Genomic DNA, 57671 nt, shown 5'->3' on the forward strand with positions numbered 1-57671 from the left:
CTAAATGAAGGTGAATGGTTACGGTTAATTTTAAATTAATAAATTACTGATATACTATTAATATATAGATTTTCTATGAGGCACTGGTATGAGCACTTCGAAGTTTGACGCAGTAATGAATTCAGTAAAATCAAAAGCTGTATCTGCAAAGAACTCAGTAAAAGAGACTGTTGCTAAGAGAATTACTGACACTCGCTGGATGCATTTCGTTAATGAAGAAATTGAAAAGGCAGCCATGTCGCAGGGGGGGAAAGTCGATCCTTTATTAAGAGGCGCCCAACTTGGCATCAGTGATAAAACATCATTCGATGCCTCTGCTTTTGATAAGGTAGATGCCGTTCGCGTTGGTGATTACAGCGGCTTTAATAAAGACACGAAATTACCCAATGGAGTCAGTTTTGTTGAACGTTTGAAGGATGATAAGGACGATAACGAACATAAAAAGTTCGTAAGAGATAAAATCAAGCAGTCATTAGCACAGCCCCCTGAACTTGCAACTGTTAAAAAGAATTTCAAAGGCCTTTCTGAAGATTTTAAAAAACTATTAGCAAAGGTACCACAGACCTATTTTGCGGGTGATCTTACCAAGTTTATGGCCCAGGAAGTTACAGAGGCAAGGCAAAAGCTCGTCGATCAACAGCAGCTTGAATTACGTCAACTTACAGAAAACTTTAATGACGATAGTGTTAATGGTTTTAAAAGCCATTTTATGCAAGCAACAGGCACTGATGAAAATGATTATCCAGCCGCTAAGAAGAGAGTAATAGATGACCTAAAAGCATCCCATACCAAACAACTCCAAGAATTTGACAACTCGTCTAAAGAATCGTTGAAGAATCTTGAACAAGCAGCCAGTAATCAAATGCTGCAAATTGGTTTGATCAGACAAACCATGATCCACAATGAAAAGCAAAGGCAAAATGTTCTTAATGTACAACAGGCTTACCACGAGAGACGTAAAAAAGAGGATCCCAATTATGTGATGGATCCATTGCGTGTTGATCTGGACGGCTCTGGAGATGAAATCAGGTTATGTGGAATTACACTCAATGATTTTGAACGTTTATACACAAACAGTGGCAAGGAAATTATTAAAACTAAAAACGATGAAACCGGTACCGCAACTTGGACAATTAGTTTCGGTCTTAAGGATAGACTCCAGTTTTACAACAATCCTGTCCATGACAATTTAAAGGCTGATTTATTGCTCATGGCACAAGCCGTTAGATCTGCTAATCCTGATGATGAAATTACCATGAATCTCAAAGGATTCCATAGCGATGAAATTGCTAGGGAAAAAGCAAGGGTAGCCTATGAGGCTTGTATATTAGCAGGATATCCGCCTGAAAAAATTAATATCCAAATTAATGGAAAAGCTATTCCTGTAATGTGGAAAAAAAACGACAAAGGTAAAGACACGGAGGACATTGATGACAAGGCTCTGTTCAAAGATCATCAACATGAATATGCCACTCTCAAGAAACAATCCGAGGAAATCATAAAAGGAATGGGTAAATTCAAACCCATACTGGTTGAAAAGGGAGGGACAACTCAAGAAGAAATGAAACAAGAAGTGAAGGGACTCCGTGAGACCAGAAAACTTGAAGAAGCTAGACTGCAGCAAGAAGCTGTAGATGAAGAACGACGAGTATTACAAAACAACTAGTCATTTCTAGGTTGTAGTTGAGTAGCTGATGGTTCATTCGCTCCTATAGTGCTGAGGAATCAGCTCCAATTATAGTGCCCCACTAAACTCTTCTCTCATGGTCAGTAATGTCGGGCGTTTCGCCTAATGGCGCTGCCTTAAGCAGGGTCATTCGTGAAAGCAGATAGTTTCGTATCCGCTTGATGAAGAGCGCGGCTCTGTTCCTTCTTTGCTGTCTGAATCAAATCCTAGTCACAGCAGGGAGTGAACCGAGCCGCGCGCGTAAGCAAGCGGACCGGTACGGGCCAACCTAATGACACCGGTTAAGGCAGCGCCGCCATTAGGCGAAAGACTCGACCTTTGGTATAAATGCCCCATTTAAAACACTGAGTCGATTCCCCAGCCCTTAGGGCCACGATTTGGATTTAGAACAAAGCAAACCAAACCGCGACCGTAAGGGAGTGAATAACTGCAGTGACGCACTAAACCAGCTGACTGGCTTCACTAAAATCATACAACAACCTCATTTTTCCAAATAATTTCAATCACTTGATAAATATAACTATATTCCTACTTAAAATTTTGATATCTTAACCATTGTAAATGGACTTAACGAGTTGGCTAAGGAGATGGCTATGAGTGCTCGTCGATTTGATGAATTTGATATTGAAGTGGACGATTTTAGTGATGCAGAAGAGGCAAACATCACCGAAGCAAGTCCGTCTACCAAACTTGAAAGACGACGAAAAATTGAAGATCTTTTCGAAGAAAGGCGATTGAGGGAAGAATTGTCTGACTTTGAATAAGGTTGATGTACTTTTTACATGCATCCGACTCACTAAACCCTTAACATTGTTATACACTATATTTTTATACTGTATAAGTCTTGGGGATTAGAGGACATGTGTTTTTTTACTATTTCCATGGCTAAGTGGATATGATCCAGGTGATTATCATTAATATGGTACTGCGTTTTCGCAAACGTCTCTAACGCTTCACCGACTTGTTGATAAGCAAGGCTCAATAGTTTATACAAGGTATCTATCTGATCCTGTGTGTATTGACCCTCACGTAAGCCCTTTTCTAATTGAGACACTGTTTGAATACCACCTAGGCTTTTGGTGTCATCGGGAGAAATATTGGATCCAATGAATAAAACGGTATGATCACATTCCCCATAAAAATGAACGCCATTGAGGTCTGCTCCTGAAAAACAGCTGAACCCCTTTATGTTCTTTCTAAACGTTGAGCCTGCTAATTTAGCATTCATGAAATTGCAATCATTTACGTCTTCATTAAATTCACTTTCATACAAATTTGATTCCTCAAAATCCACTTGGTTCAATGCCTTGCTAAAGTTTGAATGAGCCATTTTTTGACGCATCTGTTGCTGCGAGCCTATTGGTTTTTGCTGAGTAATAATTTCAATAAAAGTCATTTCATCCACCTTTGCAAAAATTTACTTTCTTGGAGACTTGCCTGCATGAATACTCTCATGGGGGCTATCATCAGCAACACGTGATAGAGCATAAACATCTTCTTTGCACTTTTTAATCCGTTGTTCAATTTCTGATATTTGTTCCTCTGGTGTCACTTTCATTAGCTTATCTTTCTCTAATATTATTTGTAATTCAATTTTACGGATAAGCTTGGGCAAATAATAGTGTGCATAACGCTCTTGCTTATCAGCTGGATTTGTAATAAACCTAAACTGAGATATAGGAGCCGCCCTCTTGCCTAACTGATTTTTAAGTTTTTCTAGACGCATCTCATTTGCTTTCAAAGATTCGAAGAGTAATCTTAACTTATTCAGCAGATTTTCCTGCTCTTCGGACAAAAGATATTTCTCTCCTTCAGTTGCCTCTTCATCCACTATAGCAAGCGTTACGCCAGTTGATTTCTTTTGATGTAGCATCATTTCTCGGTTTAAACCAAAGTCGATCGACTCCTCCAGCTGATTCATCAAACTATTTATGACCAACTCGGATTGATTATTTTCTGGATCTAATTTTTTATATAACTCTGGCATTTGAGTTTGTACAATATGAGCCACACACTGTTTAAGTTTGTCTCGAGCATTTTTAAAATCAATTTGTAAATCACCCTGATTTTCTAGAGTCGCATTTATCAATTCAGTTTTGCATCGTCTAAAATCATCAATTAATCTAAAAAACTCGCCATTGTCATGAATGGCTTTCCAAACAGGTTGAAAACCCTCCTGATATTCTGCAAGTCTTCTTGACGCTTCTTCCTCAGAGATGTTGTTTAAACCTAATTGCTTTCTGATTCCCGAAGAACCTCTTGCTTCATAGGAGCGTGCATTTAAGGATTGTTGAAACTCGCTACTTGATAGCTGACTATGAGTATGTCCTACAGACATGTAATTTGAAGAATTAATGCCCCATCGGGCTACATTGATTAGAGTGGTTAATACAGTCATTTGCACATGCGCAGTAGCTGTTTCTCTTTCTTGCTGATCTGTCGAGGTTTTTGCTCTTTTTAAAGCACCAACAAGAAACACACCTGTGTCCGAGACATTACCAATCAGTTTACCAGTTTTCTTTTCCCGACTAAATAATTGGGACTGAGACTCCTTTTTACCAGCTTCTTCAAAAATCAAACCTGTTTCCATAAATTGCTTTCGGTCATAGTAATCATTGATGATTTGCAATAACTGCTGCTCTTTTTCTGGGTATTGTTCATACAGTACTTCCAATGTACTTTCAAATACCTCGTTTTGATCCAAATTCACATGCTCAATATCATTAAGAGCCTCTTCGATTGACTCTCTACTTATTCCAAGTTTCGCTATCTCATGGCATGCCCGTCGAAAGTTGTTTGCTGGATTGAATATCTTTCCAAAAATCGAGCTGTTGTCGCAAATGATGTCTCCAATTTCAGCATTTTCTCGATGCGTCGATACAACAACTGTGCCGTCCCTATTTATTTGAGCTATTTCTGCTTCTAAAAAAGGGATCCCTGTACCATAACTTGTGTCAGGAAACCCAGAGCTATCAGGAAGGTAAAATTGTGGTGGCTCGATGTTATACCTCTTGTAAAAAGCTAAATACTCAGCGCGTACTGTTTTACCAACATCCTCAATCAATAGATGGACAAATGTTTTCTGTGGGTCGTGACCAGGTTGACCCGGAGCTATATACCTCGCGCTATTAGGGTGAATCATTCCTTTCAAAACCTTATCTTTATAAAGTTCCGGTGAAGGATACTCCATACTAAGCATTTCCTTAATGAGGTCAGTTTGAATTCGTCCACCGCATTGCCAAGCTGTTTTACCAATAGCAGAAGCTAAATTGGGTAACATTCTTAATGTCTCTTTCTCATGTGGACTTAGTTTATCGCTTCGATAGAGCTCTTCTAAAACCGATTGTTCAAACTGTGCAGTATCAACCGCTGTAAGATCAAAATCCGATAATTTTCTTTGAGTTTGATGAAGTCTTCCGAAAATGGATAGTGCATGTTCCATGGTTTGCTCATCAGGTAAAGGAGCTATGCCCTGCTCATGACAAAACTCTAGTGTTTTTTGCCGTTGCATTGCCAGGAGCTCCTTCCTTTCCTTGTCACTGATACTGCTTGTTAAATACTCACTGCCTGGATTATCAAATAAGTAACCACCAAATTTAGGACCTGATCGATCGGTAATAAAATCTCCATAAACTAATGGTTGATTCGAAATGTAGTTACTTAAAGGATACATTTCACCATCAATATTTATCTGAACGACTTGGTTCAATACTCTTTCGCGAATGATAAAATTTTTAAATTGAAAATTAATCCAATCGATGTGTTCCATATCTTGTGCATAAGCAAGTGCTGGCCCCCAAGGATCTTCAATTATTTCATTGAGGGAGTTATATCTTTTTGTGAGTAGATAGGCATCTGTTGCAAAAATTTCCCATACCATAATTTAGTACTTGGCTTTAAGTATTCTTTTTTAAAGTATAGATAATTTATGAACAATTGCTTTTTAATCGGTCATTTTGATCCGAATTTACAACGGTCAAGTGCTGTGTTGAATGGATTTATCCAATCCCTTACGGCTGAGGAATAGACTCCTATTATAGTCCCCCAACTAATCTCTTCTCTGATGGTCAGTAAGCTTAGGTCCGGCTCTTCACCGAATGGCACTGCCGTAAGCAGCGTCATACGTGAAAGCGTATAGTTCCATATCCGCTTGCTGACGCGCGCGGCTCGGTTCACTCCCCGCTGTGACTAGGATTTGATTCAGAGAGCAAAGAAGGAACCGGGCCGTGCGCGTCAGCAAGCGGAACGATGCGGGCCGTATAGATGAACCTAATGACAACGCTTAAGGCAGCGCCATTCGGCGAAGCACCCGAGCTTTGGTATAAAGGCCCCATTTTAAACAATGAGTCGATTTCTCAGCCGTCACGGTCGCGGCTCGGATTTAACACCTAGCAAACTGAACTGAGATCCTCAATTCGTACACAGAGCCGCGACCATAAGGGAGCGGATAATCGTTTACTGTTAATTTCCAGCTCAAGCGAAAGGAAGGTGGCCCCCCCTAGGATCCGTCACCATTTTTCGCTCTAGGGAAATAAATATCAAAACGTACTGTTTTGCCGATAATACTGGCTTCTGGTTTTAAAAGTGCTCCCACTTTTTGAGGCCACTTAACGACTACTCGCTGTTTTACACGCGATCTAGCTATCTCTATAAGCTCGATCACATCCATATCTGGTCCTATCAAACTCTGAAGGGCTTGCATTTCCTTTTTAACCAGTGCTGATTTGCTACGTTCAGGGTGCATGGGATCTATATAGATGATATCTGGATATTCTTCATGGGACAATGAACTTAAATAGGTAAATGCGTCACCTACTGTTAGAGATAAGCTCATTGCCGCCATATCTGATTCAGAGCGCCTGGACAAAGCGTCTGCTAATAGCGTAGCAATGATAGCATTGCGTTCGACCATTAAAACCTCTGCTCCAAAGGAAGCTAATATAGCAGCGTCTTTCCCCCAACCAGCAGTTGCATCAATTATTTTAAGTCCTACGCCTGGTTTGCAAGCTCGAACTAATCCTTGTTTTTTCCCCTCACTTTTTCTTCTTTCCCAAGTAGAATAGCTGAAATCGGCTGAGAGCAAGGAGAATTTAGGTAGTTTTAAGTTCAGTCGATCTTCAGAAACGTACAAACAAGAAGAGGCATTTCTATCAATAGATAAACCAAGTCTTTCTGCTAAAGCTTGAGCTATAGGCAATAAGTCATTGCTTTGATAATCAACCGACTTAATCACAGTCATGATTGATGTAACAAGCTATTCACGTACTGCATTAAAGACTGAAAAGCAGGGACTTGGGGGTATTTTTTTAAGGCTTCCAAATCAGTCATATTGGATAGAACTAAAATTGGTGTTGCTCCAGCTGCAATAGCTGCTTCAATGTCAGATACTCTGTCACCCACATAAGGGATACCTTGCAAATCGCAATTAAAATGCTTAGCTAATGCCAACAACATTCCTGGTTGAGGTTTTCGGCAAGAGCACCCTGCATCAGGCATATGAATACAATATTCAAGCGCATCTATATGCCCTTCGGCTTTCTCGATAATGCTTAACATCTTGGAATGAATAGCAACTAGATCTTTTTCAGTGTATAAACCTCTGGAAACACCAGATTGATTGGTTGCCACCCCTATTTTATAACCAGCCTTGCTAAGCTTCGCAATGGCTAAAACATTCTCAGGAATAACGTTAAACTCATCAGGGCTCTTGATGTATTGCAAAGAGTCGTGATTGATGATGCCATCTCTGTCGAGTAAGATGACTTTGTTCATACCATCTGCAACAAAGAGATATCAGCCACCCCGCTTAATAACGATTGCAATTGCTTTAATAGGGCCAATCGATTATTTTTCACCGCAGTATTATCTACCATAACCATCACTTGATCAAAGAAAGCGTCAACCGGCTCTTTCAAGCTCGCTAGTAGCTTGAGTAACTCGGTGTAATTACCTGAGCAATACAAAGCATCTGTACGCATAGTCATCTTTTTAATTTGCTCATACAATCCCTGTTCAGCCGGATGTTCAATAATACTCTCATTAACCTCTAAAAGGGCTTCAGCCTCTTTTGATGACTGAATTAATAGATTCCCCACTCTTTTACATGCAGAAGATAATGAGGCAGCCTCACTCATAGCAATAAACGATTTCAAGGCATTTAGTCTTTTATCCAAATCATAGAAACAATCATCTTGGCGCGCTTTAACCGCATTAACCAAATCAACACTATACCCCATGCTTTGATAATAGGATTGCAATCTATCTAAGATAAATGGTTTTAACTCAGAAACCATTGTGATTCCTTCTTTAGGCAATACAGTCCCATAACTATCAAGAGCTTCTTTGATCAATGTGGATAAATTCAGAGGCGTATCCATAGAAGTCAAAATTCTTACAACAGCAAGAGCATGTCGACGTAATTTGAATGGATCTTTTACACCACTTGGTTTCTGTCCAATTGCAAAAATTCCAACTAAGGTATCTATTCTATCCGCTAGTGACAGCGCTTTTCCCAGATTGGACTCAGGAAGAGAATCACCTGAAAATCTGGGCATGTATTGCTCATTGAGGGCCTGAGCCACATTCTTGTCCTCTCCATCATGCAAAGCATAATAGTATCCCATAATACCCTGTAATTCAGGAAACTCACCCACCATTCCGGTAAGCAAATCACATTTACTAAGAGAGGAGGCTCTGTCAGCCAAGTCCTCTTTAATGGATAAATTGCGACTTAAAAAATTCATCACAGTAGCAATGCGCTGTGTTTTATCGTAAACACTACCTAATTTCACCTGAAATACGACCTGTTTGGTAGAAATAATATGCGTGCTTAACGGAAGTTTTTTATCTTGTCTAAAGAAAAATGCAGCATCACTTAGACGAGCACGCATGACTTTTTCATTTCCACCGACCACTTTCACTGGATCTAAACTCGCAATATTTGAAACAGTGATGAAGTGAGGCAATAGCTTTCCATGTTTATCTTTTAAAGCAAAACACTTCTGATGTGATTGCATTGAAGCGATTAAAGCCTCTGAAGGCACATCAAGAAATTCTTTATCAAAATTAGCTAATAATGCTTGTGGCCATTCGACGATTGAACATACTTCATCAACTAAATCATCAGGCATAACAACATTTGCTTCTAATTTAGAAGCTATCTCTTGCACTTGATCAAGAATCATTTGCCGCCGTTCGGAAAAATCAGCGATGACAAATGCATCTTTCAATTGCTTTTCATAGGTGCTTGCAGAACTAATTACGATGGGTTCTGGATGATGAAAACGGTGCCCACGACTTGTGTTTCCAGTCGTCACTCCAAGAATTGAAGTTTCAATGATATCATTCCCATACAGCATCACTGCCCAGTGCACAGGTCTTGCAAACTCATCATGACCATTCCCCCAACGCATAGGCTTTGCAATAGATAAGGAACTAATAGCTCCTTTAATTAACTCTGGTAATAAATCACTTGTTTTTGCCCCAGCGTGTACCGTTTCAAAAACAATCCAGTCTCCTTTATCGGTTTCTATTTGTCGCAATTCACCGAGATCAACTCCGCAAGATTTTGCAAAGCCTTGTAAGGCTGGAGTAGGTTTACCTTCTTTATCATACGCAGCGATGAGTGCAGGTCCTTTTTTCACTATATTCTGTGTGGCTTGTTGGGATTGAAGCTCCTTAACCACCACTGATAAGCGTCTAGGTGTGGCGTATCGTCGAACTTCACCAAAACTTAGTTGTGCTTTTCCAAGCGCTGAAATGAAGTGATTTGCTAATTCATCTGCTAAAGGCCAAACTGAACCAGAAGGTAGTTCTTCACACCCTAATTCAAAAATAAAATCATTCACCATTGCTCACCTTTTGCATAGGAAAACCTAAAGCCTCACGTGCTTGATAATAAGCCTGGGCTACTGATCGGGATAAGTGTCGTACGCGCAATATGTATCTTTGTCGTTCTGTCACTGAAATGGCCTTACGTGCATCCAATAAGTTAAATGCATGAGACGCCTTGATAACCATTTCATACGCTGGAAGGGGTAATTGCAAATCAATTAACTGTTGAGCTTCTGCCTCATAATAATCAAATTGTCGGAATAGTTCTTCGACATTAGCGTGCTCAAAATTAAAAGCAGACATTTCTACCTCATTTTGATGAAACACATCTCCATAGGTGACTAAACCATTCTGTGTATAGCCCCAAGGTAAATCAAAAAGATTATCTACCCCTAAAATAAACATTGAAATTCGTTCTAATCCATAAGTTAATTCGCCTGTTACTGGCTTACAGGGCAAACCACCAACCTGTTGGAAATAAGTAAACTGTGAAACTTCCATGCCGTTTTGCCAAACTTCCCAACCCAAACCCCAAGCACCCAGAGTAGGAGACTCCCAATTGTCTTCCACAAAGCGGATATCATCGTGCAAAGGATCCACACCTAAAGCACGTAAGGAGTCTAAATATTTATCTTGGATGTCTATAGGAGACGGCTTTAAAATCACTTGAAATTGGTAATAATGTTGTACCCTATTAGGATTTTCACCATATCTACCATCAGTAGGTCTTCTAGAGGGCTGAACATAGGCAACAGACCAAGGTTCAGGGCCAATCGCGCGCAAAAAAGTTGCTGGGTGAAATGTACCTGCACCAACCTCCAAATCTAATGGCTGTAAAATGATACAACCTTGTTTGGCCCAATATTGTTGCAGAGTAAGGATAATGTCTTGGAATGTAGTGGGCTTGCTCATGAAATTCTCAAAAATAAACAACTATCAAATTACTCGTAGTTAGGGCTTTGCTTTGTTAACCACCATTTAGTTAAGGCAGCATTCTCGCACTGGCATGGGTCGATCTATAGAATCAGCCCGATGCCAAATTCAGAACAGGTTCCCGCTAACGCGGGAACAACTGAGTTTACTTTAACGGAGTAGCGGCACTCGTTGTGCTCAGCCCAAACCACATTAAAAATGGAGCTTAGTTACCCGCAGCTTTCTTTATCAGCTCTCGCAAAGAGTCTTCGCTTGCAGCGCCTGGGATAAATGATGGCTCAGTACCTTTTTTGAACTGACCATCTGGAGTCGCAGCAATAATAAATGCTGGAGTCCCCATCAAATGCATTTTTTCAGCCAATTGTCGATTTGCGTCTAAAATGTCTGTCACTTCTTTGCTGTCCATGTCCTTCTTCATTTTGTCCAAATTCAAACCTACTGATTTCGCAATATCCATAACTACTTTATCATCTAGACGTTTATCTGTTTCAATGAGTGCATTATGCATGACTTGATATTTTCCTTGCATGCCTGCAGCTAATGCCGCTCTTGATGCAAAATCAGAGCTCTTACCGAAGATCGGAAACTCTTTATAAATGACTCTTAAACCACTGTCCTTTTTAAGCAAGTTATTTATAGTGGGAGACATTTTTTTACAGTGAATGCATTGATAGTCAAAAAACTCAACCACAGTAACGCTGCCTTTGGGATTGCCAACCACAGTATACTTTCCTTGGAATAGTTGATCCGCATTCTCTAAAATTGCTGCCTGCGCCTGTTGTTGCATGTTTTGCTGTTGTTTTTGTTGTAGCGCTTGTGATGCTTCAACCAAGACCTCTGGATTAGCAACTAAATAGTCATGTATCACTTTTTCAATGTCTTTCTTCTGGGCGTCTGTCATTGGAGGGGTTGATGTATCTGCAGCCATAATGACAGGCGATATTAAAGTAGTTGCCAGAGCCCCAGCGATTACTAATTTTGTCAATTTCACACTATTCCCCTTATTAAATGTTAACTATAAACAGCAAACTATTTCATTCATTCAAAATCTAAACATTCACTTATTTTACGACCAGCCCGAACCCTACCATTCAGCGAGGAAAAATTCAATATATTACACGACAGTGGTTTAATAGCCACTCATGTTCTAAGAACATTCAGTGAGATTAGCATAGGCTAAAACCAACCATTTTACCCCATGCTCCTTGAATTTAACTTGAACTCTTGTGTGCGCACCACTCCCTTCAACAGCTAACACAACCCCTGTTCCAAACTTAGCATGCTGGACATTTTGTCCGATAGCTAAACCAGACTCTTGCTCAACAAAGTTAACCTGACTTCTACCAGCACTCGTGGGCTGAACCCGTGTTTTTACCCTCACCTCATCGAGAAATTGTTGAGGTATTTCTCTTAAAAAGCGAGAAGGACGATGATACTCCTCACGCCCATACAATCTGCGTACTTCCGCATATGACAAAATGAGTTTTCTCATAGCTCGAGTCATACCGACGTAACACAATCGGCGCTCCTCCTCCAGTCTGCCAGGCTCTTCTATGGACTGCCTACCAGGAAAAACACCTTCTTCCATACCCACCAAAAAAACGGTAGGGAACTCTAAACCTTTCGCTGAGTGTAAAGTCATCAAATGAACGGATCGCTCATGGTCCTCAGCTTGCATCTCACCCGACTCAAGTGAGGCATGTGCAAGAAATGCATTCACAAGAGGCAATTCATTCTCTGTATCTTGTTCATAACGGAACTGTTTAGCGGCGTTAACCAATTCTTGCAAGTTGTCTAAACGAGATTCTGATCTGTCCCCTTTTATTTTTCCGAAATGAGCATACAAGCCACTTGAGTGGATTACTTCAAGAATTTGTTCGTCCAACTCTAATGCTGTCGTTTTAATTTGTAAGCGTTCGATTAACTCAACAAATTTTATCAACGCAGAGCTTGAACGCTGTGCTAAACTATTATTTCGAAGCATCAATTTTGCCGATTTCCAAAGAGAACAAGCTTCCGCTTTACCAAATTGTCGCAGTTCATCGATTGTTTTTTCACCAATACCGCGGGTCGGTAAGTTCACAACCCTTTCAAAAGAAGTGTCATCGTCTGGATTGACTAATAAGCGTAAATAGGCCAGCGTGTCTTTAATTTCAGCTCGATCAAAGAAACGAACTCCTCCATATATCCTATAAGCAATTCCAGCACGCAATAGTGCTTCTTCAAAGTTTCGTGATTGAGCGTTTGAGCGATATAAAATCGCTAAGTCGTCCGCGCTTCCTCCCTGATCCAGTTCCATTTTAATTCGTTCTGCAACAAAACGAGCTTCATCGAGTTCGTTAAAAGCGCTGTACACCAGAATTTTTTCACCTTCACGATCTTCGGTCCATAATTCTTTGCCCATTCTCGAATTATTATTTTGTATCAAGGCGTTTGCAGCATCCAATATAGTAGAAGTTGAACGGTAATTTTGCTCGAGTCTCACCACTTGAGTGTCTTTAAAATCTCGGGAAAACTGTTGAATATTTTCTACTCGGGCTCCTCGCCAACCATAAATTGACTGATCATCATCACCGACCGCAAGTACAGAGGTCCTCTCACCGGCTAGCAAGCGGATCCAAGCATATTGGATGGTATTAGTATCCTGGAACTCATCCACCAAAATAGCTTGGAAGCGTTCACGATAATGCTCTAGAATCTCTTTATGATTAAGAAATAACTCATGTGTCCTCAATAGAATTTCTGCGAAATCAATCACCCCAGCTGTTTGACATGCCTGTTCATAAGCTTGATAGATTGATACTAAGGTTTTAGTAGGGCCATAGCTTAATGGATTAATATGTTGTGGACGTAACCCCTCATCCTTTTTTCCGTTAATAAACGATTGGACCTGTTTGACCTGCCACTGATCAGGATCCAAATTTAAAGTTTGAATGACTCTTTTAATAAGTCTTGCTTGGTCTTCAGAATCAAGGATATGAAAGTGCTCCGTTAAATGTGCTTCGTTGAAATGTCGACGCAGTATACGATGACACAAGCCATGAAAGGTACCTACCCACAATCCTTGAATGGGTGTCGAGAGCATGCTGCTCAATCTAGCACGCATTTCTCCCGCTGCTTTATTGGTAAATGTAACCGCTAAAATTGCGAAAGGAGACAGATGATACTCTTCAATTAACCATGCAATTCTGCTTACTAATACACGCGTTTTTCCGCTACCGGCACCTGCCAACACTAGCATATTACCAAGAGGTGAAGTTACGGCTTCGACCTGCTTATCATTCAACCCTTTAATTAGTGCTGCAGTTCCCATGTATTTATTCCAAGGTAGATAAAGCGGTTATTATCTTCAATTTGTCGTGCAATTCAAAGGGGGTATTCGGCAGAAACTTTGGTATTCAATGAATGTCTTGCATTCAAATCAATCACAGCGCAAAATACAAGGTGTTTTTAGAAGCCAGAATAGGGCTACTCGTTTAATACACTGAACTTACATTCATAAAGGACTCAAATGCATACCCTCTATCCAGCTATCAAACCATATACTCAGCATGAACTTCCAGTTAGTAACCTGCATAAGCTGTATATCGAGGAAACTGGAAATCCAGAGGGGATCCCTGTGATCGTTTTACATCAAGGACCAGGGGCCGGAGCAGATCCACACCTCCGTCGCTTTTTTGACCCCCAAACTTATCGAATTATTTTATTTGATCAAAGAGGATGCGGACGCTCAACTCCCCATTTGGAAATCAAAGAAAACAACACAAAATTACTCATAGATGACATCGATGCTGTTCGTGATTATCTTAACCTAAAAGAATTTGTGCTCTTTGGAGGAGGATGGGGATCTCTATTGGCTTTGCTTTATGCACAACAATTTCCTCATCACATTAAAGCACTTTTAGTTCATCAAATATTTTTAGGTAGACAAGGGGATTCTGACTGGTTCTATAAACATGGAGCTAGCTTAGTTTATCCAGATTATTGGGCTGAGTTTACTGGTAATGTTCCAGAAAATAGATTAGATAATATCCCTCTTTTTTATTCCGAATGTTTACAAGGTCCTAATGAATTAGCAAGAATGGGGGCTGCAAAGAATTGGGCATTGTGGCAAGCAAGATGCAGTAGCTTACAACCTCACTTATACGTTATTGATCAGTACAGCGATCCTCATTTCGCTCTAGCTCTCGCAACATTGGAATCCTACTACATCAACAATCATTATTTTATTGAAGAAAATCAAGTGCTAGCTCATGCGAATAAAATTCGTCACATTCCCACGTATATTGTTCATGGGCGATTCGACTTAGTATCCCCCTTAGCGAACGCATGGGAATTACACAAAGCCATCCCAGCGTCTAATCTAAGAATCGTTAGGGATGCAGGACATTCAGATAGAGAATCTGGAATCATTGATGCTATAATTTACGCCAGTAAAGAAATTTCTAAACAAGGTTTGGAAGCATGTTAGCTGTCATACAACGAGTTACTCAGTCCAGAGTTGATATCAATGGAGAAACTGTTGGAAAAATAAACCAGGGAATGATGATTCTTTGTGGGTTTGAGCCTAGTGACTCATCAGACACTTTAAACCGCATGATTGAACGTTGCCTCAATTACCGTATTTTTAGTGACCAGCAAGGTAAAATGAACCTTAGTTTAAGAGACATTCAGGGGGGGTTATTGCTGGTTCCTCAATTCACATTGATGGCCGATACCCAAAAAGGGTTGCGCCCTGGTTTTTCAAGTGCAGCGACACCGGAACATGGAAGACAATTGTTTGATGAGTTATTGACTATAGCTCAACAACTTTATCCTGGAACGCAAAGTGGCTGTTTTGGTGCAAACATGCAAGTTCACTTATGCAATGACGGCCCAGTTACCTTTCTGATGAAGTTCTAAAGCAGGACTTATGCCCCTAATCCCTTCGTTAATAACAGAGTTCAATTCTGTCATTTAGTGTGCAAAACTCGTCCATTGGTAACTATTTTTTCCTCAATGATGGGGTTTTACGCCAGTCCTGGAAAAAACGACCTTAATTTTTGTCCCTTTCTCCGTTTGCAAGAGCAATAAAGTGGTGTAACATCAATTCAAAGGATCGAATAGTTAGAACAAACATGCGCTCAATTTATATTTTTGCAGGGATGATAGGTACCTTTATATTAAATGGCTGTGCGCACAAAGGGACAAATCCAGAGGACCCCTATGAGTCTTTTAATCGAAAAGTCCATAACTTCAATATGGCTTTTGATGCAACTATCCTTAAACCTCCTGCAAAATTATATAAAGCGGTAGTACCTGGTGTAGTAAGGAAAGGAGTTACCAATGCTTACAATAATATCGACATGTTACCAACTATTGCCAATGATCTCTTACAAGCAGAAGGAAAATGGTTCATAAAGGATTCATGGCGCTTTGTTATAAATTCAACAATAGGCGTTGCAGGAGTCTTTGATGTTGCCACCAAATTTGGATTAACACCTCATTACAATGATTTAGGAATTACTTTTGCAAAGTGGGGCGATAAAAAATCGCCTTATTTAGTTCTTCCATTGATAGGCCCCAGCACTATTCGTGATGGGTCTGGATGGCTGTTCCAGTTTGCATTATGGACCCCTTATTTCTACATAAAAGATGACGCAGTGGTCTTTAGTTTAATTGGTTTACGTTATCTTGATTTACGTACTCAGCTCTTTGATACTGAACCTTTACTAAACCAAGCATTGGATCAATACGCCTTTATAAGAGATGCTTACTTACAGCATAGAAATTACCTAATTGCAGGCACTGAGCAAGACACTGGCCAACTATTTATTGAAGATGCAAATGCTAGTCAAGCAGCCTTAGCTGAATCCAAAGGAGCCGCAAAGACTGGATTAGGTTCAGACTATGTGGATGAGTAAGGTTCTAAAGAGTTTGAACACATCTGTTTCTGCTCCCTTAATGGTCGCAGCTTAGTTAGCTCAACTTAGTATCCAAGATGCGACTATTAGGAAGCAGATGCTTTATTCTTTAACGTTGCAAGACAACGTAAGTAATCACCAGCTATATCCAAAGCAGTTTCGGCTTCAATTTCCCGTAAACAAGTTGGGCTTGTGACATTAATTTCTGTAAGATAATCACCGATTACATCAATTCCAACAAAATACAGCCCTTTTTCTTTCAAAGTCGGTGCTAATTGCTTACAAATCCAACGGTCTCTATCGGTTATTGCTACCACTTTCCCTTGAGCTCCAGCCGCCAAATTTCCTCTTAGTTCTCCTTTAGCAGGGATTCTTGCCAATGCATAGGGAACAGGTTCACCATTAATTAATATAATCCTTTTGTCGCCCTGTGTAGAAATTTCAGAAATATAAGTTTGTGCCATTATCCATTTAGATTCTGAATGCGTTAACAGTTCTAAAATAACCGATAAATTACTGCCTTTATCATCCACATGAAATACTGAATTCCCGCCCATTCCTTCTAATGGTTTAAAAATAACTTGTTTATGAGTACTCCAAAATTCTTTTAATTGCTTGATGTCACGAGACACCAGAGTTTTAGGACAACACTGTGGGAAATTTAGGGTAAAAAGTTTCTCATTCGCATCACGCAAGCTTTGGGGTTTGTTTGCAACCAAAACACCCCTCTTCTCTGCTAACTCTAAGGCATAGGTAGTATAAATGTACTCCATATCAAAAGGGGGGTCTTTTCTCATGAGTATGACATCAAAATCAGTCAGTGGTAGAAGTCCTAATGGGTTAATTGTTGCCCACTCAAGATGATGCTCATCCTTCACATGAATGTCATTCATATGCGCATAGGATTGACCTTCTTTGCAAAACAAATCATTCTGAGTAAAGTATACGCAAGACCAACCTAGCTTTTTTGCGCTTTTGATCATCGCAACTGTTGAATCTTTATACGGTTTTATCTTATCCAGAGGATCCATCAGTACCGCGATTTTCATCATTCCCCTCCGATTGCGGCAATTTCTCTAGCCGCCGCTAAAGCAGCCAATCGGGCTATTACACCATAGGAGTAAAAACGATTTGGACAATCGACTACTTCTAAGTCATCACATGGCATATTACACGCTTGGGCAAAAGCCAATGGTTCAAAATGCATCCCTGGTGCATTAAGGTTTTCAGCAACACCTCTCTCTTGATGAACCCGATAAAATCCACCAACAACGAATTGACCTATCATATAAACAACCGGTTCAGCCACTGCACCATCAGGCATCGTTTCAAAGGTGTATACACCTTCCTGGATTATCACACGCTCAACTTTCTGACTCCCTTTACTGGCAGACATTTTTGTTCTTTGCTTTCTGTTTAAATGACGTATATCATCCCCGCTATGGACCATCATCACACTCATTCCATAAGTCCCATTGTCAGCTTTTACCACGACAAATGGCTTATCTTTTATCCCATATTCATTGTATCGCTCTGTGATCAAATACAATATCTTATCCACTGCTAATGCAAGTTGTTCAATACCTTCTTGAGCCATGAAGTCTAGACCATCAAGAGATGTAAAATAGGGAGTAATTAGCCATGGATCAATTGCAATTAATTTTGCAAACTCATTGGCAACTTGTTCATAGAATTGGAAATGACTTGATTTTAACCGTGAGGCCCAACCCAGTTTAGCTGTTGGTCGAATTCTTTGTTGTAAGCCTTGTAAAATCTCTGGGACACCTGAAGATAAATCATTATTCAACAAAATAAAGCATGGGCTAAAATCCGATAAACCTATCTTATCACCTTGCCTCTGGATCGGCTCTATCATTAAGGTTTCCCCATGATCAAGGTGAACCTCTCTAGGCTCCAAAAGCTCAGGATCTAAACTTCCAATTCGCACTATAAAACCTGCTTTAGTAAAGATGGTTTTGAGAACCCCTAAACTCTTCATATAAAATTTATTACGGGTATGGCTTTCAGGCAAAATTAATATTTTAGTGCAGTCACTTTTGTAATCAATTAAAACTGATTGGGCTGCTTGAATGCATAATGATAAAAATTCAGGATTTAAATTATTAAACCCGGCTGGAAATAAGTTAGTATCAACTGGTGCCAGTTTAAACCCTGCATGACGGAGATCCACTGAGGATGTTATTGGTGCAGGGGTTTCTTTCCACTTTTGACGAAACCAAAATTCAATTTCAGCCACTTTACTTAATATGATTTTCTCAACATGATGAAGTGGTCCGGAGTGCGCAGTAGTCAAATGCGGTACTGGGATTTCGTGAGCGTTCATCCTTACTCCCTGATTTTTAAATAAATTGATGTTACCTAGGTTGTGTTGAAATTAAAAGAAAAATTTAAAACTTCCCTTTTATATTCGCATGATCAATCACTTGTTATGTCCTTGAATACAGAACAAACAATGCGGGCAGATTTCTAAAGTTTTGTAGTTATTAACCCAATATACTGGCATAATAAATAAGCATTCTTAATGAATAACTGAACATGTACCCGTTTAAAACCATTAAAGCAACTCTCATTTTAACTCTATTAGGATTCATTTGGGGTTCTGGTTACACTCTCGCAAAATATGCGATGACTAATGGAGTTCCACCCCTAGGGTATGCCTTTTGGCAGTCCCTTGGCCCTGCCTTGTTATTAACATTGATTTGCTTGTTTAGAAGTAAAGCGCAATTGTTAAAACTCTCCAATTGGCCTTATTTCTTTATTTGTGGTCTGGTTGGAATCGCAATCCCAAACACAAACATGTATTTTATCGCAAGCCATATTCCAGCGGGACTATTGGCTGTTTTGGTCAATACTGTACCGCTCTTAGTGTATCCTTTAGCACGATTAACTGGCCAAGAAAAAACAGACGTCTGGCGTTTTATTTCCATACTCCTAGGGGTACTTGGAATCTTCATGATTGTTGGCCTGAATACAATGGGATTCTATTCCATTTGGTCTTTGCTAGCATTGATTAGTCCGTTAGGGTTTGCGTTGTGCTCAATATTTATCAGTGCGAAGCAACCCAAAGAAATGGACGCCTTATGCGCCGCCTCAGGTATGTTATTAACAGCATCCTTTGTTTTGATACCTCTGGTGATTCAACAAGATGCTTTTTACCCACTTACTGGCCCATTCACAATGGTTAAACAAGTGATTGTATTAGAAATTACCCTATCAACCATCGGATATTTGTTATTTTTTGTACTGATTCGAATAGCTGGTCCAGTATTTTATAGCCTCACAGGTGGTATTGTAGCGTTAACCGGTTTACTCTGGGGATATCTCATTTTTAATGAAGTTCCATCCAGTATACAAAGTGTCGCCATTGCTTTTGTTGTATCAGCTATTTTCCTGCTATCTTGGAGACAAACAAAACAAATTCAAGGAGTTTGAACGATGCTTAATGACCTAATCTCACAATTTAATGCTCAAATACAAACCTTTTTTTACTTGATTATGATCATCAATGGAATTCTACACGTTATATTTGCCGGTGCTGTAGCGAGGGATGCAGGAAATTTACAGCGTCTAGGACAAAGACCAGCATTGGTATCGGCTCCTACATGGGCATTTGCAACTTTAATTGGAGGGGTATTTACTGCGACCATTTATTGGCTCTTACATCACTCCAGCTTAACTCGGACATCTATGAGAGAAGTGAGATACGATAAACCGATGTAGCGAATCACTAAATTGTCTGTTGAATCAAAATGCGCCCTCAAATTTGCATAAAGGCGCATCATAATACTACATGGCGTGGGATTTTACTTCATCCCTATTAGGCGTGTCGTTTGACTGTGGCTCTTCAGAAACAGTCTCAACTTGCTTTTTAGAGACTTTCTTATGGGATGCTTTCGGTTTTTCAGTCTTTGTAACTGTTGTTGTACCAAATAAACTACCAAAATAGCCAGACTCACTTGCTTTTGGCTTCTGTAGCTTTAAATACGTTTTATAAGCATCATCTATATTGATAATTCTTAGCTCATGCATTTTGTTCTCAATAGCCTTTAAATCAGTTTCAATTTCATAATCAGGTATATCAAGCACTTGTTCGTTCAAATACCCATTTCGAGGATCCCCTAGTTTATAAATCCTAGTGCGTAAAAACTCACTCAATGCACTATACATATCTGGTAAATCTAGCTTGTCAGGAGTATTCTCTTTACTCAAACCAAGAGCCGTTGTTAATGCGTTATATAGATTACTGTTGGTTGGTGATAAATGTGTGTAACTTGCTTCTATTTTTTGATGAAGATAAAATGCTAACGAATTAAGTACTCGGGCTTTTGAATCTGTTGATTCACTTGATTTATCCAGTAAGCCAATGACTTTGAGCAGAAAGAAACACTGTGGTCTTCTATCAGCAGTAACTCCATTAAGCAAATTTTCCAGTTTGGAGGGGTCAACATCAGTGTCAGCTTTTGGTGTATAATGTTTGATTAACGTTTTAACGCTTTCTATCAGATTTCCTTTGAGCTTTTCATAAGCCACTAATTGAAATGTCATCTTGTTTTCTCCTTAAACTCCATGATGATATTTAGTGAAACAACTTCACTGAAACCCAGTTTAAACTAATTATTTCTTTTCGTCATGCTTTTTCTTTTTACTAACTAATTAAATTTCAATCTATTGATTTTTATTTAAATTTTGATTAATTTTAGCCGCAGAATTGACGTCTATTAAGTGATGGTATGAAAAAAGCAATTAGCATTGTATTAGTCTCTTTTTTAAGTTCCCTTGGATTTGCCAACCAGCAACCCAAGTTGGTATTACAAATTGTTGTTGATCAACTTAGAGGCGATCTGATATACAAGCATCAACATCAATTTACTCATGATGGTTTTAATTATTTAATTTCTCACAGCCTGGATTATCATAATGCACATCATGCTCATGCAAATACAACTACTTGCGCAGGACATACAAGCATAGCTACAGGAAGCATCCCATCACTTCATGGAATTGTGGATAATGAGTGGTTTGATAGAAAATCAAGACAAATGACATACTGTGTAGCAGACAAAGATGCAACAATATTGCCAACACAGCACACACGCACTCAAATCGATGGGCGCTCTCCAAAACTTATTAAAGCATCTACGTTAAGTGATGAAATAGTCCTTGCACAAAAGGGTAAAGCCTTTGCTGTATCACTAAAGGATAGAGCAGCTATATCCTTAGCTGGACATGCGGGTATGGCCTATTGGTTTGATAAAACGAATGGTGGCTTTGTTACTAGTCGCTATTACCTTGATAAATACCCTGAATGGGTTGAAAATTGGAATAAAAGATACATCCCTCAAAACTATGATTGGACATTATCCAAACCCAAATCAAGCTACATCAATGAGGACGTCAAACCATTTCGCCATAATTATGGAGACTTTGGGCAAACATTTCCCCACCATATCGTTAACTCACCTTCCGAAGCCTATTTCAAATCACTTTCTCGCTCTCCCAAGGCAGATCAATTAACAGAGGATTTTGCAGAACTGTTATTGAAGGAAGAAAAGCTTGGCCTATCTGACAATAAAACAGACTACTTGGCCATTAGTTTTTCTGCAGTGGACGCAATAGGCCATCAATTTGGTCCTAATAGCCTTGAAGCAGAAGATAATTTACTGTCTTTAGACAGTACCATTGGAAAGCTATTAAAGGCAGTGGATCAACAAGTTGGTTTGGACAATACAATCATTGTTCTCAGCGCTGATCATGGAGTCAGCGATGGGCCAGCCTACTTAAAAGCTCATCGAATACCTGAGATAAAACCCATTAATACTGATCTGATAGAGCAACGCATTAAATCCCTTCTTCTGCAACAATACAATTTGCCGTCGCAAACAGTAATGTCTGTTACTCCACCTTTTGTCTATCTTGACCATCAACTGATTCTCGAAAAAAAATTGGATATAAGTAAAGTGAGCTTGTTTATTGCGGAAAATTTAAGCAATCAACCTGGAATATATAGAGCATTTCCCCTACCAATGACTCATATAGATAAGGATTGGCTAAGTAACAAAGTCGCTCGAATGGCCTATACCTATCGAGCAGGTGATGTCTATCTTGTACAACCACCTTACCAAAGTTATGGCGCCAAAAACGAGGACCGCGTGTCACATGGAAGCCCATGGCAATACGATAGTTACGTGCCATTATTATTTGTTAACCCTAAATTTCAACATAAGATGTATACGCAACAGGTATTTACTACTGATATAGCCCCTACCCTTGCTATGTTGTTACAGATAAAACCACCCTCTGCAAGTGTAGGGAGTCCATTAACCGAGGTAATCGATCAGTTTTACGACAAAAGTTAGAGCTCTTATGAGAATTGAATTCTAAGCCAAAAAGCCTTACCATTCGAACAAAATAGAATATGGTGCGAATATGACAAAACACGCTATCATTATTGGAATTTCTGGACCTTCCGCTTCTGGTAAGAGCTTACTTGCGAATACAATTGTACGCGAGCTTGGCTCTGATCAAGTAGTCGTTATCTCAGAAGATGCGTATTATAAAGATAATGCTCATCTACCATTTCCTGAGCGAGAGAAAATTAATTATGATCATCCTGACTCCTTTGATCATGAACTATTATACGACCATTTGAGTCAACTTAGAGATGGAAAATCGGTAGAAATACCCATTTATTCACATTCTAAACATTTACGATTGCCTGAAACCAAAACAATAGGTCAACATGCAATTATTGTCCTAGAAGGTATCTTGCTTTTCACTGACAAAGCATTGCGTGAGATAATGGACATTCGAATTTTTATGTCAGCACCACTCGATGTTTGTTTAACCAGACGTTTAAAAAGAGATGTGGTAGAGCGACATCGCTCATTTGAATCGGTTATTCATCAATACGAAACCACCGTTCGACCAATGTATCTTCAATTTATTGAACCATCTAGCCGTTATGCCGACATTATTGTTCCAAGAGGTGGTGAAAATCGTATAGCTATAGAAATGATTCAAGCAAAAATGCGTGAGTTATTGGCTACACACTCAAATTAACCATATTATTCTAGAGGAGATGAATATGGGTTTTTTAGCAGGAAAAAAAGCACTAATAGTAGGTTTAGCAAGCAATCGCTCGATAGCTTATGGAATTGCAAAAGCTTTTCATGAGCAAGGAGCAGAATTAGCTTTTACTTATCAGAATGAAAAACTGCAATCGCGTGTTGAATCTATGGCTGAAGAATTCAACTCGAGTCTTACATTTCCTTGCGATGTTGCTAGTGATAATGAAATCAAATTAGTATTTGATAATTTATCCAAGCATTGGAAACATCTTGATATTCTGATTCACTCCGTAGCTTATGCACCGGCTGATCAAATCAGTGGTGATTACATCGAGTGTGCAAATCGAGAAGGGTTTCGTATTGCCCATGATATCAGTGCATACAGCTTAGTTGCCTTAGCACAAGCAGCATTACCTATGATGCTTGATACAAATGGCTCAATTCTCACATTAAGTTATTATGGTGCCGAAAAAGCAGTACCCAATTACAACGTCATGGGTATTGCCAAAGCTAGTTTAGAGGCTTCTGTACGGTATCTTGCTGCTAGCATTGGGCCAAAAGGGCTACGTATTAATGCAATTTCTGCAGGGCCTATCAAAACTCTAGCTGCGGCCGGAATTAAAGATTTCCGTAAAATTCATTCGGCTTATGCCAACATGACTCCACTAAAAAGAAACGTTACCGCTGATGAGGTTGGAAATACAGCAGCATTCTTATGCTCTGATTTAGCCTCTGGGATTACAGGCGAAGTTCTGCATGTTGACGCCGGTTACCATGCAGTTTCTGCCATGGGCGATATGGAGTAAGCATTGAATTCTGTACAAGTTACTAACATCAACTTGTACAGAGGATCTTATCGAGTATTCTAAGCAAGAATTAGATTATTCAGTCATTAGCCACCTACTGTAAATCATTGTAAAATGATTTACAGGCTTGATGTTAAAGACTCTTGTTGTTCAACCACTACATTCTGGCTGGTGGAATAGGAGTACGGCAGTGGCCTATACACTTGCAGTAGACTATTAAACTCAGTGACCACTGGAATTCGACAATCAAAAGACAAATCGCCTACATGAATCACGGTCGCATTACCAGAACGTAATTCGCGAACCTGATTTAATATCCCTTGAATCTTTCTACCCTCGCCTAAATGTCGACTTAAAAATGAAGGCATCTCTTCATCAGATCCTAATTGCTTTGCTATCTCGGATCGTAAAGCTATCATCGCACATTTCACTTTAATTGGATCTATATGTTTTTCTAAAAGTCGCTTCTCATCCTCTTCAGTCAGCCTAAAGCGATAAGGATCACAAGGGTCCATCGATGAAGAATGAATTCGTTTATCAATAAGATCGTAGAGAACACTTAAACCCAGACTCGCTATACCTGCTCCGATAATTGAAACGCAAGTCGTCACAACAATAATAGCAATCAAAGGATTTAACCCTGCACTAATTGCTAAAGTCGTCAGTATAGGTGTAGCAAATCCTATCATTAATCCGGCTGAAGCCCCACCAAAACCTAATGTACTAGCCATCATTAATGCAGCTTTTACCCACCCTTCTCCATACCACATTCTTTCTGTTCCTTCTAAAAAGTGATGGAACATATAGTATAGAGAAGCTATTGTTAAAACAGCACCAAAAGCCGCTATGCCTATAATGACCAATATTATCATCCACGCTGAACCATTTTCATCTGATTCCTCTTGATCATTTTTTGCAGACGGTTGTTTATTTCTTACATAAAGATCCATTTTATGGCAGTGATAGGCTATGGCATTCACAATACTCCAAGACATAGACGTTGTTTCATCACAAAAATAATTATTGTATTCATTAAGAGTGAAAGGAGAACTTGCATTGAAACTAATTCTGTTGGGTTTAAAAGAATATTGTTTTTGTACGGGTAAACTGGTGAATAAAGGCGTTGATCGAAATATTGCTTCGAAATAAGCGTATACTTTTTCTTTCTCTTGCTTATCTAGATGATAGAAGTATCCATTAGGTGATTCTAACGCATACTGCGTTGCTTTAAAGAGCTCGTCATAAACTTCATGTATTGTAAGAGATCCGCCTTCCTTCTTAATGCAGTATTGATAATGCTTTAATAGCTGACCCAAAAAAAGTTTTAATTGATTATCCGTAAATTTCCCTTTAGCTCCGGCCATGGTACAACTCCTAATACTACTTCCTTACAATCTTAGCGTTATTTAACAAATTTTTAATGTACAAATCATAATCCATCATGCCATAACTTGCTTCAATTTGTTGAACTAAACTATCCTTTTGTTCTTCATCAAGGGACTCTAAATTTCCATCGTTGATTTTTTTTAATCTAACCACAACATAGTCGCCATTTAATAGTTGCACACCATTTCTGCTTTCTGGTCTCAGCAAATTAAATGCTGTGTCATTGATCAAGGAGTTCGTTTTATCACCATCTCTAGATGCAGCAGCAACAGTTTCCCATTTCAGATTATTGTTATCCATCAACTGTATCTGCTTGTCATCCTCAACTGGATTCAATAAGCTAGTTCCTATTTCTTTTGCCTTTTCCTCACCATGCTGTTTTGCTAGAATTTTCTGTATTTCATTTCGTACTTCAATCAATTTCTCTTGCCGAGCTGGAATGTGTTTATTTACTCGTAAGACGATTACCGCATCATTATTTAACTGAATAGGATCACTATTATTCGATAGTTCAAGAACATCATTGCTAAATGCTGCATTAATGACCTGCTTATTTTCAGTGATGGTATCTTTGCCACCCTGTCTTGAGAAGGGTTTAGATTTCAATAAGGGTAATTTTAAACTATTCGCGACCGGTTCCAGTGAATCTGGTGTTTGATAACTAATATCCGTTAACTCCTCCAAATCCTTAGCATACTTGGCTTGAGCCATATCATTCAACAGTTGTTCTTTAATGATAGTACTTACCTGATCCAGCGACTTAGTTGTTACAGGCTTATAAGCTATTAGTTTAAAAATTTCATACCCATATTTTGTTTTAATGGGGTTCGAGATTTGTCCTGGCTTATCTAATAAGGATAGGTCTTTCGCATACTCACTCTGTCCACCAGTAATCCAAGGTAATAGTCCCTTTTCTTTCATAGATAGTTTGTCATCTGATTTTGTAGCTACAAATTTATCAAATAACGAGGGATCAGCCTGAAGTTCTTTGTATGTTTTATCAGCATTCGCTTTGGCTTGAGAAGCCTCTTCGTCACTTGCTGTCTCGGGAATTGAGAACAATATATGTGCTACTTGCCATTGTGCAGGAGTCAAATAATTGCTTTTATTTTCTTCATAATAGCTCGCAATATCTTTATCTGATATCTTTAACTTGGATTTAATTGCTGACATGGATAATAATACATAGTCAATACTGACATGTTCTTCAGTCATAAATTGTTTACTGTTTTTTTCATAATAATTCTTAATTTCTTCATCAGAAATCTGTGCTTGTTTTTCAAATTTAACTGAAGGAACTGTTAAATAGTCATAATCTCTAGTTTGCATATACAAACGTACAAAGCGCTTTATTTCTTCTGGCAATGCGAAAGAAGTACCCATAAAAGCATAGCGTTGTTGATTTAACAACATACCTTGTCTTACTTCTTTTTGAAATGTTTCTGGGGTAAATAACGCGCCACTTAATGCTTGCTGATATCTTTCTGTAGAAAAATGACCGTCTTCTTGAAACTGAGGTATGTTGATAATCGCAGCGTTTGCCTGAGCAGGACTCACCTCAAAACCATAAAGACGTGCTGATTGGACACTCACTTCGTTAGTGATCATTTGATTGAGTACTTGATTTTGCAAATTTTTTTCGTCTTTTGCTGAAAGCTGTGCTAAATCTTGCTGTGAGCGCGCTCGTCTATAATTCGTATCAAAATCTTGTACGCTTATAGGTTCATCGTTTACGGTTACCTTGTAATTAGAGGATTGTCGAGATTGTAAATAATAATCAACGCCAAATAACGTGAAGGTTATAGCAATTAAAACGATTATTACCCAAGCTATAACACCTTGAATTCGCTCATTTAACTTCTGCAGCATGTCTCGAGATCCATTTTAAAATATACTAAACTTTGATATCAACGACTTAAACATAACACTTAAAAAAAACGCGCCTTTCAGCGCGTTTATCTGGCGGAGTGGACGGGGCTCGAACCCGCGACCCCCGGCGTGACAGGCCGGTATTCTGACCAACTGAACTACCACTCCATATCTTGGTGGGTGCTGTAGGGATCGAACCTACGACCCTCGCCTTGTAAGGGCGATGCTCTCCCAGCTGAGCTAAGCACCCAAAAAACTATACTTATTGCACCGCTTCGCTAAGATTCTTACCAGCTTTAAACTTAGCTACTCTTCTAGCTTTAATCTGTATGGGCTTACCAGTTTGTGGATTACGTCCAGTACGTGCAGAACGATTACCTGTTGAAAAAGAACCAAAACCAGGTATTACAACTTGATCACCATTCTTTAGGACTTCAGTAATAGTATCCATAAAAGTTTCAAGAACTCTGCTTGCTGCAGCTCTTGTTAAACCTGAACCACTTGCTAAAGCTTCAACTAATTCAGTCTTATTCATCTTTTCCCCTTTACAGTTAATCATCCGTATTCCAGAGCCGATTTAATCAAATTAACTTGCTCCAGTCAAGTACATACATCCTTGCAGAGCCCTGTACTACAGGGCCACGTAAAGAAATATACCTTTAATTAATGAGCGTGTAAATCATTATTTTTAATTTTTTTTGATCTTCTACTCACAATAGCGCCAGATTGTACATTAATTGGCTTTTCTACCCATGGACTGCGTTGCAAAGCGATTTCTAGCACCTGCTCTATCGTTTTAACTGGGTGAATTGTTAGCTTTCTTAAAATATTATCTGGAATTTCTTCCAAGTCCTTAACGTTCTCATCTGGAATAATTACGTGCTTGATTCCTCCTCTATGGGCAGCTAATAGCTTCTCTTTTAAACCACCTATAGGAAGAACTTGACCACGCAGAGTAATTTCCCCAGTCATAGCGACATCTGCTTTAACTGGAATTTGTGTTACCACAGAAACAAGTACTGTGCACATACCTATACCCGCACTTGGGCCATCTTTTGGTGTAGCCCCTTCAGGAACATGGACGTGAAAATCATTTTTATCGTAAAACTCTTCGGAAAGTCCAAATGATTTGGCTCTACTTCTAACAACGGTCATTGCAGCATGAATAGATTCTTGCATGACCTCGCCCAATTGCCCTGTGTGAGTTACTTTTCCTTTACCAGGCATCATGGAAGCTTCAATTGTCAGCAACTCTCCACCAACACTGGTCCAAGCCAGTCCTGTAACCTGACCAATTTGATCATACTGCTCTGCTAAGCCATATCGGAATTTTTTTACACCCAAGTATTTTTCGATATTACTTACCGTGATTGTTAGTTTTTTTACTTTTTTATTGGATAAAATTTCTTTCACCACTTTCCTACATATGCTGGCTATATCTCTTTCCAAATTACGAACACCAGCCTCACGAGTGTAATAACGAATAATATCTCGTATTGCGCCCTCGCTAATATGGATTTCCCCATTGGTTAATCCATTCAATAGAATTTGTTTTGGTACCAGGTACTGTTCAGCAATACTTACTTTTTCGTCTTCTGTATAACCAGGTAAGCGTATAACCTCCATTCGGTCCAAAAGAGGGGCTGGGATTTCAAGTGAATTTGCAGTAGCAATAAACATAACGTCACTTAAATCATAATCGACTTCAAGGTAGTGATCACTGAAGGTGTGATTTTGCTCGGGATCTAACACCTCTAATAGAGCCGATGCAGGGTCACCACGAAAATCCATAGCCATTTTATCCACTTCATCAAGCATAATTAGAGGGTTTTTTACACCAGCCTTGCATAGTTTTTGAATTATCTTCCCAGGCATTGATCCAATATATGTTCTTCGATGACCTCGAATTTCAGCCTCATCTCTCACACCACCAAGTGCAATTCGTATAAAAGTACGGCCTGTTGCATTAGCAATAGATTGTCCTAATGAAGTTTTACCTACACCCGGAGGGCCTACGAGACATAAAATTGGCCCTTTAACTCTTTTCACTCGCTGCTGTACAGCTAGATACTCTATAATTCGTTCTTTCACTCGCTCCAAGCCATGATGCTCTTTATCTAGAAGTTTCTCGGCTTTATTTAGATCAAACTGTATTTTATTTCTCTTTTTCCAGGGTACTAAAAGCATCCAATCCAAATAATTGCGAATAACGGTGGCCTCTGCTGACATCGGAGACATCATTTTTAGTTTATGTAACTCAGCCAGTGCCTTTTCTTTAGCTTCTTTAGGCATTCCGGCTTTTTCAATTGATTTTTCCAATTGTTCAATTTCATTGCCTTCTTCACCCATTTCACCTAATTCTTTTTGAATGGCTTTAATTTGTTCATTCAAATAATATTCTCTTTGGCTTTTTTCCATTTGCCTTTTGACACGTCCTCTAACGCGTTTTTCTACGTGTAATAAATCAATTTCGTTCTCAATCGCAGCCATTAAACGTTCTAATCGAGTACCGACATCCGTAGTTTCCAGAAGCTCCTGCTTATCATCGACTTTTAATGTTAGGTGTGCAGCAATGGTATCAGCTAGCCTTCCTGGTTCCTCGATACTTGCCAGAGGAGTAAGAACCTCGGGAGGAATTTTTTTATTTAATTTAATGTATTGTTCAAATTGAGACATTAAAGAACGCATCAAGATCCCAATTTCCTGGTCTTGCAGGACCGTGCTAACTTCGGTGATTGGTTCTAAAGTTGCCTCTAAATATCCAGCTTCACTTGTGTACTCTGCAGCCTTCGCTCGTTGTTCGCCCTCCACCAATACTTTCACAGTACCGTCTGGTAACTTTAGCAATTGCAACACACTGGAAATTGTACCTATTTGGAAAATATCTTCCGCAGTAGGATCGTCATTTGAGGATTTGCGCTGTGCTACTAGAAAAATTTGCTTATTATCTACCATAGCAGCTTCAAGCGCTTTAATTGATTTTCCGCGTCCAACAAATAGAGGGATTACCATATGTGGATACACCACAACATCTCTGAGGGGTAAAACAGGCAAGGTCAGCAATTTTGTATGATCAGGTGTTACCATTTCATTTTCAGTCGACATAGAGAACCCTTATTCTAAGGAAAGACCTAATTATTATAATTATCTAATTGAGTATACAAACATTAATGCTGACGAACAATGTGAATCAATCTTTACTGCCTGAAGCAGATCTCTTCTCTTCTTGTTCGTAAATTAATATTGGTTTAGATAAGTCATTGACAACATTTTCATCGATAACTACCTTAATCACACCTTCTAATGAAGGAAGATCATACATAGTATCTAAAAGAATGTTTTCCAAAATTGCCCTTAATCCTCTAGCTCCCATTTTTCGTTCCAGCGCTTTTTTGGAAATAGCAACTAAAGCTTCATCTCTAAACTCAAGTTCTACATCTTCCATTTTAAACAAAGATTGGAATTGCTTTGTTAAAGCGTTCTTGGGTCTTGTTAAGATATCAATGAGCGCAGTTTCGTCTAACTCTTGTAGAGTAGTCACTACTGGAAGGCGCCCTACAAACTCTGGAATTAGTCCGTACTTGATAAGATCATCCGACTCTAATTGACTTAAAATCTTAGAGACTTCATCACCACTGCTTTTCTTATTTTTAAGTTGGGCAGAAAAACCAATACTTGATTTATCACTTCTCTCTCTTATAACTTTATCAAGTCCCGCAAAAGCTCCGCCACAAATGAACAAAATATTTGAAGTGTCTACTTGAAGGAATTCTTGTTGAGGATGTTTGCGTCCGCCTTGAGGAGGAACAGAGGCTACAGTTCCCTCAATGAGCTTAAGTAATGCTTGTTGTACACCTTCACCAGAAACGTCTCTGGTAATGGATGGATTATCTGACTTGCGAGATATTTTATCAATTTCATCAATATATACTATGCCTTGTTGCGCTTTATCAACGTCGTAATCGCACTTCTGTAATAGTTTTTGAATAATGTTTTCAACGTCCTCACCGACATAACCAGCTTCAGTCAACGTTGTGGCATCTGCCATGGCAAAAGGAACATTTAAGATACGTGCTAGGGTTTGAGCCAAAAGGGTTTTACCACTACCTGTTGGACCAATAAGCAAAATATTACTTTTTCCTAGCTCAACACCATCTTCGCTTTTATGTTGTAATCTCTTGTAATGATTATACACAGCCACTGACAAAACTTTTTTTGCGTGGGGTTGTCCTATAACATACTCGTCCAGGAAAGAGGCTATTTCTTTTGGTGTTGGCAGCTTTGTTTCTGTCTTTTCATGAACTTCATGAGTTTCCTCACGGATAATATCATTACACAACTCAACACACTCATCGCAGACAAAAACTGAAGGACCAGCTATTAACTTCTTAACCTCGTGTTGACTCTTTCCACAAAAAGAACAATACAGAACTTTATCACTACTTCCGCTACCAGATTTACTCATAACAAAACCCCTTCTTACAGACATTACCTTTTAGTAATACATGTAAAATTTTAGTCAATAGATATAATATACGCTATATTGATTAATATTAAATTCACCATTTACAAAAATAACACATCTGAGTTTTCTAAAACTCAGATGTCTTACCTACTATTTCTCTATCATAAAGTACTTTATCGATTAGACCATAGTCTTGTGCTTGAGTTGCACTCATAAAGTTGTCACGCTCTGTATCATGCATGATTTGATCAGGTGTTTTTTTGGTATGCTTAGCCATAATATTATTTAAACGCTCTCTTACAGCTAACGTTTCGCGGGCATGAATTTCTATATCGGTAGCTTGACCTCGATACCCACCCAATGGTTGATGAATCATAACCCGTGAGTTTGGTAGACAAAAACGCTTACCATCTGCGCCTGCACACAGTAGCAAAGCAGCGGCACTTGCTGCTTGTCCAATACACAAGGTACTAACATCCGGCTTGATAAACTGCATAGTATCGTAAATCGCCAAACCAGCAGTTACAACACCACCTGGAGAGTTGATATAAAGGGAAATATCCTTTTCAGGGTTCTCTGACTCAAGGAACAACAATTGAGCTACCACTAAATTCGCCATGTGATCTTCTACTTCGCCTAAGAGAAAAATAATCCTCTCTTTTAGCAACCTAGAATAAATATCATAAGAACGCTCGCCCCTAGAGGTCTGCTCTATCACCATTGGCACTAATCCGCTCGCATTGCGGATAATAGTATCTGAATAGCTCGACATGCTTATTCTCCTTTTTTATCAGTGCCCTTTTTAGGGTTCATTACTGAATCATAATCCATATTTATGTATTTAATCTTTGCATCTTCAGCGACCTTGTCAGCAACCATGTCTTCCATAACAAGCCCTTCAACTTCAGCCATATGTTCTTTGCTGTTTTTGTACCAAGCTCGTAATTCATCAGGGCTTTCATAAGCACTAGCAAATTTATCGATCATTGCGTTTACTCTGTCATTATCTACAACAATTTGATGCTTTTTAACATACTCAGAGAAAAGCAAACCTAAATGTACACGTTTTTTAGCTTGATCTTCAAACAATTCTCTTGGGAAATCAGGAATTTTTTCATCATCGCGATGCTCATGTCCGAATAGTCTATGATACATGTCATGCTTCAAGTGCTCGATTTCTTTATCGATAAGAGCAACTGGAAGATCAAATTGATTAGCTTCCATTAACTTGTCAAACAATCTTTCACGATTCATAACACTAACTCGTCTTTCTAACTCACGAGCCATATTGTCTTTAATGTCTTTCTTAAGTGCTTCGATGCCGCCCTTTTTGATATTGAACTTTTTAGCAAAATCATCATCTAATTCAGGTAACTTTCCTTCAAAGACTTTCTTAACGGTAATAGTAAAAGTAGTTTCCTTACCCGCTAATTCCTTGTGGCCGTAGTCTTCTGGGAAGGTCACTTTAATTTCTCCAGATTTATCAATTTTGAAGCCTACAATACCATCTTCAAATCCAGGAATCATAGAACCAGAGCCAATAATTAGCTCATAACCTTCTGCCTTGCCTCCTTCAAAAGGTTTTCCTTCTAAAAATCCTTCGAAATCCATAGTCACTTTATCGCCCTTTTTGACGCCTCGAGTTACTTCACTCCATTCTTTATTTTGTTCACGTAATTTTTCCATCATGTCATCAACGTCTTTGTCGCTGATTTCAGAACGCACTAACTCCACTGAAGCCTGACCTAATTCAACCACCTCAAAAACGGGTAAAACCTCGAAGACTGCGGTATATTTAAAATCTTTACCAGCTTCTACTTGCATAGGCTCAACATAGGGAAAGCCAGCCGGTACTAGTTCATTCTTTTGCAAAGCTTCATAAAGTGTGGATTGAACCATGTCGCGAGCTACCTCTTCGCGAACACTTTCAGAATAACGACTTTGAACGATATTTAAAGGAACCTTTCCAGGGCGGAAACCATCAACTTTGACTTTGCGAGCAAGATTTCTGAGACGCAAGCTCACTTCTTCCTCAACTTTCTCAGTAGGTACAGAAACTGTTACCTTACGTTCCAAACCTTTTAGGGTCTCAACAGAAACTTGCATTAAATCACCTCTCGGAAGTTATCATGATATGGTGCGAAAGGAGAGACTCGAACTCTCACGGGTCGCCCCGCTGGAACCTAAATCCAGTGCGTCTACCAATTCCGCCACTTTCGCAATTAGGTTGGATTATCAATCAGTATTTTCATCTTGTAAAGACTCAGATAGAATCTTTGAGCTAGAGAAAATCTATTACACTTGGGGTGAACGATGGGACTCGAACCCACGACAACCGGGATCACAACCCGGGGCTCTACCAACTGAGCTACGCTCACCATAACTTATTCTTTACAGGACTTATGAAAATCCCAACCTTATATTATTATAAATTGATTTTAATTGACTTGCATTAATTAAAATATCGCTATGTTGAGCTTTTCATAAGTCCTGTTCCAGTATTCATCTGTAGCATGGCAACTGGCGCGCCCGGCAGGATTCGAACCTGCTACCCTCGGCTTAGAAGGCCGATGCTCTATCCAGATGAGCTACGGGCGCTAAACTGGTCGGGGAGGAGGGATTTGAACCCCCGACATCCTGCTCCCAAAGCAGGCGCGCTACCAGACTGCGCTACACCCCGTAACCCGTCCCAAGGACAGAGCGCAGATAATACTAGGACCGACCTCTTTGGTCAATATACTTTTTAATAATTTTTTAGAAGTTGTTGAATTATTATCCGTTCCCTCACGGTCGCGGCTCAGTTTGCACCTATGAATTGCAAGCTGCGACCGTGATGAAGTGGATGATGGGTTGATTATTGGATAATAAGGATTCGCATGAATCTCTTATTTATCCCATTACCTTCAGTTTAATTGATTTAAAGGATCCTTGGATCTATCGACTCCAGTAGTATCTGTCAAACGAGGTAAAACTATCTTTGATAACGCATGTGAAGCAAAAAATTCTTTTCTACTTCCTTGATAAGGTGGTAATTCTGTTTGTTGAACAACTGTAGCATTCATGCTGCCTAATTTTGCTAACGAAGACACAGCATTTAATGCATTTGTAAAATCAAATGTCCTATCAGTAATAGGCGGAAGATGATACACAACATTAGAAAGATCTAACTTAATTTGATTGTTAACAAAGCTAATCATTCGGTTTCTTGAAGGATCGTTTTTCCTGACCATAGGTACATCAGCACCTTGAAGATCCACCCATAATCCATGTTTCATTAATAGCTTCCTCCAGTGATCCATCGAATTAAATCGTCTTACTTCCGTCATTTCATCCTTAATGCTTTCTCCATTCACCGCGTTGAAAATCATATGTGCCATATGAGCCATAGCCATTGTTTTTTCATCCGTAACATCATGATCGACAAGGATAAAATGACCACCCTTACGTAATACCCTACTCACCTCTTTTAAGAACTCCTCTACACCCTCTTCGGTAAAGTGGTGTAAGCCAACATAACAAGTAATGACATCCGCACTATTGTCCGGTAAGTCTTTAAGATTTGGTTTACGATAATCCAGCTTAGCAAACTGATTGTAGGGTCTTGGGAACCCAGATTGAATGAAGTCAGTCATTGATTCAGCCTCATTCACAGCCACTACATTCCCTGTCACTTTGTATTTTTCTTTAAATCCATTTATAAATCTTCCTGGATAACCAATTTCAACCAAGCCATTAATTTCTTTTAGATCCTCGGGTAAGGATACAACAGCTTGCTCCCCTAAATCGTGCTTAATATCTGATAAAGATTTTAGCAATCGACTAATCGTACCCAATGTTCCTGGCATTATTTGAGGCAACCGTCTTGTGAGCTCCTGATATATTTCTTCGTGAGTGTCATTGTATTCCATGACGTCCTCTAAAAGCGTGTATAATTTTTCGGTGTCTACACGTTGCAATACCACCTCTAAGAATCCTTTGAATGCTTCTCTATATTCTGGATTGCCCATTACTATCTTAAAATAATTCGGAGTTTCAGACTTTTTCGCCATGTACTTCTGATGAAAACCGCTCGTAAATACACCTTGAGGATCGTACTTTTCTTTAAGGGCTTGTGCCTCCTCGGCATGTGGATATGCTTTCCTAAAATCTTCTGGATTAGAAACGTGCTGATAAGGCAAATAGTACGTACCCCCTTTATTTACAGCAAGACTCTGCGACTTTCTTAGCCACTTCTTGGCTTTAACCACATCATCTTCACGAAGTGATTGGTTAAACGCAAGCACAACAGCAAAGCGATCACCTTGATTTGCGTAAGACATCAAAGATTGATCATTTTGCTTTACAAATCGTACCGAAGCATTAATCAAACAGACCTTGTTTTCAGTTAAAAGGTGCCCTAGCTCTTTCAAAAACTCAGCTAACTGTTCTTCCGGTAAAAAGTACTCTTGTAACCACTCTGCTTCGCTAACGGAGTTATTGAACATGGCATTGATTGGTGGTTGCATGACTTCATTGGTCGTCAACTCTGGGTCAGCATTGGTTTGCAATCTAGCTTTTTCACCATTCCAGTAGTAACGTCGAACCCAATCTAATCTTCGAGCTAAATTGATCATGACGCGATTAAAGCGACTTCCATTAGGTGCTTCTTGAGTTAAATTCTCTGTTCTAACAGGCGCAGAATTACTTTCATCGTCGTAATTAACGGCTATACCTTCCCCTAATAAATTCGCGGGATCGATAGATAGCCTGTACAAATGCATCTTTGTTTTATGATTATCCGCAGTTAATACTTTCCTTCGGAAATGATCAACGTACTGATCAATTGGAACAAGTTCACCTCTTTCTTTCAGTTTAATATTATCCGTTAGCTTTAATTTGACCTTCGTCACGATACCGTATAATCCTAACCCCCCTGTGATGAGATGAAATAACTCATCTCCAGGTTTTACGGTACGTTTCTCCCCTTGAGCATCAATGACTTCCATCTCGAGAATAACGTTGCTTAGACTACCGTTTTTATGATCCCAACCGTGTATGTTTGTTCCAACTGAACCACCAACGGAAAACACATTCGAAGCCTGCATGACCTGCAATGCCATTTTAAAATCGTTGGCGGTAGTCTGAATTTTTGACCAAGTTGCCCCAGCTCCTACTGTAGCGGTATGATCTTCCTGATTAATTTCAACAGTATTTAATTCACTGAGATCAACAACAATAGAACTTTTCCCATTTCCACCCTGCGGGATAAATTGCTTGCCTTGGCTAAAACCAGCTCCAACAGGCATTACCTTTTTTCCATCTTTTAGAGCTTTTTTGATCAACACTTGTATTTCTTGCTCTGATTTAGGAGTCACCATCTGGGCTTCTTCATCCTTATAATAGTGACCTCCAGATCGTACTCCTTCTTCTTTAGTTGGTTCTGGCGTGAAATAAAACACAATGAGTTTGGGGTAAATAATTCCAACAGCTAATGCCGCCAACGCGTATAAATTCTTACTGAACAAAGTAGCATACTTGTTCAAGCTCTCGATGTATTTCTTACGAGCATCGTCTCCAAATGAAAATGCCGCAGCTAAACCAGACCAAGACGCTAAAGTACCTGCTATGAATAAATCCAACACACTTAGTGGCCAGAATAGAAACAAATAAATTGCTCGAGTTTTCATAAAAACCCAGGCTGCCTGGATGAAACCTCTCGTTTCATTTAAATAAGCTCTATCTATCATACCAGCGGGAATAGAAGACCATTTCCCTAAACTCTTTTGAAATGAATTAGCCATCATTTACACCCTTAAAAATTATGTATAAATTTAACTTTTGCGTACTTAGACTCGTTAAGTTTTTCGACTTTATCTGCCAATTCACGCACATGAATATCAAACATACACAAACGTCTGTACGGATGAATGGAGTCCCCATAAGAATAAAGGGGTTTCTGAGCGACAATATCGTTTAACTTTTCTTGTGTATCTTCTAAATCTATGTCATTAGAAGCATTGATTTCACACTTCACCTGAACCCGATCCTGCCCTGCGATTTTTCTAAGTTGTATCCCCTCATCATTCAGCGAATTAAGAACGGTCTGAAATGAATCATATCGAGGAACTCGCAATCGTGCATAAGCAGAGACTGCATACTCAGTGGATGGTGTTGGTTTAAAATAAACATTCTTATCCACGACATGAACACCCTCTATGGATTCTAAATGTTCTATGCAAGAAGATTTTAAGGCTTCAAGATCCTGACTGTTATCAACACGTTCTTTAACCAATATGTCTGTAGTTGCAGGAACTAAGTTATTGTCCTGATGAAACCAATAACTTAGTGGCTTTGAAATCCATTTTCTAGCCCATAAATCAAGGGAAATAAAGGTCCAGCTAAACCAATCACCCCAAGTTTTATGCTCGCATTCCTCATAGGCTCTTGCTAACTGGGCTCTAGCCTCTGAGTAGTTGTGATCATAAAAAGGCAGGGTATGGAGATCTTTAGCGTATTGGCTGTAAAAATCGGCTAAATGCTTCTGCATTTCTGTGTCATTGTCTTTGTTTAAAAATGGTGATAATAGGATCGAAAGTATTCCCTTTGGTAATAACTCCAGTGTAGTGAATACCCCAATGAATAAATCCATCAGCATGTATTCAGAACTTACAATTTGCCAAATACTATTGTATTTTCTAGCAGCGGAATAGGATTCGTACACAACTCGCCATAAACCAAAAATCTGTCGAAAATAGGGAAATTGAAACATTGAATGGCCATCGTCAAGGAATTGCGCATACTCCTCTGCCATTTCTACGTTACGCCATTCCGGCCCAGTCATAAAAGACTGATAGAGTTCTCGATGATAATCTACTTTATCAATGATTTCTGTTTTCTTATGCAGACTTCTTAGAAATTTACCCACTGAACTATTCCCTCTTAGATCGGTTATTTACATCATGGTTATTAAAATCAACCAAAGCCAGGATGGGCAAAATAATATCATGTTGATCACTCGAATCACAAACAAATCTTAATTTATTGATCAATTCTGTGCATAGTCATTCATTTCAGTTAGCATAATGCCTAAGTACAATACTCAAGGAAATGATCATGAAATCAAAACTATTACCACTCTTTGATAGCTTGAATCATTTGCATAAAAATCACGAGAATGCCGTTCTTCCTGCCCCCATGTGTAGCAATGATTTTTACTACTGTCTAAGCTTCTTAAAGAGTTATGCAGGGAGTGAAGGAACCTTCAACAGTTACCGAAGAGAAACAGAACGTCTTCTTCAGTGGACTTGGCTTATTAAACATACCAACTTAAACACTCTACGCAGAGAAGACATTGAGGAATACATTCACTTTTGCCAAAACCCGCCCAAACAGTGGATTAGTCTTAAAAAGGTACCTCGTTTTATTGAAAAGGAAGGAAAGCGATTGCCCAATCAGGAGTGGCGACCATTCGTGGTTTCAATGAGCAAAGTTGCCAGAAAAAATGGACATACACCATCAATTGATCAATTTAAAATGTCCCAAGGTGCTATACAAGAAATTTTTGCCATACTTAGCACTCTTTTTAACTTTTTAATTGCTGAGGAGTATCTGGTTTCAAATCCAGTCGCGTTGATTCGCCAAAAGAGTAAATTTATACGCAAACGTCAGCAAAATGCTCCAATCCGTCGTTTAAGCCTTATTCAATGGAATACCGTATTACAAACCGCCGAAATGCTTGCGGAAGAATCCCCCGAACAACACGAACGAACACGTTTTATTTTGAGTCTTTTATTTGGTATGTATCTTCGAATTTCAGAGTTGGCTGCAAGCGAACGCTGGATTCCTAGCATGAATGATTTTGCAAAGGACAGTAATGGCCATTGGTGGTTTACAACAGTTGGTAAAGGAAATAAAGAACGACAAATTGCAGTCAGTGATGCCATGCTAGAAAGTTTAACTCGTTGGCGATTATTTCTTGGCCTACCCCCCCTACCTTCACCAGCAGACAATTCTCCCCTAATTCCTAAATTACGCGGGAATGGTCCAATGAGCGACACTGCACCTATTCGAAGAATAGTTCAGCGCTGTTTTGATTTAGCCGCTCAACAACTGCGTCAACAAGGGCTAAGTGAAGAGGCAGACAATCTGTCTGCAGCAACAGTTCATTGGCTTAGACATACTGGAATTTCAGAAGACGTTAAAATTAGACCTAGAGAGCATGTCAGAGATGACGCAGGTCACAGTTCCAGTGCGACTACCGATCGCTACATAGACATTGAAAAACAAGCTCGCTATCAATCAGCTCGAAAGAAAAAAATTGATGTCGAGGGTTAGGGTCTATGATAAACTTCCAGGTCTTTATTTGATTCTCAGCTTTTAAAATGCTCACTTTACGCGAAGTTACATTGTCCCGCGGCAATAAAATATTGTTGGATAAAGTCAATTTAACGATTTATGAAAAACAAAAAATTGGACTTATCGGACATAATGGCTGTGGTAAGTCAACTCTCTTTGATTTTATTCTTGGTAAATTAGTGTCTGATACTGGGGATTTATTAATTAACCCTCAGCTTAGAATAAGCCATCTCTCACAACACATACCGGATAGCCAAGAGAGAGCCCTTCAATTTGTACTAGAAGGAGATGATGACTACATCCAATTATTGCATCGATTGCAAAATGCTGAGAGCACTGAAAATGATGAGGAAGTACTAGTCTGTCACGAATTACTGAATCAATCTGGTGGATACAGTAAACCTTCTCTAGCAGCGAGTATTATGGCAGGGTTGGGATTTTCAGCACATCAACAAAGTGAACAAGTCAATAGTTTCTCAGGTGGTTGGAGAATGCGCTTAAGTCTTGCTAGATGTTTAATGAAACCTGCCGATCTATTGTTATTGGATGAACCAACCAACCATTTAGATATGGAAGCCATATTTTGGCTTGAACGTTATCTCAAACAGTGTCCCAGTTCTATTGTTTTAATTTCTCATGACAGGGAGTTTTTAGATGCCTTTGTAACCAATATACTGCACATAGAGCATCAGAATCTTAGTCTATACACCGGAAACTACAGCACTTTTGAAAAAACGCATGCTCAACAGTTGGCACTACAACAAATTATGCACGAAAGGCAACAAACTAAAATTAATCATATGATGAGCTTTGTTAACCGTTTCAAAGCAAAAGCTACAAAAGCCAAGCAAGCGCAGAGCCGATTAAAAGCCATTGACAAAATGGAAATCATTGCGGCAGCTCAAGTAGATTCTCCATTCTCCTTTGAGTTCTTTCCATGTCCCCGTGCGGGTAATCCCTTAATTCAATGTCATCAAGTGGATGCTGGTTACTGCAACCAATCTCCTATACTGAAGAAAATCAATTTGTCCATAAGTCCTGGTGATCGCATTGCGCTCTTGGGGCCCAATGGAGAAGGAAAATCGACGTTGATCAAAACTCTGACTGGCTCATTGCCTGAAATCAATGGTGAAATACTCCGTTCCCCCAACCTAAAGATTGGCTATTACGCACAGCATCAACTGGAAGATTTAGACCCACAATTAAGTCCTATTGAAACAATACAATTACTTTCTGCTGATGCAAGAGAGCAAACCATTCGTGATTTTTTGGGTGGTTTCAATTTCCGTGGGGAGATGGCAGAGCAACCCATGCTGCATTTTTCAGGTGGAGAAAAAGCACGATTGGCACTTGCGAAGCTGGTGTGGTTAAAGCCTAACTTATTATTGCTTGATGAGCCTACCAACCATTTAGACCTAGCGATGCGCTCAGCGATTGAAATCGCTCTTCAAACTTATGAAGGGGCCCTCATTATCATTTCCCATGATCGACACATGATAAAAGCAACTGTAGATAACTTTAATCTAGTTTACCAAGGCAAAGTTCAGCCATTTGATGGTGATCTTGATGATTACTACACTTGGTTGCAAACAACCAGCTCCTCAAAGGCAGCTAAGCCAATCACCTCAAGCAATACTTATAAAGAAATCAAATCGCATCAAAACAAGTTAAAGAAGCTGGAACAACTGCTTGAGCACTATCAAAGGGCTATCCAAAGCATTGATGATAAATTGGCTGACACTTCACTGTATGAAAACAGCAGTAAAAAATCCACATTAGAACAATTGCTCACTGAAAAGGAAGAGGCCTATCGTCTTTTGAATCAAACAGAAGAAGAGTGGATGGAACTGAGTGAATTGCTTGAAGAAATTCGCTCTCTGACTTAGTCAAAGGTAAATTGTGTTCTATTATCACTTTCCTCCTCTAAGGGTACTAACAATTCGTCATCTTCTTCATCAAGAAGCGATAAATCGAATGAGCTGTCTAATTCACTAGATAAAGTATCCTGTCTTTCAATTTGAGGACCTGGTATAGGGATCGGCTGGCTAGATGCTCTTGGGGTAATTTTTTCTTGCTTTTCCTTACCATAACGATATAAAGCTTGCTCTAATAATCTATCTTCATCCTTAGCTTGTTTGGCCAAATCCATTTTTTTGTGGTCGTATTCGATAAATTTTTCAGCTGCAAATTTTAAGAGTCCTGCTACAACTACAACTACGGCAAGACTTAATACCACAGTAATAGCTACTGGGGGTGCAGCAATTATCCCACTAATGAGTAGGAAAGCGGCCACAGAAAGTAAGCAACCAGCACCAGCAACTCCTATCGAAGCTTTTGAGAGTGCTATCTGATCGTTTAACTTAGACCGTTCCATCATTAATGCATTACTGTTGTGCGTGTACTCAGAAATGTCTTGCTTATTCTTATAGAGCTCTAGTTTTATCTCATGAATTTCGCGCAACGTATTCTCTTTTTCTTCTTTTGACTTTTGTTCCTCAAGGGCTATGAATTTAGCTTTTAGATTTCCCATAAGCTCATCTTTTATGGAATACAACTCCACCAACCTTTTGACGGATTCAAATTGATTTAAATCAATTCCTTTTTGTTTCATAAGTTGTTCAAGATAAATAGAACTTTGATCCTTTTCTTTCCCATGCGTGACTTTATAGCTGGACTGAGTAAATGCTAGGGCAATCAACTCATCAAATTCGTTACTTTCAAGAGACAAATTCCCCTTCTTAATCCCATCTTCAAACCGCTGGTGCAACGAAATCTGTTGATTTAGTTTGTTTCGAACTAATAATTTCCCAACAAGCCCTACCCCTTCAAAAATGACCACAACTCCTGATGCTACTGCACCAATAAGTACAGCACTTGAAGCACCCAATACTGTAGCAGTAAGAACCAAACCAAAAAGGATTGTCAAAAGAACCGCACTGATTACTTTTTCTTTTACCGATTTTTTTTTATCCAGCAGAATCGCTATTGATTTAGGTACAAGTGACAATAAGGCAAGTATGCCTCCTACATAAGGTATTGAATGTCCCATTGCTGCTAAAGTGCTTGCAAACACTTGGAAAAAGTGCTGTATTCCTGAAAGTATTGTGCCAGAGGTTTCGCTTCCCTCTTGGATGAGGTCTGTAACAGATTTACGATCGTGATGATAGTCAAAAATGGTTTTTTTCAGTTTTTGATAAAACTCTGGCTGTGATAATTTTATCAATGATTCATAAGGCATAATGGAATATGCTAAAAGTGAGTTGATTACTATTAGTATAGCTTTTGTCAGAAAATTAGTATTGCCTTGATTGTAGAATTGAATCAGTCCTGGTGTAGTAAATCTAGCATCAATTTTGCAGCCATTTGTTCTGCTTTTCTTCGAGTCTCCCCTTTTCCGAAACTAGGTTCATCGACCCCATCGATACGACAGGTGATGAAGAAGATCTGACTATGTTCATTTCCCTCAACTTTAGTCAACTCATAGTCAGGAAGAGGCATTTTATTGGACTGCAAATACTCTTGCAATTGCGTTTTAGAGTCTTTTAATGATTCATTTAAATTAGGATTATCTAATCTTGAGCGATACAGAGATAATATAGTTTGCTTTGCTGATTCTATTCCGCTATCTAAGTAAATAGCTGCAAAAATAGCTTCCAAGGAATCCGCTAAAATAGATGCTCTTCGAAATCCTCCGCTTTTTAACTCGCCTTGGCCTAGGAATAGAAAATCACCAAGTTGAAGTTCTTTAGCAATTTCTGCAAGCATATCTCCTTTAACTAAAAAGGCTCTCAGACGACTTAGCTGTCCCTCTGTGTGCGTGGGAAACCGATTAAACAGCTCATGAGCAATCACAAAGCTTAATATAGAATCACCTAAGAACTCAAAACGTTCGTAATTGTCGCTGCCCACACTGCAATGCGTTAGCGCTTGTTTTAGATAAGCTGGATTTTGAAAATGATAATTCAAACGCCTCGCTAATCTTTCTAGATTATCTTTCACTACCGACAATGACCTCTCGTGTACTATCAAAATCAAATAGCAGGCTCACATTATACACTAATGGTTTGATGACTTGATACTTTACTCTCACCGTAAATTTATTCATTCCTGATGGAGTAAATGTTAACTGATCTGTTTTTAAATCGTCTAATCCATTGATTTCAAGTCTCTTTGAAAAACTATCTCTTAAAACAGCCATATCACTCATTTGTTCGCCAGTCATGGATGAAACAGGAGTAGAATTCAATGATTTAACAGTACTCATTATTGAGTAATATTGATAGTACACGGGAATAATACGTATAACGACTATCACAACCATGACCAACAACACCATATTTGCTAAAAAGCTTACAAAAGTGAGTCCTTTTTGCTTTTGCATAAGATAGATCCTTTATTTAATTATTGTTCCAATTTTAGACCACCGTACTGTATCCGCTTTGCCATTCCAGCTCATCCAAACCAAAAATGCTTTCCCTCTCAGATAACTCTCAGGAACAAAGCCCCAAAATCGGCTATCAGCACTATCGTCCCGATTATCCCCCATCATAAAATAATTACCCTCAGGTACAACAATGTCAAAGTCCGATGGTGCAACATCAGGCCTTATAAAAATATCATGGACTACACCATTAAGATCTTCTTTGTATTTAGTGACCGCTTTCCCTGAACTCTCGTCAGTCGTGTATTCAACAAAAGTTTGCTTGGCCTCTTTACCATTAATAGTAAGTTTTTTATCATGGTATGAAACCCTATCACCTGGAACTCCAATCACTCTTTTAATGTAGTCATAGGAAGGTTCAGGTGGCCAACGAAACACTGCAATTTCACCTGTTTTAGGAAGCGCTAAGGAGACTATCTTATTTTCTAAAACAGGTAGTCTTAAACCATAAGCAAATTTATTGACTGCTACAAAATCACCAACTAATAATGTAGGCTCAAGTGATCCTGATGGGATACGAAAGGGCTCAATTAAAAATGATCTCAACAAAAGCACAATTAAAAACACTGGAAAAAAGGAGCGCGAGTATTCCACTATTTTTCCCGGTTTTTGATCAATATCTCGTTTTTTTGCCCAGAATAACCAATCTAATAAATAAATAAATCCGCTGAGTGCAGATAAGATTACTAGTATTAAAGCAAAGTTCATAAGTGATAAATCCTCAACCGTTTATTTCTTTTCTGTTTGAAATACCGCCATAAACGCTTCTTGAGGTATTTCCACATGTCCTAATTGCTTCATTCGCTTCTTACCCGCTTTTTGTTTTTCTAACAACTTGCGTTTGCGAGTAACATCACCACCATAACATTTTGCTGTAACATTCTTTCGTAGCGCTTTAACTGTCTGCCTTGCGATGATATGGCTACCAATTGCGGCTTGAATAGCCACATCAAACATTTGTCGAGGAATCAGCTGCTGCATTTTTTCAGCAATGGCTTTACCACGCGAATGAGCGGTTTCTCGATGAACAATCACTGCTAATGCATCAACTTTCTCGCTATTAATTAAAATATCCATTTTAACTAAATCAGCATTTTGGAATCGTTGAAAATTATAATCCAAGGAGGCGTATCCACGGCTAACTGATTTTAGTCTATCAAAAAAGTCAGAAACCACTTCACTCATTGGAATGTCATACACGACAGATACATGACGACCACTGTAAGTCATACTAACCTGAACACCACGTCTTTCGATACACAAGTTGATAATTGGTCCCAAGTAATCTTGCGGAACCAATATGTTTGCCCGAACAATGGGTTCATACATTTCTTTGATTTGATTAATCGGGGGTAATCGTGAAGGGTTGTCAATTAATAATGTTTCCCCCTTTTGAGTTACTATCTGGTACACAACCGTAGGTGCGGTTGAAATCAAGTCAAGATTGTACTCTCGTTCTAAGCGTTCCTGAATGATCTCCATATGCAACATACCCAGGAATCCACAACGAAACCCAAACCCCAATGCATCAGAAGACTCAGGCTCGTAAAATAATGAAGCATCATTTAAACTTAATTTAGCCAAGGCTTCCCGAAATGCTTCAAAATCATCAGAGCTAACAGGAAAGAGTCCTGCATAAACTTGTGGTTTTACTCGTTGAAATCCTGGCAGTACTTTGTCAGCAGGATTCTTATCAAGCGTTAAAGTATCACCAACTGGCGCTCCTTGAATTTCTTTTATTCCTGCAACCACGTAGCCGACCTCACCAGCGGATAATCCATCCAACTTAGTGCGTTTTGGAGTAAAGATACCTACTTGATCCACTTCATAAGCACGCCCAGTGGACATTACCCTCATTTTATCGCCTTTACGTATCGAGCCATTGACTATACGCACTAGAGAGACTACACCTAAATAGCTATCGAACCATGAGTCGATAATTAAGGCTTGTAATGGTGCAGTAATATCTCCAACTGGTGGTGGAATTTTTGTGACTAAAGCTTCAAGGACATCCTCTACACCAAGACCACTTTTGGCACTCACCCTTATTGCATCCTGAGCCTCAAGTCCGATGATATCCTCTATCTCGGAGATAACTCTCTCGGGTTCTGCCTGTGGCAAATCTATTTTGTTTAGAACTGGTAGAACCGTTAACGATTGATCAATGGCTGTGTAACATACAGCCAAAGTTTGTGCTTCTACACCTTGGGCTGCATCAACAACTAAAATTGCACCTTCACAGGCCGCTAAAGATCTTGAAACTTCGTAGCTAAAATCAACATGGCCTGGGGTGTCAATAAAATTTAATAAATACGTTTTACCATCTTTAGCGGTATAATTTAACGACACGCATTGAGCTTTGATCGTAATTCCTCGTTCTCGCTCAATATCCATTGAATCAAGAACCTGTGAGCTCATTTCTCGCTCAGTTAAACCTCCACATATCTGGATAAATCGATCTGCCAACGTAGATTTACCATGATCAATATGGGCAATGATGGAAAAATTTCGAATTCGTTGTAAACCCTTCAAAGTAACAAACCTTCTTGCAAATTGCATTAGTCTAACTTAAATATAAGCGCTCAGAAAGTAGTCATGACAATTTCACTGTCTTTATACCACTATTATTTGCATTTTTTGCAAAGTAGATTTGCCAACAGAGTGTAATTTTAATAAGATTATTCATTTGGCATCACATAGGAAACATCATGCGAAAAACCATATGGCTAGGTTTTATCACTTTATTTTTATTTTCTTTTGATGCTTTATCCAATTCAGGATTAACTCAACGCAAAGACGTTCAAGCATTTATCAATTCGATGGTAAAAAACCACCAATTCAACCGCAATCAACTCATAAATACCCTAGAGCAAGTTCAGTTACAGCCTCAAATCATCGAGTCGATGGAACGGCCTTTTGAGAAGAAAACCTGGGACGTCTACAGTACACTTTTCCTCACCGCGCAAAGAATCGAAGGTGGTTTGAAGTTCTGGTCGGACAATGAGGCCGCATTAGAAAAAGCCCAGAAACGCTTTGGTGTCCCTCCCGAAATTATTGTAGCAATATTAGGAGTAGAAACACTGTATGGAGAGCGCCAAGGTGATTACAATGTTCTGGATGCACTAGCTACCCTTGCCTTTAATTACCCTAAACGGTCAGCATTCTTTACGAAAGAGCTCAAGGAATATCTATTATTATGCCGCGAACAAGGCGTTTCTCCGGTTCAATATAAAGGTTCTTATGCTGGAGCTATTGGCATGCCTCAGTTCATGCCTAGTAGTTATCGCTATTATGCCGTAGATTTTAGCAATAAAGGCGCTAGAGATTTAGTTAACAATAGTCACGATGCAATCGGTAGTATTGCAAATTACTTCCATAAACATGGCTGGAAAACCAATCAAGGAGTTGCACAATTTGCTAAAGTTTCTGGTCGGAAATATAAAAGTTTACGAACTAATCCACGAACAGCAAATTACGCAATGTCCCAACTCAGTGCTGCAGGGATTAAACCAGTCACAGCCTCTAGCTATAATCCACCACGCGCCGGTTTAATTGAATTAGTCACCAATAAAGGAAACGAGTATTGGTTAGCTTATCCCAATTTTTTTGTGATTACGCGTTATAACTCAAGCCCTCAATACGCAATGGTTGTCTATTTGTTATCACAACAGTTAAAGCAACATCGCCGAGACTATATTGAAAAAAAGCATAGGGCTTATGCTTAGAGATCATCAAAATGGATACCTGTTTCCTGTTTGCTAAACAGATGGATGACAATGGATGCTTAAGCCTTAAATTGAATGAGACTGGTGAGGTTCTAGCCCCCCCTGAGCCTAGAAATTATAATGAAATTAGTGCATTACAAACTGATTCACGCACTATCATAGTAGATTCTTGTTCACATGCTTTATTACTTGAATTGGCAATACCTTGGTTGCCAGAACGCAAAGCTAGGGTCGCGATACCTTATGCTCTCGAAGACAAACTAGCTCAGCCGGTAGAGGAAGTGCATTTTGCGTTTGATAAATTGCGATATCAAAATAATCAATACCTAATTGCAGCAATTTCTAAACAAAGGATGCATGATGTAATTCAATTATTGAAAGACCATAGGATCAATTTTGATGCTATTACAATTGACTGGTTTGCATTAAATTCTGATGAAGTCGCAATTAGTGATTCCGATTTAATGATTAACAAGAGTGAATTTAAAGGACAATTATCCGGTGAATTAGCAAAATCCTATTTAAATAAACTAACTTCAGACACAATTTACTCGTTCAATGACAGCCAAATTCAATCTCCTATCCCATCCAAAGCAGAAGAAATGCTTTCTACTGTTTGGATTGCAAAGAGACTTCTAGTCACTAAGCCTATGAATTTCTGTCAAGGCGACATGCAACAAGGTACTGATTCTAAATGGATAAAAAATGGATATCTTATCGCTGCTGGTTTGTGTTGTACCTGGCTAGTTTCTCTTTTAGTGGTCGATGGGTTCACTTTATATCGTTTAAACAAGCAAACCCAGATTATTGACCAACAGATTGAAGTGATCTATCGCGAATTCTTCCCTGACGCCAAACAGATCATCAGCCCCAAGTTTAGAATTAGCCAACTGCTTGGAAATAACTCCTCAGACAATCAAGCCCACTTTTGGTATGTGTTAAATCAATTTTCCCATGCTATGAAAAATAGCAAAATAGATATAGAACAATTACGTTATCAAAACAAAAAATTATCCGTTACTTTGATAAGTCCAGACTTTGCTAAACTACAAGACATTGAAAATCAATTAAAACGGCTAAAATTGACCGTAAAGCAAACCCAAGCATCCACAAAAGATAAACAGGTTATTGCAACCTTGGAGCTCATGTGAAAGCCTATTTAAACTCACTCAATGAACGAGAAAAATGGATGGTTATAGTCGCTGTTTTAGCGGTTTTTATCTATGGTTATTATTTACTTTTATTTGATCCTTTGAGTGAACGAGTAAAACAAAAATCAACTCAGTTAATTGAAAAAACGGAAACCCTAGAGTGGATGAAAAAGGTACGCCATCAAAAAGGGATAGGGAAATCAAAAAAATCAATTGATAACAGTCAACTACTAACTCTTCTCGCTGACCGGCTTAAAGAAAGTAAAGGGTTAAAGTTTCCTTATCAGCTGCAACAAACAGCCTCTGGAGAAGTTCAATTGTCATTTGAAGAAGTCCCATTCCAACTGTTTTTATCTTGGCTAACGGACATTCATGAACAATATTCGATCTATGTAAAGCAGCTCGATGTGCAAAATACCCAAACCCCTGGAGTAACAAAGCTTTCAATCATTTTAACAGCTGGTTAATTGTATTGCCTCGCATGAATGATGGGGATGGACACCACTGGGGTCCATTTTAACAGCTGGTTAATTGTATTGCCTCGCATGAATGATGGGGACGGACCCCACTGGGGTCCGTCCCCATTCAACGGTCTCTTATTCTTCCAAATTTTCTTGAACACTTCCCCAGCTCTTAACACCAGCCCCTTGCTTTACTTCATCTGGCAATTGCTCAAGGGCTTTCTGTGCTGCTTCTGGACTATTATAGGTCCCATACACACCCTTATAATATTGCTTTCCATTTTTTTGATATCTAACTTGGGCCATTCTATCGTTTTTAGGTGCTTTATATAATTTGTTCGCCACCTTAGATGCTTTTTGATCGTCCGCTAATTCAATAGTATACCCTTGGGGATTTTGGCTTGATACCCAACCTTTATCCCTATCTTTAAAAGAAACTGGTGAATGATACTCACCCACATGATAAGAGTCTGGTACAACAACTCCCTGACTGGATTGATCTGTGTAAGTGTAGGATCTGACTGTGTAATAATCCTGGGGATAGAGTTGGCTATTGTCATAAGTATACAGTTGGTAACCACCAGCATAATCTTCTTCATAAACAACACATGAAGATAATTGAATAGCACAAATTCCCATTAAAATTACTTTAATGCATGCATTCATGACAGATTCCCCCCACGATGAGTATGGATTTATTCTTATTTATTGTTATCTGCCAAAATTAAAAAAACTTTAATCTCTTAATATTGTGAACCAACTCAGTATGGACTAAAGTATCTATTTTCCATTTCATTGGCAGAGAGCATGTGGACACACCGTCGATCTGGACAAACTAATCAACGTGGAGCGCAAGATCATCGCGACCCTTATGAAAGAGACAGAACCAGAGTCATCCATTGTCCCGCATTCCGTAGACTACAGAGAAAAACTCAAATTCTTGGAACAGATGAAGGGGATTTTCATCGCACTCGCTTAACACACTCTTTGGAAGTTGATTCTATTGGACGCAGTATTGTACGAAATTTAATGTCCAACCAGGAACATCCACTTCTCCTATCAGGATTACTACCCAATGACGATCTCATCAGTGTCATTTGTCTTCTTCATGATATAGGACATCCTCCCTTTGGGCATGGAGGAGAAGTTGCACTCAATTACATGATGCGCAATTACGGTGGATTTGAGGGAAATGCCCAAACCTTACGCCTTCTCACAAAAGTAGAAAATAGCTACGGTGGATTTGGTCTGGATCTGACACGGCGTGCCCTTTTAGGTGTTTTGAAGTATCCTGTAAAACGCTCAGACGTTGTTGCTCCCAAACAACCACCCATCCATGAATCAATTCATAAAACCATTAAAATCAATGATTGGTTACCTCCAAAATCGTATTTTGATTGCGAGCAAGCTGAAGTGGACTGGTTGTTGTCCCCATTTTCAGAACAAGATAGACAATTATTTCAATCATTAGGGAAACAGCCAGAAGACACACAAGTTGGAAAAGCAGCTTATCATAGTTTTGATTGCTCTATAATGGATACAGCCGACGATATAGCCTATGGGGTTCATGATTTAGAGGATGCAATCCACCTACGATTAATTCACAGAGATCACCTTGATGCTCCTGAATTTAGATCCTTATTAAATGAAACCTCGTTTTCAGATCATCATGATCGCCTACTCAACGCATTATTTTCTAATGAGGTTCATGTAAGAAAGCAAGCGATTGGAGAAATGGTTAATTACTTTATTACCTCCACACACATCATTGTGAGTAATGATGAGTTTGACAATCAATTGTTAAAGCATAATATTGAACTTATCCCAGAAGCTAGAATGCTTCTCAACTATTTAATGCGATGCATTTATACTTACGTGATTGATTCTCAAGAAGCAAGAACTTTTGAGTATGGGGGGCAAACAGTAGTCCTTCGCTTGTTTGAAGCAATCAGCTCTAATCCAGGAAGCTTACTTGATGATAAAAACAGAGTCCATTTTAAAGAAGCTAAAGATGAAAACTCAGCTTATCGAATAGTTTGTGATTATCTAGCCAATATGACTGACGAATATGCTTATAGAATGCATGAACGTTTATTTGGATTTAACACACGAACCATTTTTGAAAGATTATAAAAAGTTAATGAGACAACTATAAATACATGATACAGTAGACGCGTTTAAAAATTACTGGATGTAAGAGAATTGTACAATGGATTTAAACGCTGAGTTAATAGCCCTGCTTAATATCAAACCAATTTCAAATCATGTGTACTCACTAATCGAGCTTGGAGCTAATCCAGACACTCTAAACCACAATGGTTATAGTTTATTGCACTTATTGGTTCTGAATAATCAAATAGAGGACGCTTATTACCTTATTAAAAACCATAAGGTAAACGTTAACGTGAAAGATAAGAGAGGATTTACTCCTCTGTACTATATGCTCAATGAGAGTTATACACCTGAGAGCATTATCCAGATGATAAGACTTGGAGCATCCCCTCTTATAAGAAATAGAAAAGGACAAGCTCCTATCCACTATCTCTTACAGAACTATCACTTTTCTTATACTTTACAACTGTTAGAAGTTCATCCTGAATCATCGGGGCTGAGTAGCCAAGATGGTTGTCCTTTAGAGTTGATGTTAAATAACAGACATCGGCAAAAATACACGGCTGATAATTACCTAACCATTGTAAGATGCGGTGCCAATCCTTCTACTAGGGATGCATTTGGCTCCACACTTCTATCAATTATTCTCAATACAGCAAGTTTTGATAAAGCTGAAGAGCTTGTAGCACTTAGTAAAATTCATCCATCTGATCGATTATATTTTAAGCCTGAATACATTGATTTATTTATCACTGAAGATGGTATATCCGATTTAATTTGTAATCTACGAGAAAAGAAATACAAATCGAGGGAAATTGCCTACCTTGCCAGATATCCTTCAAGTAAGGAGCGAGTCATCGAAACCATTAAAAATTTAGATTCAGAACAACAAAAAGAAATTCTCAAAGAGTGTCTTGATCCCAGTAGTCAACTCAATGCATTTTTTGCAGTTCCTCGAGGATGGTTTAAAACAAGCAATGAACGAGGTACCCTTCTGCAGATAAAACAATTATCAGATCAAATTGAATCCACAGATACTCATCAGAGTATCGAAAAACAATATTACTGTCTATTTTAGATTTATTATTTTTTACAATTAAGATGGCGTCCCCAGGGGGATTCGAACCCCCGTTACCGCCGTGAAAGGGCGATGTCCTAGGCCTCTAGACGATGGGGACCTGGAACTTTTTGTTTATGTATTATAACACTTGTACTAAATAATACCAAATAATGGCGTCCCCAGGGGGATTCGAACCCCCGTTACCGCCGTGAAAGGGCGATGTCCTAGGCCTCTAGACGATGGGGACCTAGTTTTTTTTACCATCAACATACTAAGATGTTGATGGTGGAGCTAGGCGGGATCGAACCGCCGACCTCTTGCATGCCATGCAAGCGCTCTCCCAGCTGAGCTATAACCCCAAATTAAGGTCTGCAGTTTAAAGAGCTACAGAATACCTGTCAAGTGTTTTGGCAAAATTCTCTGTCTCTTCAAGCAATATCATGACGCACCAAAAATATAATGACTGCTTTAAATTTATCCGATAGAATCCTGGTAAGTGAAGCTGGTTTTATCGCAGGACTTAGACCTCCACGATCGCTTATACAGAAAAAGATTAGGAGTTTTTCGTAAGTCCTTTATAAATAAAATACCACTTTGGATGTCAACTATATTGTAAAGGGAAAGACACTATGGCAGATACTGTTAGAACTACCCCCAACATTGATAAAAATGAAACCACATCAACAGCGGATAGCTCCCTAGACCCAATAAGCGTTGAGACATTAAAGAATGGAATTCAAGAGCTTAGTGCGAACCAAAATAGTTTTATAGAAATTAAAAAGCACATTGCAAAAGTGGTTGAAGCACTCGCACAAAACAGTAGTTTCTTTAGCAGAATCGCGACAACATGGGCTGATATGCCCCTTTGGCTAAAAATTGTTTTGGGGTTTGCTGTCGTTGTCCCAACCTTGGTTCTGGGTATTGTATTTCAAGTGATCACTTTAATCGTATTTAGCCTATTATCGATTGCCTCATACCTTGGAATTGCCTACTTGTTAAATAATCATAATGAACATACCCATGATATAACTGACAAATTACAAGAAACCATGAATACATTGGCTGATTCACTAGAAGAAGCCATTCAATCATTGGAACCACTTCGCAAAGAGCTTGCCGAGCAAGTTAATTATTTCCATGATGAAAATGAGCGTTTACTGAGTAGTGATGAAGAGTTACGCCATAAAATCTCACAACTCACTGAAGAAGGTAGACGTCTTCAGGAAGACTCTGAATCATTAAAGTCTGTTAATTTTCAGCTTAAAGGCACGAACACGAAGTTAGAATCCAGTAATGAATTACAAAAGGAACTTCTTCGAATCAACGTCCAAGAAATTGAACGCTTAAACAAAGAGAGTGAAAAAAATGCCTTCGCTCTTGTTCAGGCCACTCAAGAGCTTGAAAGGGTACAAAAGGAAATGGGAGAAAGACTTAGACAATCTCAATTAATTGCCGAGGTACTCCAACAAAATGCCATTGAATTCTCAAATCAGGTTATTGAATCGAAGGAAGAAAGAGAACTGTTTCAAACAAAATTAAAAGGCTTTGTCAGCAACCAAGCAGAGAGTTTCAATCGAATAACGGATAGAATTTTTCAAGCCGAAACGGAGTTGGCTCGGGTAAAGGAAGAACTCAATTTCAGTAACAAACGAAATGAAGAATTGTTGGATCGCATGGATAGAGTATTAATACCTTGGGAAAATCGCCTTAATCTAATCACCCCCCCCCCAACCGTCAAACACAGCAAAACAATTTCTGAGATTGGATTAATGGGGCATAAAGAGAACATAAACCCGACTAAAGTATCCTCAGAACAGCATTTGATTGAAGTGAGGATATAATCACAGTTCAACCAATATGCTATTTCCTAAAAAATGAATAGCACTGAACTCAGCAAATGGTTAACTGGCAGTTATCTCGTGGAACACAAAGCAACCACGTGGTTTAAATTTTAACCCCAGTGTTGTAAAATGGGCATTTTTAGTTCCTGTTAACTGATCATGTCCAAGCTTAGATTTTTTAGAAATACTGTTGCTAATCAACGAAGGGCTCATAAGAAAGCTAGCTTTACTAGAGATCCTAGGATAAAGTTTCTTGGTAGTTTGTCCCCATTAAATGGCTTGATAATGAAAGCCATCCATTTAAACACGAATCATAACTATTTTTGGAATGGAGCAAAGCAACTCCTTTTTATGCGTATTTTACATAGCCCATTAGCGATGAGTGATGTATCAAGATTTGATGGTAATCTATTGCAAATCCAGCGTTGGCTTACACAACAATTAAAATCTCCTACGCCAATATGGAGTCAAGCTTGGAAGCACCCAATTCGCAAAGCCTGGGCCACTCAAGCTATTAAGAATCATTCTCTACATCTCGAAGACAGAGAACAATTTGCTGATGTCACTGTTTGTGGATTTAAAATTGATCCTCGTCTTCCCTATCGCTTTAATCCAACAAGTCAAATTGCGATATGGTTTAGTACATCTCCTAATCTTGCGATACGTGATAAAGAAAAATCTCGATTAATTGAAAGAGGATTATCTGTATCCAATAGAGAGAATGTTTTAGTATACAGTTCTATATTATTAGATGATTCAGCAAAAGAGGATATGAAGATATTCTCAAGTAAACATCAAATTGTTCTAATTGATATTGATGATCTAAATATAACCTTATCAAACACGTCCAGAGAACTTCTTCAATTAGCACGGCTCGAATTATCGCATTTAGGTAAAGGGGGTAACCCCGCAGCTGCCTCTGATCTTATTCGCTGGATACCAGAAATAATGAAGGGCTCAGTATACGCAGATATTGATTTACCCATCGATGATTCAATAGTTGAGCAACCAATGCTCCATCCAAGTGCTGGTTTACCAGTAGTCTGTAATATGGGATCATTTACTTACACGACTTTACCAAGCTATCAGCAAGCTGAAAACTGCACGATTAATACAGACATTATTGCCTATAGTGATCATTCAGATACTGAATTATTTATGGAAAGTGTCGCAAAACATATCCTTCAATCCTATAAAAATCCTTTCCAAACACTTGTTAAAAGCAAAGCGCCTATTTGTGAAACACAAGCATTTAAGAACATGCTTAATACCCCAAAAGCAACCTTATTTGATTTAAGAAAAATGGTCTCTGATTGTTCAACACTTAAGGATTTTTATCATTTGCTAGGTAGAGATCTTTTCCGTAACACATTTAGATTATCTGCAAATGACTTGGAATCTTTGCAAATATGCTTCAAATACAACTCCACCTTACCAAGCAACCTTTTGAAAAACATGAGCCAAATTAATTCGCAACTAAAAGATCTACGAACCCATTATTATAAAGCACTTGTTGAAGAAATTTCTGGCCCAGGAGCGATCTATCGAGCTTTTGGTGGCATTAAACTTTTTCACAATGGTGCCTATAGAAAAGAGAGTTTGCTTCCAGTATCCAATGCAAGAGCCCTCGAGGGGTTCGGTTGTGTCAACAATATGACAAGTTTTGTTTCTGATAACATCCCATCATGGCGATTAACTGAGGAAGAATTCAATAAAAGATCATTTAATGAAGATGGACTTTCTTGGATTTCTCCACCAGGTCGTTGATTCATGATAGGTAATGGCTATTTTTGAGAGGCGCGATTATATCTCTGAAACCTTAAGGAATTCTTAAATCCGGGCATAAAGCTTGCATATTTATTTACAAAAGTGTTATGTTGAATTGGAATGGATTTGGAAGTGGAGTGCAAAATGGAATCAATGATTGACTTGGTTGGATATATTGCTTCGTCTTTGGTCTTCGCCACTTTTTATGTCAAAAGGATTTTGACACTACGAATTATAGCGATATGCAGCAATGTGGCTTTCATCACTTATGGCTTTGGATGTCATTTGCAGCCAATCTTTTTACTGCACTCAATGCTCTTGCCCCTAAACATGTATCGAATCTTTGAGTTACTCCGTAAAGAGGGGTATTTTAGTGAATTAAAGAGCATTAATGTAAAAGTATCTCGTTAATCATACACAGGACTTCTAAATAAATCCCTTCAATTTCCCCTTCGCGCCAGGAATGGGGAGAAGGTTCCCGAAGGGCAGATGAGGGGTTAATTGTTCGAAGTTATCTTGTTTATATGGAGCACTTGGTGCTTGAAATGCTTATGCAAAACCCTGAAGTCGATTCAAAAATTGCTTTGGATGAGGGAGTTTAGATAAACGAAATGACCGAAAGCAAACCATGTTTTAACGAAGAGATCGGGGTTTTGAGTAAGTCCTGATAAAGTATACTCCTATTGGTTAAGCGCATTATAAGGTATATTATGCAAGTTCTTAACTAAACGTATTTGGTGAAAAGCAATGTCTTACTGTCGCCCTCTCATGGCCATTATTCTTTTTTTCTTTGTAGATCAGTTGTACGC

At 38.9% G+C, this 57671-nt stretch carries 47 protein-coding genes and 9 tRNA genes (1 of these 56 only partly in view); 21 read left to right on the forward strand and 35 right to left on the reverse strand.

Going from position 1 to position 57671, the window contains the following annotated elements:
* Positions 1-88 precede the first annotated feature (88 nt).
* A complete protein-coding gene (locus Lwal_RS16360; RefSeq protein ID WP_058481848.1) occupies positions 89-1666 on the forward strand; it encodes a hypothetical protein in 1578 nt (525 codons plus the stop codon).
* 614 nt (positions 1667-2280) lie between these two features.
* A complete protein-coding gene (locus Lwal_RS17665; protein ID WP_165481847.1) occupies positions 2281-2451 on the forward strand; it encodes a PA3496 family putative envelope integrity protein in 171 nt (56 codons plus the stop codon).
* 56 nt (positions 2452-2507) lie between these two features.
* Here Lwal_RS17665 and Lwal_RS16365 read toward each other — a convergent pair whose 3' ends face one another.
* From Lwal_RS16365 to uvrD, 8 genes are all read right to left on the reverse strand, one after another.
* Positions 2508-3083 carry a pentapeptide repeat-containing protein gene (locus Lwal_RS16365; RefSeq protein WP_058481849.1) on the reverse strand — a complete coding sequence of 192 codons (576 nt, stop codon included), beginning with the start codon at positions 3081-3083 and terminating at the stop codon, positions 2508-2510.
* A gap of 21 nt (positions 3084-3104) precedes the next feature.
* Positions 3105-5567 (reverse strand): hypothetical protein, encoded by a 2463-nt coding sequence (locus Lwal_RS16370; RefSeq protein WP_058481850.1) that lies wholly within the window; start codon positions 5565-5567, stop codon positions 3105-3107.
* A gap of 618 nt (positions 5568-6185) precedes the next feature.
* Positions 6186-6926, reverse strand: a complete 741-nt coding sequence (locus Lwal_RS16375) for a class I SAM-dependent methyltransferase (RefSeq protein WP_058481851.1) — start codon at positions 6924-6926, stop codon at positions 6186-6188.
* Entirely contained in the window at positions 6923-7459 is a 537-nt protein-coding gene (gene gmhB / locus Lwal_RS16380) for a D-glycero-beta-D-manno-heptose 1,7-bisphosphate 7-phosphatase (RefSeq protein ID WP_058481852.1), read from the reverse strand. The genes Lwal_RS16375 and gmhB overlap by 4 nt, the downstream gene beginning before the upstream one ends.
* Positions 7456-9537, reverse strand: a complete 2082-nt coding sequence (gene glyS / locus Lwal_RS16385; RefSeq protein WP_058481853.1) for a glycine--tRNA ligase subunit beta — start codon at positions 9535-9537, stop codon at positions 7456-7458. The genes gmhB and glyS overlap by 4 nt, the downstream gene beginning before the upstream one ends.
* A complete protein-coding gene (glyQ, locus tag Lwal_RS16390) occupies positions 9527-10432 on the reverse strand; it encodes a glycine--tRNA ligase subunit alpha (RefSeq protein ID WP_058481854.1) in 906 nt (301 codons plus the stop codon). Before glyQ ends, glyS begins: the two co-directional genes overlap by 11 nt.
* A 226-nt stretch (positions 10433-10658) precedes the next feature.
* The gene (locus tag Lwal_RS16395; RefSeq protein ID WP_058481855.1) at positions 10659-11444 is read right to left on the reverse strand and encodes a DsbA family protein; all 786 of its coding nucleotides are present in this window, start codon (positions 11442-11444) and stop codon (positions 10659-10661) included.
* 156 nt (positions 11445-11600) lie between these two features.
* Entirely contained in the window at positions 11601-13766 is a 2166-nt protein-coding gene (gene uvrD, locus Lwal_RS16400) for a DNA helicase II (protein WP_058481856.1), read from the reverse strand.
* Between the two features lie 198 nt (positions 13767-13964).
* Here uvrD and pip point away from each other — a divergent pair, with 198 nt between their 5' ends.
* The 3 genes from pip to Lwal_RS16415 all read left to right on the forward strand — a co-directional run bounded on the left by pip (position 13965) and on the right by Lwal_RS16415 (position 16356).
* The gene (gene pip / locus Lwal_RS16405) at positions 13965-14924 is read left to right on the forward strand and encodes a prolyl aminopeptidase (RefSeq protein ID WP_058481857.1); all 960 of its coding nucleotides are present in this window, start codon (positions 13965-13967) and stop codon (positions 14922-14924) included.
* Positions 14918-15355 carry a D-aminoacyl-tRNA deacylase gene (gene dtd, locus Lwal_RS16410; protein WP_058481858.1) on the forward strand — a complete coding sequence of 146 codons (438 nt, stop codon included), beginning with the start codon at positions 14918-14920 and terminating at the stop codon, positions 15353-15355. Before pip ends, dtd begins: the two co-directional genes overlap by 7 nt.
* A 215-nt stretch (positions 15356-15570) precedes the next feature.
* Entirely contained in the window at positions 15571-16356 is a 786-nt protein-coding gene (locus Lwal_RS16415) for an MlaA family lipoprotein (protein ID WP_058481859.1), read from the forward strand.
* An 86-nt stretch (positions 16357-16442) separates the two neighbouring features.
* Here Lwal_RS16415 and gshB read toward each other — a convergent pair whose 3' ends face one another.
* Positions 16443-17405, reverse strand: coding sequence for a glutathione synthase (gene gshB, locus Lwal_RS16420; protein ID WP_058481860.1), 963 nt, complete (start codon positions 17403-17405; stop codon positions 16443-16445).
* Positions 17405-18700: a glutamate--cysteine ligase gene (gshA, locus tag Lwal_RS16425; RefSeq protein ID WP_058481861.1), complete on the reverse strand. Its 1296-nt coding sequence runs from the start codon at positions 18698-18700 to the stop codon at positions 17405-17407. Before gshA ends, gshB begins: the two co-directional genes overlap by 1 nt.
* A 212-nt stretch (positions 18701-18912) precedes the next feature.
* Between gshA and Lwal_RS16430 the strand changes: the two genes are divergently transcribed.
* Entirely contained in the window at positions 18913-19809 is an 897-nt protein-coding gene (locus tag Lwal_RS16430; protein WP_058481862.1) for a DMT family transporter, read from the forward strand.
* Between the two features lie 3 nt (positions 19810-19812).
* Entirely contained in the window at positions 19813-20097 is a 285-nt protein-coding gene (locus tag Lwal_RS16435) for a hypothetical protein (protein ID WP_058481863.1), read from the forward strand.
* 66 nt (positions 20098-20163) lie between these two features.
* Here Lwal_RS16435 and Lwal_RS16440 read toward each other — a convergent pair whose 3' ends face one another.
* Positions 20164-20922 (reverse strand): hypothetical protein, encoded by a 759-nt coding sequence (locus Lwal_RS16440; protein ID WP_058481864.1) that lies wholly within the window; start codon positions 20920-20922, stop codon positions 20164-20166.
* A 185-nt stretch (positions 20923-21107) separates the two neighbouring features.
* Between Lwal_RS16440 and Lwal_RS16445 the strand changes: the two genes are divergently transcribed.
* The 3 genes from Lwal_RS16445 (at position 21108) to Lwal_RS16455 (ending at position 24250) form a co-directional block, all read left to right on the forward strand.
* A complete protein-coding gene (locus Lwal_RS16445; protein ID WP_058481865.1) occupies positions 21108-22733 on the forward strand; it encodes an alkaline phosphatase family protein in 1626 nt (541 codons plus the stop codon).
* A gap of 70 nt (positions 22734-22803) precedes the next feature.
* Positions 22804-23436, forward strand: a complete 633-nt coding sequence (gene udk / locus Lwal_RS16450) for a uridine kinase (RefSeq protein ID WP_058481866.1) — start codon at positions 22804-22806, stop codon at positions 23434-23436.
* 25 nt (positions 23437-23461) lie between these two features.
* A complete protein-coding gene (locus Lwal_RS16455) occupies positions 23462-24250 on the forward strand; it encodes an enoyl-ACP reductase FabI (protein WP_058481867.1) in 789 nt (262 codons plus the stop codon).
* A 119-nt stretch (positions 24251-24369) separates the two neighbouring features.
* On the opposite strand, the gene Lwal_RS16460 is transcribed toward Lwal_RS16455, so the two are convergent.
* The 15 genes from Lwal_RS16460 to Lwal_RS16530 form a co-directional block, all read right to left on the reverse strand.
* Positions 24370-25614, reverse strand: a complete 1245-nt coding sequence (locus Lwal_RS16460; protein WP_058481868.1) for a hypothetical protein — start codon at positions 25612-25614, stop codon at positions 24370-24372.
* A gap of 16 nt (positions 25615-25630) precedes the next feature.
* Complete coding sequence (locus Lwal_RS16465) at positions 25631-27505, reverse strand: SurA N-terminal domain-containing protein (protein WP_058481869.1); 1875 nt, start codon at positions 27503-27505, stop codon at positions 25631-25633.
* A gap of 91 nt (positions 27506-27596) precedes the next feature.
* Positions 27597-27673: transfer RNA gene (locus Lwal_RS16470), tRNA-Asp, on the reverse strand.
* Positions 27674-27679: 6 nt separating this feature from the next.
* Positions 27680-27755, reverse strand: a tRNA-Val gene (locus Lwal_RS16475).
* A gap of 12 nt (positions 27756-27767) precedes the next feature.
* Positions 27768-28040 (reverse strand): HU family DNA-binding protein, encoded by a 273-nt coding sequence (locus Lwal_RS16480; protein ID WP_058481870.1) that lies wholly within the window; start codon positions 28038-28040, stop codon positions 27768-27770.
* Positions 28041-28168: 128 nt separating this feature from the next.
* Positions 28169-30610 carry an endopeptidase La gene (gene lon, locus Lwal_RS16485; protein WP_058481871.1) on the reverse strand — a complete coding sequence of 814 codons (2442 nt, stop codon included), beginning with the start codon at positions 30608-30610 and terminating at the stop codon, positions 28169-28171.
* 85 nt (positions 30611-30695) lie between these two features.
* Entirely contained in the window at positions 30696-31970 is a 1275-nt protein-coding gene (gene clpX / locus Lwal_RS16490; RefSeq protein ID WP_058481872.1) for an ATP-dependent Clp protease ATP-binding subunit ClpX, read from the reverse strand.
* Positions 31971-32097: 127 nt separating this feature from the next.
* Complete coding sequence (gene clpP / locus Lwal_RS16495) at positions 32098-32742, reverse strand: ATP-dependent Clp endopeptidase proteolytic subunit ClpP (protein ID WP_058481873.1); 645 nt, start codon at positions 32740-32742, stop codon at positions 32098-32100.
* A 2-nt stretch (positions 32743-32744) separates the two neighbouring features.
* Positions 32745-34076, reverse strand: coding sequence for a trigger factor (tig, locus tag Lwal_RS16500; RefSeq protein WP_058481874.1), 1332 nt, complete (start codon positions 34074-34076; stop codon positions 32745-32747).
* Between the two features lie 29 nt (positions 34077-34105).
* Positions 34106-34190: transfer RNA gene (locus tag Lwal_RS16505), tRNA-Leu, on the reverse strand.
* An 82-nt stretch (positions 34191-34272) separates the two neighbouring features.
* A tRNA-His gene (locus Lwal_RS16510) sits at positions 34273-34348 on the reverse strand.
* A 143-nt stretch (positions 34349-34491) separates the two neighbouring features.
* Positions 34492-34568: transfer RNA gene (locus Lwal_RS16515), tRNA-Arg, on the reverse strand.
* A 5-nt stretch (positions 34569-34573) separates the two neighbouring features.
* Positions 34574-34650 (reverse strand) — tRNA-Pro (locus Lwal_RS16520).
* Positions 34651-34873: 223 nt separating this feature from the next.
* The gene (locus tag Lwal_RS16525) at positions 34874-37753 is read right to left on the reverse strand and encodes an FAD-binding protein (RefSeq protein WP_083500131.1); all 2880 of its coding nucleotides are present in this window, start codon (positions 37751-37753) and stop codon (positions 34874-34876) included.
* 8 nt (positions 37754-37761) lie between these two features.
* Positions 37762-38874, reverse strand: a complete 1113-nt coding sequence (locus Lwal_RS16530) for a hypothetical protein (RefSeq protein ID WP_058481876.1) — start codon at positions 38872-38874, stop codon at positions 37762-37764.
* A gap of 182 nt (positions 38875-39056) precedes the next feature.
* Here Lwal_RS16530 and Lwal_RS16535 point away from each other — a divergent pair, with 182 nt between their 5' ends.
* Together Lwal_RS16535 and Lwal_RS16540 are read left to right on the forward strand one after the other, a co-directional pair.
* The gene (locus Lwal_RS16535; protein WP_095197562.1) at positions 39057-40283 is read left to right on the forward strand and encodes a tyrosine-type recombinase/integrase; all 1227 of its coding nucleotides are present in this window, start codon (positions 39057-39059) and stop codon (positions 40281-40283) included.
* Between the two features lie 47 nt (positions 40284-40330).
* Entirely contained in the window at positions 40331-42190 is a 1860-nt protein-coding gene (locus tag Lwal_RS16540) for an ABC-F family ATP-binding cassette domain-containing protein (protein ID WP_058481878.1), read from the forward strand.
* Here Lwal_RS16540 and Lwal_RS16545 read toward each other — a convergent pair.
* The 5 genes from Lwal_RS16545 to lepA all read right to left on the reverse strand — a co-directional run bounded on the left by Lwal_RS16545 (position 42187) and on the right by lepA (position 47304).
* Positions 42187-43542, reverse strand: coding sequence for a T4SS effector SidA family protein (locus Lwal_RS16545; RefSeq protein ID WP_058481879.1), 1356 nt, complete (start codon positions 43540-43542; stop codon positions 42187-42189). The genes Lwal_RS16540 and Lwal_RS16545 overlap by 4 nt on opposite strands.
* Positions 43543-43625: 83 nt before the next feature.
* Positions 43626-44303: a ribonuclease III gene (rnc, locus tag Lwal_RS16550; protein WP_058481880.1), complete on the reverse strand. Its 678-nt coding sequence runs from the start codon at positions 44301-44303 to the stop codon at positions 43626-43628.
* Positions 44293-44685, reverse strand: a complete 393-nt coding sequence (locus Lwal_RS16555) for a DUF4845 domain-containing protein (protein WP_058481881.1) — start codon at positions 44683-44685, stop codon at positions 44293-44295. Before Lwal_RS16555 ends, rnc begins: the two co-directional genes overlap by 11 nt.
* A gap of 12 nt (positions 44686-44697) precedes the next feature.
* Positions 44698-45453 (reverse strand): signal peptidase I, encoded by a 756-nt coding sequence (gene lepB, locus Lwal_RS16560; protein WP_058481882.1) that lies wholly within the window; start codon positions 45451-45453, stop codon positions 44698-44700.
* 21 nt (positions 45454-45474) lie between these two features.
* Positions 45475-47304 (reverse strand): translation elongation factor 4, encoded by a 1830-nt coding sequence (gene lepA, locus Lwal_RS16565; protein WP_058481883.1) that lies wholly within the window; start codon positions 47302-47304, stop codon positions 45475-45477.
* Between the two features lie 149 nt (positions 47305-47453).
* Between lepA and mltB the strand changes: the two genes are divergently transcribed.
* From mltB to lspM, 3 genes are read left to right on the forward strand one after another with little or no spacing between them, the layout of a single operon-like run.
* Positions 47454-48470 (forward strand): lytic murein transglycosylase B, encoded by a 1017-nt coding sequence (gene mltB / locus Lwal_RS16570; RefSeq protein WP_058481884.1) that lies wholly within the window; start codon positions 47454-47456, stop codon positions 48468-48470.
* An 11-nt stretch (positions 48471-48481) separates the two neighbouring features.
* Entirely contained in the window at positions 48482-49621 is a 1140-nt protein-coding gene (gene gspL, locus Lwal_RS16575; protein ID WP_058481885.1) for a type II secretion system protein GspL, read from the forward strand.
* The gene (gene lspM / locus Lwal_RS16580; RefSeq protein WP_058481886.1) at positions 49618-50088 is read left to right on the forward strand and encodes a GspM family type II secretion system protein LspM; all 471 of its coding nucleotides are present in this window, start codon (positions 49618-49620) and stop codon (positions 50086-50088) included. Before gspL ends, lspM begins: the two co-directional genes overlap by 4 nt.
* Positions 50089-50217: 129 nt before the next feature.
* Here the strand turns inward: lspM and Lwal_RS16585 are convergent, their stop codons facing one another.
* On the reverse strand, positions 50218-50748 hold the full coding sequence (locus tag Lwal_RS16585; protein WP_058481887.1) for an SPOR domain-containing protein: 531 nt from the start codon (positions 50746-50748) through the stop codon (positions 50218-50220).
* 141 nt (positions 50749-50889) lie between these two features.
* Here Lwal_RS16585 and Lwal_RS16590 point away from each other — a divergent pair, with 141 nt between their 5' ends.
* Together Lwal_RS16590 and Lwal_RS16595 are read left to right on the forward strand one after the other, a co-directional pair.
* Complete coding sequence (locus Lwal_RS16590; RefSeq protein WP_058481888.1) at positions 50890-52215, forward strand: anti-phage deoxyguanosine triphosphatase; 1326 nt, start codon at positions 50890-50892, stop codon at positions 52213-52215.
* Between the two features lie 76 nt (positions 52216-52291).
* Entirely contained in the window at positions 52292-53272 is a 981-nt protein-coding gene (locus Lwal_RS16595; protein ID WP_058481889.1) for an ankyrin repeat domain-containing protein, read from the forward strand.
* Between the two features lie 24 nt (positions 53273-53296).
* Here the strand turns inward: Lwal_RS16595 and Lwal_RS16600 are convergent.
* The 3 genes from Lwal_RS16600 to Lwal_RS16610 form a co-directional block, all read right to left on the reverse strand.
* Positions 53297-53372: transfer RNA gene (locus Lwal_RS16600), tRNA-Glu, on the reverse strand.
* Positions 53373-53425: 53 nt separating this feature from the next.
* Positions 53426-53501 (reverse strand) — tRNA-Glu (locus Lwal_RS16605).
* A 36-nt stretch (positions 53502-53537) separates the two neighbouring features.
* Positions 53538-53613, reverse strand: a tRNA-Ala gene (locus Lwal_RS16610).
* Between the two features lie 270 nt (positions 53614-53883).
* On the opposite strand from Lwal_RS16610, the gene Lwal_RS16615 reads away from it, so the two are divergent.
* The 4 genes from Lwal_RS16615 to Lwal_RS16630 all read left to right on the forward strand — a co-directional run.
* Positions 53884-55095: a LegC2/C7 family Dot/Icm T4SS effector gene (locus Lwal_RS16615; protein ID WP_058481890.1), complete on the forward strand. Its 1212-nt coding sequence runs from the start codon at positions 53884-53886 to the stop codon at positions 55093-55095.
* A 159-nt stretch (positions 55096-55254) separates the two neighbouring features.
* Positions 55255-56862 carry a glycosyltransferase family 88 protein gene (locus Lwal_RS16620; protein WP_058481891.1) on the forward strand — a complete coding sequence of 536 codons (1608 nt, stop codon included), beginning with the start codon at positions 55255-55257 and terminating at the stop codon, positions 56860-56862.
* A 144-nt stretch (positions 56863-57006) separates the two neighbouring features.
* Positions 57007-57273 (forward strand): hypothetical protein, encoded by a 267-nt coding sequence (locus Lwal_RS16625; protein WP_058481892.1) that lies wholly within the window; start codon positions 57007-57009, stop codon positions 57271-57273.
* Between the two features lie 336 nt (positions 57274-57609).
* Positions 57610-57671, forward strand: partial view of an STY0301 family protein gene (locus tag Lwal_RS16630; protein ID WP_058481893.1) — the beginning only. The gene runs 358 nt beyond the window's last position; only the first 62 of its 420 coding nucleotides appear in the window; its start codon is at positions 57610-57612; its stop codon lies off the right edge, out of view.

It is taken from the genome of Legionella waltersii (assembly GCF_001468085.1).
GTDB classification, from domain to species: domain Bacteria; phylum Pseudomonadota; class Gammaproteobacteria; order Legionellales; family Legionellaceae; genus Legionella; species Legionella waltersii.

Coding starts and splice junctions, on each gene's coding strand:
- Lwal_RS16595 (WP_058481889.1), top strand. CDS start 52,292: ATGGATTTAAACGCTGAGTTAATAGCCCTGCTTAATATCAAACCAATT.
- glyS (WP_058481853.1), bottom strand. CDS start 9,537: ATGGTGAATGATTTTATTTTTGAATTAGGGTGTGAAGAACTACCTTCT.
- Lwal_RS16625 (WP_058481892.1), top strand. CDS start 57,007: ATGGAATCAATGATTGACTTGGTTGGATATATTGCTTCGTCTTTGGTC.
- Lwal_RS16455 (WP_058481867.1), top strand. CDS start 23,462: ATGGGTTTTTTAGCAGGAAAAAAAGCACTAATAGTAGGTTTAGCAAGC.
- Lwal_RS16365 (WP_058481849.1), bottom strand. CDS start 3,083: ATGACTTTTATTGAAATTATTACTCAGCAAAAACCAATAGGCTCGCAG.
- Lwal_RS16445 (WP_058481865.1), top strand. CDS start 21,108: ATGAAAAAAGCAATTAGCATTGTATTAGTCTCTTTTTTAAGTTCCCTT.
- Lwal_RS16435 (WP_058481863.1), top strand. CDS start 19,813: ATGCTTAATGACCTAATCTCACAATTTAATGCTCAAATACAAACCTTT.
- udk (WP_058481866.1), top strand. CDS start 22,804: ATGACAAAACACGCTATCATTATTGGAATTTCTGGACCTTCCGCTTCT.
- Lwal_RS16430 (WP_058481862.1), top strand. CDS start 18,913: ATGTACCCGTTTAAAACCATTAAAGCAACTCTCATTTTAACTCTATTA.
- Lwal_RS16535 (WP_095197562.1), top strand. CDS start 39,057: ATGATCATGAAATCAAAACTATTACCACTCTTTGATAGCTTGAATCAT.
- gshA (WP_058481861.1), bottom strand. CDS start 18,700: ATGAACGCTCACGAAATCCCAGTACCGCATTTGACTACTGCGCACTCC.
- clpX (WP_058481872.1), bottom strand. CDS start 31,970: ATGAGTAAATCTGGTAGCGGAAGTAGTGATAAAGTTCTGTATTGTTCT.
- Lwal_RS17665 (WP_165481847.1), top strand. CDS start 2,281: ATGAGTGCTCGTCGATTTGATGAATTTGATATTGAAGTGGACGATTTT.
- gshB (WP_058481860.1), bottom strand. CDS start 17,405: ATGAAAATCGCGGTACTGATGGATCCTCTGGATAAGATAAAACCGTAT.
- mltB (WP_058481884.1), top strand. CDS start 47,454: ATGCGAAAAACCATATGGCTAGGTTTTATCACTTTATTTTTATTTTCT.
- Lwal_RS16620 (WP_058481891.1), top strand. CDS start 55,255: ATGTCCAAGCTTAGATTTTTTAGAAATACTGTTGCTAATCAACGAAGG.
- Lwal_RS16525 (WP_083500131.1), bottom strand. CDS start 37,753: ATGATGGCTAATTCATTTCAAAAGAGTTTAGGGAAATGGTCTTCTATT.
- lon (WP_058481871.1), bottom strand. CDS start 30,610: ATGTCGACTGAAAATGAAATGGTAACACCTGATCATACAAAATTGCTG.
- Lwal_RS16460 (WP_058481868.1), bottom strand. CDS start 25,614: ATGGCCGGAGCTAAAGGGAAATTTACGGATAATCAATTAAAACTTTTT.
- pip (WP_058481857.1), top strand. CDS start 13,965: ATGCATACCCTCTATCCAGCTATCAAACCATATACTCAGCATGAACTT.
- Lwal_RS16440 (WP_058481864.1), bottom strand. CDS start 20,922: ATGACATTTCAATTAGTGGCTTATGAAAAGCTCAAAGGAAATCTGATA.
- Lwal_RS16585 (WP_058481887.1), bottom strand. CDS start 50,748: ATGAATGCATGCATTAAAGTAATTTTAATGGGAATTTGTGCTATTCAA.
- Lwal_RS16590 (WP_058481888.1), top strand. CDS start 50,890: ATGTGGACACACCGTCGATCTGGACAAACTAATCAACGTGGAGCGCAA.
- gspL (WP_058481885.1), top strand. CDS start 48,482: ATGGATACCTGTTTCCTGTTTGCTAAACAGATGGATGACAATGGATGC.
- Lwal_RS16545 (WP_058481879.1), bottom strand. CDS start 43,542: ATGCCTTATGAATCATTGATAAAATTATCACAGCCAGAGTTTTATCAA.
- Lwal_RS16615 (WP_058481890.1), top strand. CDS start 53,884: ATGGCAGATACTGTTAGAACTACCCCCAACATTGATAAAAATGAAACC.
- clpP (WP_058481873.1), bottom strand. CDS start 32,742: ATGTCGAGCTATTCAGATACTATTATCCGCAATGCGAGCGGATTAGTG.
- uvrD (WP_058481856.1), bottom strand. CDS start 13,766: ATGGGAACTGCAGCACTAATTAAAGGGTTGAATGATAAGCAGGTCGAA.
- Lwal_RS16375 (WP_058481851.1), bottom strand. CDS start 6,926: ATGACTGTGATTAAGTCGGTTGATTATCAAAGCAATGACTTATTGCCT.
- glyQ (WP_058481854.1), bottom strand. CDS start 10,432: ATGAGCAAGCCCACTACATTCCAAGACATTATCCTTACTCTGCAACAA.
- Lwal_RS16370 (WP_058481850.1), bottom strand. CDS start 5,567: ATGGTATGGGAAATTTTTGCAACAGATGCCTATCTACTCACAAAAAGA.
- Lwal_RS16360 (WP_058481848.1), top strand. CDS start 89: ATGAGCACTTCGAAGTTTGACGCAGTAATGAATTCAGTAAAATCAAAA.
- Lwal_RS16465 (WP_058481869.1), bottom strand. CDS start 27,505: ATGCTGCAGAAGTTAAATGAGCGAATTCAAGGTGTTATAGCTTGGGTA.
- gmhB (WP_058481852.1), bottom strand. CDS start 7,459: ATGAACAAAGTCATCTTACTCGACAGAGATGGCATCATCAATCACGAC.
- Lwal_RS16480 (WP_058481870.1), bottom strand. CDS start 28,040: ATGAATAAGACTGAATTAGTTGAAGCTTTAGCAAGTGGTTCAGGTTTA.
- Lwal_RS16540 (WP_058481878.1), top strand. CDS start 40,331: ATGCTCACTTTACGCGAAGTTACATTGTCCCGCGGCAATAAAATATTG.
- lepB (WP_058481882.1), bottom strand. CDS start 45,453: ATGAACTTTGCTTTAATACTAGTAATCTTATCTGCACTCAGCGGATTT.
- dtd (WP_058481858.1), top strand. CDS start 14,918: ATGTTAGCTGTCATACAACGAGTTACTCAGTCCAGAGTTGATATCAAT.
- lepA (WP_058481883.1), bottom strand. CDS start 47,304: ATGCAATTTGCAAGAAGGTTTGTTACTTTGAAGGGTTTACAACGAATT.
- Lwal_RS16555 (WP_058481881.1), bottom strand. CDS start 44,685: ATGCAAAAGCAAAAAGGACTCACTTTTGTAAGCTTTTTAGCAAATATG.
- tig (WP_058481874.1), bottom strand. CDS start 34,076: ATGCAAGTTTCTGTTGAGACCCTAAAAGGTTTGGAACGTAAGGTAACA.
- Lwal_RS16415 (WP_058481859.1), top strand. CDS start 15,571: ATGCGCTCAATTTATATTTTTGCAGGGATGATAGGTACCTTTATATTA.